56 protein-coding genes and 4 tRNA genes (2 of these 60 only partly in view) are annotated in these 55,615 nt (G+C 67.0%); 33 read left to right on the forward strand and 27 right to left on the reverse strand.

What is annotated here, in order from left to right:
- Both ACFPMG_RS06325 and ACFPMG_RS06330 read right to left on the reverse strand, forming a co-directional pair.
- Positions 1-1,869: the 5' portion of a xanthine dehydrogenase family protein molybdopterin-binding subunit gene (locus ACFPMG_RS06325; protein WP_376994362.1), read on the reverse strand. 522 nt of this gene lie to the left of the window's left edge; 1,869 of the gene's 2,391 nt are visible here — the first part of the coding sequence; its start codon is at positions 1,867-1,869; its stop codon lies beyond the left edge, outside the window.
- A 36-nt stretch (positions 1,870-1,905) separates the two neighbouring features.
- Complete coding sequence (locus ACFPMG_RS06330; protein WP_035673773.1) at positions 1,906-2,403, reverse strand: (2Fe-2S)-binding protein; 498 nt, start codon at positions 2,401-2,403, stop codon at positions 1,906-1,908.
- Positions 2,404-2,721: 318 nt separating this feature from the next.
- Between ACFPMG_RS06330 and ACFPMG_RS06335 the strand changes: the two genes are divergently transcribed.
- The 4 genes from ACFPMG_RS06335 (at position 2,722) to ACFPMG_RS06350 (ending at position 7,779) form a co-directional block, all read left to right on the forward strand.
- On the forward strand, positions 2,722-3,660 hold the full coding sequence (locus ACFPMG_RS06335; RefSeq protein WP_014240416.1) for a TAXI family TRAP transporter solute-binding subunit: 939 nt from the start codon (positions 2,722-2,724) through the stop codon (positions 3,658-3,660).
- Positions 3,661-3,691: 31 nt separating this feature from the next.
- Positions 3,692-5,788: a TRAP transporter permease gene (locus ACFPMG_RS06340; protein WP_376994364.1), complete on the forward strand. Its 2,097-nt coding sequence runs from the start codon at positions 3,692-3,694 to the stop codon at positions 5,786-5,788.
- Positions 5,789-5,812: 24 nt separating this feature from the next.
- Positions 5,813-6,193: a DUF1850 domain-containing protein gene (locus ACFPMG_RS06345; RefSeq protein ID WP_376994365.1), complete on the forward strand. Its 381-nt coding sequence runs from the start codon at positions 5,813-5,815 to the stop codon at positions 6,191-6,193.
- Positions 6,194-6,306: 113 nt separating this feature from the next.
- On the forward strand, positions 6,307-7,779 hold the full coding sequence (locus tag ACFPMG_RS06350; RefSeq protein WP_376994366.1) for a sodium:proton antiporter: 1,473 nt from the start codon (positions 6,307-6,309) through the stop codon (positions 7,777-7,779).
- Between the two features lie 57 nt (positions 7,780-7,836).
- On the opposite strand, the gene ACFPMG_RS06355 is transcribed toward ACFPMG_RS06350, so the two are convergent.
- Together ACFPMG_RS06355 and ACFPMG_RS06360 are read right to left on the reverse strand one after the other, a co-directional pair.
- Positions 7,837-8,661: a universal stress protein gene (locus ACFPMG_RS06355; protein WP_376994367.1), complete on the reverse strand. Its 825-nt coding sequence runs from the start codon at positions 8,659-8,661 to the stop codon at positions 7,837-7,839.
- 79 nt (positions 8,662-8,740) lie between these two features.
- A complete protein-coding gene (locus ACFPMG_RS06360) occupies positions 8,741-9,499 on the reverse strand; it encodes a DUF1194 domain-containing protein (RefSeq protein WP_376994368.1) in 759 nt (252 codons plus the stop codon).
- A 128-nt stretch (positions 9,500-9,627) separates the two neighbouring features.
- Here ACFPMG_RS06360 and ACFPMG_RS06365 point away from each other — a divergent pair, with 128 nt between their 5' ends.
- The 4 genes from ACFPMG_RS06365 (at position 9,628) to ACFPMG_RS06380 (ending at position 12,623) form a co-directional block, all read left to right on the forward strand.
- Complete coding sequence (locus tag ACFPMG_RS06365; protein WP_376994369.1) at positions 9,628-10,791, forward strand: acetoin utilization protein AcuC; 1,164 nt, start codon at positions 9,628-9,630, stop codon at positions 10,789-10,791.
- A 158-nt stretch (positions 10,792-10,949) separates the two neighbouring features.
- Entirely contained in the window at positions 10,950-11,507 is a 558-nt protein-coding gene (locus ACFPMG_RS06370; RefSeq protein ID WP_376994370.1) for a hypothetical protein, read from the forward strand.
- Positions 11,504-12,058, forward strand: coding sequence for a hypothetical protein (locus tag ACFPMG_RS06375; protein WP_376994371.1), 555 nt, complete (start codon positions 11,504-11,506; stop codon positions 12,056-12,058). The genes ACFPMG_RS06370 and ACFPMG_RS06375 overlap by 4 nt, the downstream gene beginning before the upstream one ends.
- 124 nt (positions 12,059-12,182) lie before the next feature.
- Positions 12,183-12,623, forward strand: a complete 441-nt coding sequence (locus tag ACFPMG_RS06380; RefSeq protein WP_376994372.1) for a DUF192 domain-containing protein — start codon at positions 12,183-12,185, stop codon at positions 12,621-12,623.
- A gap of 13 nt (positions 12,624-12,636) precedes the next feature.
- Here ACFPMG_RS06380 and ACFPMG_RS06385 read toward each other — a convergent pair whose 3' ends face one another.
- Positions 12,637-13,059, reverse strand: a complete 423-nt coding sequence (locus tag ACFPMG_RS06385; RefSeq protein ID WP_376994373.1) for a hypothetical protein — start codon at positions 13,057-13,059, stop codon at positions 12,637-12,639.
- Positions 13,060-13,258: 199 nt separating this feature from the next.
- On the opposite strand from ACFPMG_RS06385, the gene ACFPMG_RS06390 reads away from it, so the two are divergent.
- From ACFPMG_RS06390 to ACFPMG_RS06405, 4 genes are all read left to right on the forward strand, one after another.
- Positions 13,259-13,336, forward strand: a tRNA-Pro gene (locus ACFPMG_RS06390).
- 49 nt (positions 13,337-13,385) lie between these two features.
- Complete coding sequence (locus tag ACFPMG_RS06395; protein WP_014240426.1) at positions 13,386-13,682, forward strand: ETC complex I subunit; 297 nt, start codon at positions 13,386-13,388, stop codon at positions 13,680-13,682.
- Between the two features lie 10 nt (positions 13,683-13,692).
- Positions 13,693-13,769 (forward strand) — tRNA-Arg (locus ACFPMG_RS06400).
- Positions 13,770-14,214: 445 nt separating this feature from the next.
- A complete protein-coding gene (locus tag ACFPMG_RS06405) occupies positions 14,215-14,457 on the forward strand; it encodes a DUF6460 domain-containing protein (protein WP_376994374.1) in 243 nt (80 codons plus the stop codon).
- 332 nt (positions 14,458-14,789) lie between these two features.
- On the opposite strand, the gene hisI is transcribed toward ACFPMG_RS06405, so the two are convergent.
- Together hisI and metC are read right to left on the reverse strand one after the other, a co-directional pair.
- Positions 14,790-15,224, reverse strand: a complete 435-nt coding sequence (gene hisI, locus ACFPMG_RS06410; protein WP_376994375.1) for a phosphoribosyl-AMP cyclohydrolase — start codon at positions 15,222-15,224, stop codon at positions 14,790-14,792.
- A 44-nt stretch (positions 15,225-15,268) separates the two neighbouring features.
- Positions 15,269-16,447, reverse strand: a complete 1,179-nt coding sequence (gene metC / locus ACFPMG_RS06415) for a cystathionine beta-lyase (RefSeq protein ID WP_376994376.1) — start codon at positions 16,445-16,447, stop codon at positions 15,269-15,271.
- A 240-nt stretch (positions 16,448-16,687) separates the two neighbouring features.
- On the opposite strand from metC, the gene ACFPMG_RS06420 reads away from it, so the two are divergent.
- From ACFPMG_RS06420 to ACFPMG_RS06440, 5 genes are all read left to right on the forward strand, one after another.
- The gene (locus ACFPMG_RS06420) at positions 16,688-17,710 is read left to right on the forward strand and encodes an amino acid ABC transporter substrate-binding protein (RefSeq protein ID WP_349619900.1); all 1,023 of its coding nucleotides are present in this window, start codon (positions 16,688-16,690) and stop codon (positions 17,708-17,710) included.
- Positions 17,711-17,909: 199 nt separating this feature from the next.
- On the forward strand, positions 17,910-19,109 hold the full coding sequence (locus ACFPMG_RS06425) for an amino acid ABC transporter permease (RefSeq protein ID WP_035673803.1): 1,200 nt from the start codon (positions 17,910-17,912) through the stop codon (positions 19,107-19,109).
- A gap of 5 nt (positions 19,110-19,114) precedes the next feature.
- Entirely contained in the window at positions 19,115-20,233 is a 1,119-nt protein-coding gene (locus ACFPMG_RS06430) for an amino acid ABC transporter permease (RefSeq protein WP_376994377.1), read from the forward strand.
- A gap of 22 nt (positions 20,234-20,255) precedes the next feature.
- Entirely contained in the window at positions 20,256-21,032 is a 777-nt protein-coding gene (locus ACFPMG_RS06435; RefSeq protein WP_376994378.1) for an amino acid ABC transporter ATP-binding protein, read from the forward strand.
- 141 nt (positions 21,033-21,173) lie between these two features.
- Positions 21,174-22,259, forward strand: coding sequence for a pyridoxal phosphate-dependent aminotransferase (locus ACFPMG_RS06440; protein WP_376994379.1), 1,086 nt, complete (start codon positions 21,174-21,176; stop codon positions 22,257-22,259).
- On the opposite strand, the gene ACFPMG_RS06445 is transcribed toward ACFPMG_RS06440, so the two are convergent.
- From ACFPMG_RS06445 to ACFPMG_RS06480, 8 genes are all read right to left on the reverse strand, one after another.
- The gene (locus ACFPMG_RS06445; RefSeq protein WP_376994380.1) at positions 22,195-23,148 is read right to left on the reverse strand and encodes a DMT family transporter; all 954 of its coding nucleotides are present in this window, start codon (positions 23,146-23,148) and stop codon (positions 22,195-22,197) included. The genes ACFPMG_RS06440 and ACFPMG_RS06445 overlap by 65 nt on opposite strands.
- A gap of 52 nt (positions 23,149-23,200) precedes the next feature.
- Positions 23,201-23,842: a GNAT family N-acetyltransferase gene (locus ACFPMG_RS06450; RefSeq protein WP_376994381.1), complete on the reverse strand. Its 642-nt coding sequence runs from the start codon at positions 23,840-23,842 to the stop codon at positions 23,201-23,203.
- On the reverse strand, positions 23,818-24,240 hold the full coding sequence (locus ACFPMG_RS06455) for a GNAT family acetyltransferase (RefSeq protein ID WP_376994382.1): 423 nt from the start codon (positions 24,238-24,240) through the stop codon (positions 23,818-23,820). The genes ACFPMG_RS06450 and ACFPMG_RS06455 overlap by 25 nt, the downstream gene beginning before the upstream one ends.
- An 8-nt stretch (positions 24,241-24,248) precedes the next feature.
- On the reverse strand, positions 24,249-25,136 hold the full coding sequence (sseA, locus tag ACFPMG_RS06460; protein WP_376994383.1) for a 3-mercaptopyruvate sulfurtransferase: 888 nt from the start codon (positions 25,134-25,136) through the stop codon (positions 24,249-24,251).
- Positions 25,137-25,152: 16 nt separating this feature from the next.
- A complete protein-coding gene (locus ACFPMG_RS06465; RefSeq protein WP_376994384.1) occupies positions 25,153-25,860 on the reverse strand; it encodes an alanyl-tRNA editing protein in 708 nt (235 codons plus the stop codon).
- Positions 25,861-25,876: 16 nt separating this feature from the next.
- Entirely contained in the window at positions 25,877-26,881 is a 1,005-nt protein-coding gene (locus tag ACFPMG_RS06470) for a cysteine synthase A (RefSeq protein WP_376994385.1), read from the reverse strand.
- A 111-nt stretch (positions 26,882-26,992) separates the two neighbouring features.
- Positions 26,993-27,604, reverse strand: coding sequence for an NUDIX domain-containing protein (locus ACFPMG_RS06475; protein WP_376994386.1), 612 nt, complete (start codon positions 27,602-27,604; stop codon positions 26,993-26,995).
- Between the two features lie 88 nt (positions 27,605-27,692).
- Positions 27,693-28,643, reverse strand: a complete 951-nt coding sequence (locus ACFPMG_RS06480) for a S1C family serine protease (RefSeq protein ID WP_376994387.1) — start codon at positions 28,641-28,643, stop codon at positions 27,693-27,695.
- Positions 28,644-28,917: 274 nt separating this feature from the next.
- Here ACFPMG_RS06480 and ACFPMG_RS06485 point away from each other — a divergent pair, with 274 nt between their 5' ends.
- On the forward strand, positions 28,918-29,094 hold the full coding sequence (locus ACFPMG_RS06485; RefSeq protein WP_200485773.1) for a hypothetical protein: 177 nt from the start codon (positions 28,918-28,920) through the stop codon (positions 29,092-29,094).
- A gap of 131 nt (positions 29,095-29,225) precedes the next feature.
- Entirely contained in the window at positions 29,226-29,465 is a 240-nt protein-coding gene (locus tag ACFPMG_RS06490) for a hypothetical protein (RefSeq protein WP_145626661.1), read from the forward strand.
- A gap of 63 nt (positions 29,466-29,528) precedes the next feature.
- Here the strand turns inward: ACFPMG_RS06490 and ACFPMG_RS06495 are convergent, their stop codons facing one another.
- From ACFPMG_RS06495 to ACFPMG_RS06505, 3 genes are all read right to left on the reverse strand, one after another.
- Positions 29,529-29,759 (reverse strand): hypothetical protein, encoded by a 231-nt coding sequence (locus ACFPMG_RS06495; protein WP_376994388.1) that lies wholly within the window; start codon positions 29,757-29,759, stop codon positions 29,529-29,531.
- 210 nt (positions 29,760-29,969) lie between these two features.
- Positions 29,970-30,045 (reverse strand) — tRNA-Asn (locus tag ACFPMG_RS06500).
- A 220-nt stretch (positions 30,046-30,265) separates the two neighbouring features.
- Positions 30,266-30,339 (reverse strand) — tRNA-Cys (locus ACFPMG_RS06505).
- Positions 30,340-30,556: 217 nt separating this feature from the next.
- Between ACFPMG_RS06505 and ACFPMG_RS06510 the strand changes: the two genes are divergently transcribed.
- The 5 genes from ACFPMG_RS06510 to ACFPMG_RS06530 all read left to right on the forward strand — a co-directional run bounded on the left by ACFPMG_RS06510 (position 30,557) and on the right by ACFPMG_RS06530 (position 36,574).
- Positions 30,557-31,213 (forward strand): protein-L-isoaspartate O-methyltransferase family protein, encoded by a 657-nt coding sequence (locus ACFPMG_RS06510; protein WP_376994389.1) that lies wholly within the window; start codon positions 30,557-30,559, stop codon positions 31,211-31,213.
- A 110-nt stretch (positions 31,214-31,323) separates the two neighbouring features.
- A complete protein-coding gene (locus ACFPMG_RS06515; protein ID WP_094302098.1) occupies positions 31,324-31,650 on the forward strand; it encodes a rhodanese-like domain-containing protein in 327 nt (108 codons plus the stop codon).
- 35 nt (positions 31,651-31,685) lie between these two features.
- Positions 31,686-33,044, forward strand: coding sequence for a TolC family outer membrane protein (locus ACFPMG_RS06520; RefSeq protein ID WP_376994390.1), 1,359 nt, complete (start codon positions 31,686-31,688; stop codon positions 33,042-33,044).
- A gap of 141 nt (positions 33,045-33,185) precedes the next feature.
- Entirely contained in the window at positions 33,186-33,866 is a 681-nt protein-coding gene (locus tag ACFPMG_RS06525) for a DUF2497 domain-containing protein (RefSeq protein ID WP_376994391.1), read from the forward strand.
- Positions 33,867-33,922: 56 nt separating this feature from the next.
- Positions 33,923-36,574: a valine--tRNA ligase gene (locus ACFPMG_RS06530; RefSeq protein WP_376994392.1), complete on the forward strand. Its 2,652-nt coding sequence runs from the start codon at positions 33,923-33,925 to the stop codon at positions 36,572-36,574.
- Positions 36,575-36,667: 93 nt separating this feature from the next.
- Here the strand turns inward: ACFPMG_RS06530 and ACFPMG_RS06535 are convergent, their stop codons facing one another.
- Entirely contained in the window at positions 36,668-38,626 is a 1,959-nt protein-coding gene (locus tag ACFPMG_RS06535) for a methyl-accepting chemotaxis protein (RefSeq protein ID WP_376994393.1), read from the reverse strand.
- A 169-nt stretch (positions 38,627-38,795) separates the two neighbouring features.
- On the opposite strand from ACFPMG_RS06535, the gene ACFPMG_RS06540 reads away from it, so the two are divergent.
- From ACFPMG_RS06540 to ACFPMG_RS06575, 8 genes are all read left to right on the forward strand, one after another.
- Positions 38,796-39,620 carry a YdcF family protein gene (locus ACFPMG_RS06540; RefSeq protein ID WP_376994433.1) on the forward strand — a complete coding sequence of 275 codons (825 nt, stop codon included), beginning with the start codon at positions 38,796-38,798 and terminating at the stop codon, positions 39,618-39,620.
- A 72-nt stretch (positions 39,621-39,692) separates the two neighbouring features.
- Positions 39,693-40,637 (forward strand): septal ring lytic transglycosylase RlpA family protein, encoded by a 945-nt coding sequence (locus tag ACFPMG_RS06545; RefSeq protein ID WP_376994394.1) that lies wholly within the window; start codon positions 39,693-39,695, stop codon positions 40,635-40,637.
- Positions 40,638-40,734: 97 nt separating this feature from the next.
- The gene (locus ACFPMG_RS06550) at positions 40,735-41,901 is read left to right on the forward strand and encodes a D-alanyl-D-alanine carboxypeptidase family protein (protein ID WP_376994395.1); all 1,167 of its coding nucleotides are present in this window, start codon (positions 40,735-40,737) and stop codon (positions 41,899-41,901) included.
- Positions 41,902-41,971: 70 nt separating this feature from the next.
- Positions 41,972-42,604, forward strand: coding sequence for a dTMP kinase (gene tmk / locus ACFPMG_RS06555; protein ID WP_376994396.1), 633 nt, complete (start codon positions 41,972-41,974; stop codon positions 42,602-42,604).
- Position 42,605: 1 nt separating this feature from the next.
- Positions 42,606-43,724, forward strand: a complete 1,119-nt coding sequence (locus tag ACFPMG_RS06560; RefSeq protein WP_376994397.1) for a DNA polymerase III subunit delta' — start codon at positions 42,606-42,608, stop codon at positions 43,722-43,724.
- A 72-nt stretch (positions 43,725-43,796) separates the two neighbouring features.
- Entirely contained in the window at positions 43,797-45,347 is a 1,551-nt protein-coding gene (gene metG / locus ACFPMG_RS06565; protein ID WP_376994398.1) for a methionine--tRNA ligase, read from the forward strand.
- A gap of 6 nt (positions 45,348-45,353) precedes the next feature.
- Positions 45,354-46,151, forward strand: a complete 798-nt coding sequence (locus ACFPMG_RS06570; protein ID WP_376994399.1) for a TatD family hydrolase — start codon at positions 45,354-45,356, stop codon at positions 46,149-46,151.
- Positions 46,148-46,948, forward strand: a complete 801-nt coding sequence (locus ACFPMG_RS06575) for an MBL fold metallo-hydrolase (RefSeq protein ID WP_376994400.1) — start codon at positions 46,148-46,150, stop codon at positions 46,946-46,948. The genes ACFPMG_RS06570 and ACFPMG_RS06575 overlap by 4 nt, the downstream gene beginning before the upstream one ends.
- A gap of 36 nt (positions 46,949-46,984) precedes the next feature.
- On the opposite strand, the gene ACFPMG_RS06580 is transcribed toward ACFPMG_RS06575, so the two are convergent.
- Positions 46,985-48,130, reverse strand: coding sequence for a lysozyme inhibitor LprI family protein (locus ACFPMG_RS06580; protein ID WP_376994401.1), 1,146 nt, complete (start codon positions 48,128-48,130; stop codon positions 46,985-46,987).
- A gap of 271 nt (positions 48,131-48,401) precedes the next feature.
- On the opposite strand from ACFPMG_RS06580, the gene ACFPMG_RS06585 reads away from it, so the two are divergent.
- Positions 48,402-49,268, forward strand: coding sequence for a DUF4384 domain-containing protein (locus ACFPMG_RS06585; protein WP_376994402.1), 867 nt, complete (start codon positions 48,402-48,404; stop codon positions 49,266-49,268).
- Positions 49,269-49,275: 7 nt separating this feature from the next.
- On the opposite strand, the gene ACFPMG_RS06590 is transcribed toward ACFPMG_RS06585, so the two are convergent.
- The 7 genes from ACFPMG_RS06590 to ACFPMG_RS06620 all read right to left on the reverse strand — a co-directional run.
- On the reverse strand, positions 49,276-50,070 hold the full coding sequence (locus ACFPMG_RS06590; RefSeq protein ID WP_376994403.1) for a PP2C family protein-serine/threonine phosphatase: 795 nt from the start codon (positions 50,068-50,070) through the stop codon (positions 49,276-49,278).
- A 141-nt stretch (positions 50,071-50,211) separates the two neighbouring features.
- Entirely contained in the window at positions 50,212-50,481 is a 270-nt protein-coding gene (locus tag ACFPMG_RS06595; protein WP_376994404.1) for a hypothetical protein, read from the reverse strand.
- A 149-nt stretch (positions 50,482-50,630) separates the two neighbouring features.
- The gene (locus ACFPMG_RS06600; protein WP_376994405.1) at positions 50,631-51,647 is read right to left on the reverse strand and encodes an agmatine deiminase family protein; all 1,017 of its coding nucleotides are present in this window, start codon (positions 51,645-51,647) and stop codon (positions 50,631-50,633) included.
- Between the two features lie 399 nt (positions 51,648-52,046).
- A complete protein-coding gene (locus ACFPMG_RS06605; protein WP_137138499.1) occupies positions 52,047-52,880 on the reverse strand; it encodes an ABC transporter permease subunit in 834 nt (277 codons plus the stop codon).
- Positions 52,877-53,800, reverse strand: coding sequence for an ABC transporter permease subunit (locus ACFPMG_RS06610; RefSeq protein WP_035673867.1), 924 nt, complete (start codon positions 53,798-53,800; stop codon positions 52,877-52,879). Before ACFPMG_RS06610 ends, ACFPMG_RS06605 begins: the two co-directional genes overlap by 4 nt.
- Complete coding sequence (locus ACFPMG_RS06615; protein ID WP_376994406.1) at positions 53,797-54,948, reverse strand: ABC transporter ATP-binding protein; 1,152 nt, start codon at positions 54,946-54,948, stop codon at positions 53,797-53,799. The genes ACFPMG_RS06610 and ACFPMG_RS06615 overlap by 4 nt, the downstream gene beginning before the upstream one ends.
- A gap of 214 nt (positions 54,949-55,162) precedes the next feature.
- Positions 55,163-55,615, reverse strand: partial view of an extracellular solute-binding protein gene (locus ACFPMG_RS06620; RefSeq protein WP_376994407.1) — the end only. It continues 648 nt past the right edge of the window; the window shows 453 of its 1,101 coding nt (coding positions 649-1,101); the start codon falls outside the window, past its right edge; its stop codon occupies positions 55,163-55,165.

Raw genomic sequence — 55,615 nt, forward strand, 5'->3', positions numbered from 1 at the left:
CTCCAGCTCGTCGAGCGGGAAGTTGTGCGGGACGTAGGCCTGCAGGGCGATGTCGCCGATGGTCAGCGCCTTGTCGGTGCCCGCCACGACGAAGCGCCCGTCCTTCACCTCGATGTCGGCCTCGGCGGCCTCCAGCATGTGGGCGGCGATCTTCTTGGCCTTGCGCTCCACCTTGTCCATCGCCTTGACGATGGCCGACCCGCCGACCGCCAGGGAGCGGGAGCCGTAGGTGCCCATGCCGAAGGGGATCTTGCTGGTGTCGCCGTGGACGATCTCGACATTCTCGATGGGCACGCCGAAGCGCTCGGAGACGAGCTGCGCGAAGGTCGTCTCATGCCCCTGCCCATGGCTGTGGGAACCGGTGAAGACCGTCACCGAGCCGGTGGGGTGGAAGCGCACCTCCGCCGATTCATACAGCCCGGCACGCGCGCCGAGCGCGCCGGCGATGTTGCTGGGGGCGATGCCGCAGGCCTCGATGTAAGTGGCGAAGCCGATGCCGCGCAGCTTGCCGCGCCGGGCGGACTCGGCCTTGCGCGCCGCGAAGCCGTCATAGTCGACCAAGGGCAGGGCGATGTCGAGATTCTTGGCGAAGTCGCCGGTGTCGTACTGCAGCGCCACCGGCGTCTGGTAGGGCATGGCACTGGCCGGCACGAAGTTGCGACGGCGCAGCTCCGCCTTGTCGATGCCCGTTTCGGCCGCGGCGACCTCGACCAGCCGTTCGATCAGGTAACAGGCCTCCGGACGCCCGGCCCCGCGGTAGGCGTCCACCGGCACGGTGTTGGTGAAGACCGCCTTGACCTCGGCGTAGATCGCCGGGGTCTTGTACTGGCCAGCCAGCAGCGTGGCGTAGAGGTAGGTCGGGATCGACGGCGCGAAGGTCGACAGATAGGCGCCCATGTTGGCGATGGTCGCGACGCGCAGCGCCAGGAAGTTGCCGTCCTTGTCCATCGCCAGCTCGGCGTGGCTGACATGGTCGCGGCCGTGGGCGTCGGTCAGGAAGCTCTCGGAACGCTCGGCGGTCCATTTCACCGGGCGCCCGACCTTCTTCGCCGCCCAGGTGACGACGGCCTCCTCCCCGTAATGGAAGATCTTGGAACCGAAGCCGCCGCCGACGTCGGGGGCGACGACGCGCAGCTTGTGCTCCGGGATGCCCAGCACGAAGGCGCCCATCAGCAGGCGGATGACGTGCGGATTCTGGCTGGTGGTGGTCAGCGTGTGCTCGCCGGTCGCGCGGTCGTATTCGCCCAACGCCGCCCGCGGCTCCATCGCGTTGGGGATGAGGCGCTGGTTGACCAGATCGAGCTTCGCCACGTGGGCCGCCTGCGAAAAGGCCGCGTCCACAGCCGCCGCGTCGCCGAGGTGCCAGTCGAAGCAGAGGTTGCCGCCGACGTCGTCATGGACCAGCGGCGCGCTGCCCTCCAGCGCCTTCAGCGAGGTCACCGCCGCCGGCAGCTCCTCGTAATCGACCATGACCAGCTCGGCGGCGTCCTTCGCCTGTTCGCGCGTCTCGGCGATCACCACGGCGACGGCGTCGCCGACGTAGCGGGCGCGGTCGCGGGCAATCGGGAAGTGCGGCGGCTCCTTCATCGGGGAACCGTCCTTGGAATGGATCTGCCAGCCGCAGGGCAGGCTGCCGACCTTGTCGGCCTCCATGTCGGCGCCGGTCAGCACGGCGATCACGCCGGGGGCCTGCATGGCCTCGGCCGCGTCGATTCCGGTGATGCGGGCGTGGGCGTAGGGGGACCGGACGAAGACCGCGTGGGTCTGGCCGGGCCGGTTGATGTCGTCGGTGTAGGTGCCGCGCCCGGTCAGGAAGCGCGCGTCCTCGCGCCGGCGCACGGAAGCGCCGATGCCGGTGGGGTTCGCCATCTTCGTGTTCCTCCCATGAGAGCCTTTGCCCGTTGTTTATTCGGCGGCGGCCTTCATCGTGCCGCCCTGCATCGCCTCGGCCCCGGCCATCACCGCCTTGACGATGTTGTGGTAGCCGGTGCAGCGACAGATGTTGCCCTCCAGACCTTCGCGGACCTCATGTTCGCTGGGGGAGGGGTTGGCCGTCACCAGATCGACGGCGCTCATCACCATGCCCGGCGTGCAGAAGCCGCACTGCAGGCCGTGATGCTCGCGGAAGGCCGCCTGCATCGGGTGCAGCGTGCCGTCGGCCGCCGCCAGCCCCTCGATGGTGGTGACCGCGGCACCGTCGGCCTGGGCGGCCAGCATGGTGCAGGACTTCACCGACCGCCCGTCGATGTGGACGACGCAGGCGCCGCACTGGCTGGTGTCGCAGCCGACATGGGTGCCGGTCAGGCCGAGCTGGTCACGGAGGAAGGTGACCAGCAGGGTCCGCTCCTCCACCTCGCGCGAGACCGCCTTTCCGTTGACGGTCATGGAAACGGTACACGGCATCCGCTGTCCTCCCAGTGTTGGTGACGTTCTGTTGCCCCGACCTTCGCGACGCTTCTTTCGACGGCTCTTCCAAATCTGCGGGATAAAGTGTGGTGCAGGACCAACCGGAACAAGGATAGGGGCGCGCCGTCCTATCCGGTCAAGACGCCGTTCGGCCTCCTCCGAAGGGAGAGGGCTTGTGCCGAACCGCCGCGCGCCTATCGGTTCCTACGGACTGGCGGACCCACCGACCACAAGTTAGGATAGCCAACAATCCGACGCAAACCAAAGCGTCTTACGAACGATCCGCAACGGACAGTCTCTCGGGAGGATAGAAGAATGAAGCGTTTCCTGGCCGCGGTCGGCGTCTGCATGCTCACCGCGCTGCCGGCCCAGGCCGAGCAGTTCGTCACCGTCCTGACCGGCGGCACCAGCGGCGTCTATTACCCGCTGGGCGTCGCGCTGTCCGGCATCTACGGCAAGGCCATCCCGGGGGCCAAGGTCACGGTCCAGGCGACCAAGGCCTCGGTGGAGAACCTGAACCTCCTCCAGTCGGAGCGCGGCGAGATCGCCTTCTCGCTCGGCGATTCGCTGAGCGGCGCCTGGAAGGGCGACGAGGAGGCGGGCTTCAAGACCAAGCTGACCAAGCTGCGCACCGTCGCCGCCATCTACCCCAACTACATCCAGATCGTCGCGAGCAAGGACTCCGGCGTGAAGACGCTGGCCGACCTGAAGGGCAAGCGCGTGTCGGTGGGTGCGCCGAAGTCGGGCACGGAGCTGAACGCCCGCGCGATCTTCGCCGCCGCCGGGCTGGGCTACAAGGACTTCGCCAAGACCGAGTATCTGCCCTTCGCCGAATCGGTGGACCTGATCAAGAACCGGCAGCTCGACGCGACGCTGATCTCGGCGGGCCTCGGCGTGGCGGCGATCAAGGATCTGGCGACCTCCCAGGACATCACCATCGTCTCGATCCCGGCCGACGTGATCCAGAAGGTCGGCGACCCAGCCTACATCGCGGAGACCATCCCGGCCAACAGCTACAGCGGTCAGAGCGAGCCGGTGCCGACCGCGGCGGTGCGCAACCTGCTGGTCACCCACGCCGGCGTGTCGGACGACGCGGTCTACGCGATGACCAAGGCGATGTTCGAGAATCTCGACGCGATGGGTGCGGCCCACGCCGCCGCCAAGCAGATCAAGCTGGACGCCACGACCATCCAGTCGCCGGTGCCGCTGCATCCGGGGGCGGAGAAGTTCTACAAGGAAAAGGGCCTGATGTAAGCGCGCCGCGTCGTCCCGGACCCCCCGTGCGATGAGCGCATCCCCCCAAGAGGCGGACAACAAAATCCGCCAGGCCATCGACCGTGAGAACCCCTCCACGGTTGTGGCCTTCGAAGGCGTGGCGGGCAAGGCCGTCTTCGCCATCGCCGTCGCCTTCTCGCTGTTCCAGATCTGGACGGCGGCCTTCAACCCGCTGTCCAGCATGGTCGTCCGGTCGGTCCATGTCGGCTTCCTGCTGCTGATGACCTTCACCCTGTTCGGCTTCCGGCAGGAGGCGGAACGGCGCAGCGTTCCCTGGTACGACTGGCTGCTCGGCCTGGGCGCGTTCGCACTAGGCCTCTACCATTACGTTTTCGAGGTCGATCTCATCCAGCGGGCGGGCGACCCGAACACCACGGACCTGATCGTCGGCGCGCTGACCATCGCGCTGGTGTTCGAGGCGGCGCGGCGCATCATGGGGTGGGCGCTGCCGATCATGTGCGGCGTCTTCATCCCCTACGCGCTGTTCGGGCGGCATTTGCCCTTCGGGCTGGCCCACCGCGGCTACGACGTCGATCAGGTCATCGACAACCTGTACCTCTCGACCGAGGGCATCTACGGCACGCCCACCTTCGTGTCGGCGACCTTCATCTTCCTGTTCATCCTGTTTGGCGCTTTCCTGGAGCGCGCCGGCATGATCAAGCTGTTCAACGACGTGTCGCTGGGGCTCGTCGGCCATGCCAAGGGCGGGCCGGCGAAGGTGGCGGTCATCTCCTCCGGCTTCATGGGGACGATCAACGGCTCGGGCGTGGCGAACGTGCTGACCACCGGCCAGTTCACGATTCCCCTGATGATGCGCTTCGGCTACCGCCCGGCCTTCGCCGGGGCGGTGGAGGCGACGGCCAGCATGGGCGGGCAGATCATGCCGCCGGTCATGGGGGCGGCCGCCTTCATCATGGCCGAGACCATCGGCGTCCCCTTCAGCGACATCGCCATCGCCGCGGCGATCCCGGCCATCCTCTATTTCGGCAGCGCCTTCTGGATGGTCCATCTGGAGGCCGGCAAGCACAACCTCGTCGGCCTGCCGAAGGACCAGTGCCCCAGCGTCCTCGGCGCGCTGAAGGAAAGCTGGTACCTGATCCTGCCGCTGGCGGCGCTGGTCTATCTGCTGTTCTCCGGCTTCACGCCGCTGTTCGCCGGAGTGATCGGCATCGCCCTGACCGTCGCGCTGATCCTCGGCACGCGGATCGTCGGCTTCATCGGCCCGACGGTCCTGCGCGTCGGCTTCTGGGTCGTCCTCGGCCTGATCGCCGCGGCGCTGTGGCGGATGGGGCTGCGGACGGAGCATCTGGCCTTCGCCATCGTCGGCCTGCTGGTCCTGCCCTGTCTCGCGCTGAGGGGCGGGCGGGAGACGCTGGCGCTGCTGGTGCAGAGCCTCGCCGACGGCGCCAAGAACGCCGTGGGGGTGGGCGTGGCCTGCGCGCTGGTGGGCGTGCTGATCGGCATCCTGACGCTGACCGGGCTGGCCTCCAGCTTCGCCTCCACCATCATGGACCTGTCGGGCGGCAACCTGCTGATCGCGCTGCTGCTGACCATGCTGGCCTGCATCGTCCTGGGCACCGGCCTGCCGACCACGGCGAACTACATCATCACCGCGGCCATCGCGGCGCCGGCCCTGCTGCAGATGGGCGTTCCGCTGATCGTCTCGCACATGTTCGTCTTCTACTTCGGCATCATGGCGGACCTGACCCCGCCGGTGGCGCTGGCGGCGCTGGCCGCCTCGTCCATCTGCCGGGCCGGGCACATGGAGATCGGCTGGATCGCCACGCGCGTGGCCATGGCGGGCTACGTCGTGCCCTTCATGGCGGTGTACGACCCGGCGCTGATGCTGCAGACCGACGATCCGCTGGCCGTGGCCTACGTCCTGTTCAAGGCGCTGATCGCCATCGGGCTGTGGGGAGCGGCGACCATCGGCTATTTCTGGACGCCGATGAACTGGGCGGAGCGGGTGTTCGCGGCGGCGGCGGCCTTCCTGTTCGTCCTGTCCCTGCCCGTAACGGACGAGGCCGGCTTCGTCATGACGGCGGCTTTCCTGCTGTGGCAGCGCCACCGTCTGCGCCGCCTGGGTCGGACCAGCGCCCCGGCGTGATGGAGGCGGCATGATGGCGGCGGCATGAGCGTGGCCTTGTGCCTGTCGGCGCTCGGCGGGGCGGTTCTGGCCGCCCTGCCGGGTCCCGCCTTCACCCTGTCCTGGACCCATTCGGTGGAAAAGACCGAATGGCGGGAGGACTGGCGCATCGAGGAAGGACGTCTTGTCCTGACCGAAGCCCGCGTGAAGGGCACCGGCGCCGGGATGGAACTGCCGCCGGGCACCCGCTTGGCCGATGGCTGGTGGGTCTGGGCACCCGCGGTGCCGCCGCTGGAGCGGCTGGTGCTGGCCGCGTCCTCCTTCACCCCGGACCACGAGCTGTGCGCGGGCGAGGCCTGCCGTCCGCTTCACGGCTGGATCGACGGACCGGTCCCGAGCCCCCTGGAAATCAAGCCTTGCCCGTAAGCTGCGTCATTCTCGCACGGCGGGTAGGGGGATTTGGAAGGGCCGTTCCGGCTTGGCTTAAGCCGTTCGGGGTCGCATACTCCCGCAACTGATATTACAGATGAATGCGTGTGATGACCGACGCCCGACCGACCCGACATCGCCCCGCCCGTTCCCTAACCGTTCCCCTGGCCGCCCTGGCGGGCCTCACCGCCGCCGGACTGCCGGGGCTGGCCCTGGCGGCGGAGGCGGCGGGCGCCCCGCATCTCGACGGGCACGACCTCAACGTCTTCTGGGTGATTCCCTTCGTCGGGATTCTGCTGTCCATCGCCCTGATGCCGCTGCTGGCGCCGTCCTTCTGGCACCATCATTTCGGCAAGGTCGCCGCGGGCTGGGCGATTGCCTTCCTGCTGCCCTTCGCGCTGACCTTCGGCGCGGGGCTCGCCACCTACGAGCTGCTGCACACGCTGCTTCTCGAATACATCCCCTTCATCGTGCTGCTGACGGCCCTGTTCACGGTGGCGGGCGGCGTGCGGATCTGCGGTACGCTGGTGGGAACGCCGCTGGCGAACACGCTGGGGCTGGGGCTGGGCACGCTGCTGGCGAGCCTGATGGGGACGACCGGCGCTTCGATGCTGCTGATCCGCCCGCTGATCCGCGCCAACGAGCACCGGCGGCACAAGGTGCACACCGTCGTCTTCTTCATCTTCCTGGTGTCGAACGTCGGCGGCTCCCTGACGCCGCTGGGCGATCCGCCGCTGTTCCTGGGCTTCCTGAAGGGGGTCAGCTTCTTCTGGCCGACCGTGCACCTGTTCTGGCCGATGGTTCTGGTGTCCGGCTGCCTGCTGGCGATCTATTTCCTGGTCGATCTCTATCTGCACACCAAAGACCCCGGTAAGCACCCGCTGATCGAGGGCGTGCATGAGCGGGAGCCGGTGCGGATCGAGGGGGCGGTGAACCTGCTCCTGCTCGTCGCCATCGTCGGCGCGGTGCTGCTCAGCGGCGTCTGGCATCCGGGGGCGGGGATAGAGATCTATCACATCCACGTGCCGCTGGAGACGATCGTCAGCAACCTGCTGCTTCTCGGAATCACGGGCCTGTCGCTGAAGCTGACCAGCGCGCACAGCCGCCGCCTGAACGCCTTCACCTGGGGGCCGATCCTGGAAGTGGCGAAGCTGTTCGCGGCGATCTTCCTGACCATCATCCCCGCCATCGCCATCCTGCGGGCGGGCACCGACGGGGCGCTGGGCGCCATCATCGCTGCGGTGAACCAGGACGGCCAGCCGGTTCCGGCGGCCTATTTCTGGGCGGCCGGCCTGCTGTCCAGCTTCCTCGACAACGCGCCGACCTATCTGATCTTCTTCAACACCGCGGGCGGCGACGCCCAGGTGCTGATGACCGACCTCGCCGTGACGCTGGCGGCCATCTCGGCGGGCGCCGTGTTCATGGGCGCCAACACCTACATCGGCAACGCGCCGAACTTCATGGTCAAGGCCATCGCGGAGGAGCGTGGCGTGGCCATGCCAAGCTTCTTCGGCTACATGCTGTGGTCCTTCGGCATTCTGGTGCCTCTGTTCGTCCTGGTGACTTGGGTGTTCTTCCTGTAGGTCTCCCTGCAAGGCGGGCGGGCCGTGCCGAAGCGCTGCCCGCCGGCATGCCCGGTCTCAATGGGACATCAGGACCGGGGTGGTGAGGTTCGACAACACTGTGCGCGTCGCCCCGCCCAGCACCATCTCGCGCAGGCGGGAATGGCCGTAGGACCCCATCACCAGCAAATCGCCGCCCAGGACGCGATGACTGTCCAGAATGATCTCCCCGACATCGCCGCCTTGAAAGATGCTGGCTTGGTGCTGGCTGCGAACACCGTGGCGCTCCAGCCAGATCATCAGGTCGCGGCCGCCGTCCAACGCATGGCCCGGCGGGTCGATGGTAACCACCGTGACCCGTTCCGCAGCCGTGAGGAAGGGCAGGGCGGCGCGCACGGCGCGCCCGGCTTCCCGGGTGTTCTTCCAGGCCACCACCACATGGCGGCCGATCTCCGTCTGGGGCGGGAAGTTGAAGGGAAGCACCAGGGTCGGGCAGGAGCTGGTCAGCGGAAGGCGGTCCGGCACCTGGAGCATCACCCGATCACCGAGGTCGTCGCCGTGGCTCTGGCTCACGATGGCGAGGTCGGCATAGCCTGCGCGGGCGGCCAGCAATTCCACATGATCCCCTTCGTCGACCGTCCAGGAGTAGGAGCAGTCCTTCAGCGCCTGCCGAACCTCCTGCTCGATCTGTTCGGCCTTCTCGAGGGCGATGGCCGTGGCCTCCGCGATGTAGGCGTAGGACGCGGCGCGGCCGGTCACCGCGGCGGGCATGGACACCGGCGTGGCGACGAACAGCACCTCGACAAAGGCGGAAAAGCGCCTGGCCAGACCGACCGCGGCCTCCAGCCGCTGGGAATGGCGGTCGTCGTTCGACATGTGCAGCAGGATCGTCTTGATCGGCATGGTCTCGCTCGCAGGTTTCGAACCGGATGACCGGCACTCAATAGGTAATGTTTGTTGAGCCAATCTGGCAACGATCCGGCTAGCGGCTGGCGAGGCCGGTGCGCCCGCCCGCGTCGTGATCGGGAGTGAGGCCGGAGATTTCCAGCAACAGCTTGCTCAGGATGGCGTCGGCGAAGGCTTCGAAGCTGACCGCGGGCACCAGGAAGGCGCCGGGCCCGCCGATCACATGCTCCTCGTAATAGCCGTCGAGGTTCGTCGGCGCCGCCCCGCCCCAGGGATTGGGCCGGTCGTTCAGGATCGGCAGGCCGTTGATGGTGATCCCGGCGGCGACCGCCTCGTCGCGCGCCCATTGCACGGGACGGCCACGGTTGTTGACCCCGTCGCCCGACACGTCGATGACCCGCCGTGTCCCTTCGAATCCGTTGTCGTTGAACAGGCGGGCGCTGAAGTCGATGGCCGCGCTGATCGAGGTCCACTGCGCGCTGAGGGTGGGCGATTCGGCGATGGAGGAGGCGAAGGCCTCGACGCTGCCGTGGTCGCTCAGCAAGGTCCAGGGCACGGTGATGCGCTGGAAGCTGTCCCCGGCCCATTCGACGTAGGTGACGGCGATGCGTCCGAAGGGACCGCCGCGGATCGCCGCTTGTATCTTCGGGTCGGTGAGGGCGGCGACGTAGCCCTCGCGCTGGAGACGCCCTTCCTCCGCGTCCACGCTGCCGGATACGTCCACGGCCAGCACCAGTTCCAGATCGACCGGCGTGTCGGCCAGAGCCGGCGCTCCCGTTCCGCCGGCCACGAGAATCGCAACGGCCACCCCCGCCAGACGCCACGCACCGTCCATGCCGTGCCTCCCCCCGCGGATGTTTTCGCCCATACCCCTCAAGAAAAGAGATCGCTGCGCGGCCACGACAAGGGGCCGTGTTCACGAGACGTTGACGGACGGGCGTCGCCGCTCCACCTCTCCACCCCATGCCGATCGATTTTCCGCCCGAATTTCCGCCAGCGTTTCCCGCCCGCCCGCTGTTTCTGGGCAGCGAGATCTACCGGGGCTCCAGCTATGGCGCGAAGCACCCGCTGGCCATCCCGCGGGTGTCCACCGCCATCGACCTCAGCCGCGCCATGGGCTGGCTGCACGACGCGGTCTACCGCGACAGCCCGCTGGCGACGCCGGAGGAACTGGCCCGCTTCCACGCCCTGGACTACATCGCCGCTTTGCACCGCGCCGAGGCGGACCAGCGGGTCGATGCCGAAACGGGGGAGCGCTACAACCTCGGCCGGCTGGAAAATCCCGTCTTTCCGGAGATGTACCGCCGCCCCGCCATCAGCACCGGTGCCGCCATCCTGGCCGGGCGCCTGCTGGCGGAGGTGCCCACCGGCATTGTCTACAGCCCGGCCAGCGGCACCCACCACGCCCGTCCGGGGCGGGCCAGCGGCTTCTGCTACCTCAACGCACCGGTGCTTGGCATCCTGGCTCTGCTCGATGCCGGAATCGAACGGGTGCTCTACGTGGATCTCGACGCGCACCACGGCGACGGGGTGGAGGACGCCTTCGCCGACGATGACCGCGTGCTGACCCTGTCGGTCCACGAGGACGGGCGCTGGCCCTTCACCGGCAAGGCGGAGGATCGCCCCGGCGCCATGGCCGTCAATCTGCCGGTCCCGCCGGCGTTCAACGACACGGAGATGGACTACCTTCTGGAGGCGGTGATTCTTCCGTTGGGCCAAGCGTTCCGCCCCCAGGCGCTGGTCATCCAGACCGGGTCCGACGCGCTGGCCGAAGACCCGCTGAGCCGGCTGGAACTATCGAACGGCGCGCTGTGGCGGGCGGTGCGCGCCCTGATGGGGCTGGCGCCGCGTCTGATGGTGGTCGGGGGCGGGGGCTACAATCCCTGGTCCGTCGGGCGCTGCTGGGCGGGAATCTGGGCGGTGCTGAACGGTATCGACCCGGCGGTGCCGCCGACGCCCGAGGCGGAGGGCGTTCTGCGGTCGCTGTCCTGGTCGCGCGCCGCCGGGCGCAACCCGCCGGAGCACTGGTTCACCACCCTTGCCGACGCGCCGCGTCCCGGCCCGCTGCGCGACGAGGTGCGTCGTGTTGCCGCTGCGGCAAACGCGAAGATGGTCCAGACCGGATAATCTTTGGAAAGTTTTTCATTCGCATATGTCACGCAGTTGACGTATTGGGCCGAATCGGCCAGCCTGATTCACGCGACTCGCGCTGTCCGCAGGCCGATCCGACCGGCCACGTCATGCTGGGGACCGGGAGCTGGAGAAGGAGAGGGGGCAGGCCGCCGATGTCGAACACCACCTTGCTCCTGCTGACCATCGCCGCGATGATGCTGGCCGCCGTTCCGGTCGCCATGATGCTGAAGCGCTTCCTGCCCGATTTTCTTCATCGCTCCGCGGGCATCGACCAGCTCGAGAATCGCATCTACGTCCTGCATTCGGAGATCCACGAGCTTCAGGACCGGGTGAACGGCAAGGTGCAGCGGCGCAACCAAGTGTCCGCCGAGATGCATCGCGCCGAAACCGAGAACCGCAAGATGGAGCGGGCGATTGCTGAAATCGCCCTTCAGCCCCCCGTGTTCGTGCATGAAGTGGGCGATCCCCAGGCCGGGCTGTCGAAGTTCCTGGTGAATGTCGCCCAGGAGAAGGCCTCTTCCGGTGGCGACAAGTCGCAAGTGAACCCGATCTGGCGCTGTGCCAACGTGGCGGAGGTCTGGGCATCCGGGGCGGAGGAGGCCAAGCAGCTTGTCGAGGTGGCGTTCCCCTTCAAGATGGGCTTCACCAAGAATTTCCAGAGGACCCAGGGCCGCCCCAACCCCGTCCGGATCAAGGCGCCCGCCTCATGATGATCAACTTTCTCATTATTCTTGGCATCATCGCCATCGGGGCGTGGCTGGGCAACGTGCTGCTGGCGGTCGATTCACAGGTCGCACAGAGCCGCAGCCGGATGCGGGCTGCCAAGGACACGATCGGCAAGCTGGAAGCGACGATCCGCAGGCTCCAGCACGAGGACGAGCACATCGTCAAGGAGATCGAGGAGTGCGTGGCCGGCACGGTCGAGGCGCGGCGCAAGCAGTCGGAGATCCAACGGCGTCTGTCCGAAGCGCAAACCAAGCAGAGGCCCCAGCTCCTGATCCTGACCGACCGCCGCAATCCGAACGACAAGGAATGGCTGGTGACGGTCGTCAACACGCAAATCGGCGAGATTGACGCGCTGCATCCGCTTGCCGTCGAGTGGGCGCGCGGGCGCGACTATCTCGTCTGGGCCGAGAGCGACCGGGAAGCCGGGGAACGGGCCCTCCGCCGCTTCAGCGCCCGCCCCGGCTACCAGATCAAGCAGGTCAAGCCGTTGACCAAGGACATCTACACCACCGCCACCGACCGGACGGCGGCGTAACGCCGCCGAAGAGGCCGCTGGACAGCCGCACATCACGGCGGCATCGTCCAAGCTCTGAACGTCAAGGAATGGGTTGGTCGCGATGATCGGACGGGCGGTGCGTGGTCTCTTGGGTGGACTTGTGATGGGGGCCGCGATCCTGCTGTCGGCCCTGCCGGCGGCGGCGTTGGAGAGCTTCGCGCGCTCCTCCCTGACCGTCGAGACGGCGGGCGGCGGAAAGTACCGCTTCGACGTGGAGTTGGCGGAAACCCCGGCACAGCAGGCGCAGGGGTTGATGTTCCGCGAGAAGATGGCCGCCGACGCCGGCATGCTGTTCACCTACGACCGTCCCCAGCCCGCCAGCTTCTGGATGAAGAACACGCTGATCCCGCTCGACATGATCTTCGTCGGGGCGGACGGCCGCATCGTGAACATCCACGCCAACGCCGTTCCGCAGTCGCTGGACGCGGTGAACTCCGCCGGTCCGGTGAAAGGCATCCTGGAGATCAACGGCGGCATGAGCGCCCGTCTGGGCATCCGTCCGGGCGACCGCGTGGTGCATTCGGCCTTCGGCACCGCGAAGTGACGGCGCCGCGGCGCTAACGGGCCTCATCGGGCAACCCGAAGGCGGCCAGGACGAGCCGGGCTTCCTCCTCCGGGGGCATGGCGCCACCGCTCACCACGATGCAGGCGCGCGGGTGCAGCCACGCCCGCAAGGCGCGCCGTACCCCGCCGTCGGACGGCGGCTGGTCCTCCAGCACCGCCGCGGGCGTGCCCTGCCGCGCCAGCCGGACGGCGCCAAGGGCGACGAGCCCGGCGTCCCCTCCCACCCCGATGAGCCCGGCCGGTCGCCGCTCCGCAACGATCCGCGCGAGAGCGAGGACGGAAGTGGCGGTGTGGCGCTTGGCAAGGTCGATCTGGCCGATGCCGGGGTGCAGCGCCGCCCGCAACGCTCCTCCCCCCATCGGGGCCATGACGTCGAGCCCATACCCCCGCCGCCGCAGGGCATCGCTCAGAGCCACGGCGGCACGTCCGGCCGGGGTGTCGTCCAGCCCGGACACAAAGACGGCGAGACGGGGCGGGGACGGAGAGGGGGTGTTCACGGAAGGGGTGGCCGACGCGGTCGAAAGGGGCGGCATCATACGGAAGGTCCACCCTGTGGGATAGATGCGGCAGCGTCTTGCCGTCCGCGCAGGGTTCGTGTATTCCACTGCGCGACGTCGGGGCGTAGCGCAGTCTGGTCAGCGCGCCAGTTTTGGGTACTGGAGGCCCCCGGTTCGAATCCGGGCGCCCCGACCAACGAAATTCGAACGATGCACCACGCACGTATCAGAGGAGATGCCGCGTCATGAAGGTCCGGATCTACCAGCCGAGCAAAGCGGCCACTCAGTCCGGGCGTGCCAAGACGCATCGTTGGTTGCTCGAGTACGAGATCGAAACCCCGCGCCGTCCGGAGCCGCTGATGGGCTGGATCAGCTCCGGCGACACGCTGAACCAGGTGCGCATCGGTTTCGAGACGTCGGAGGAGGCGGTCGCCTTCGCCCAGCGCAAGGGTTGGGACTACACGGTCCAGGATGCGCCGGTGCGCCGCGTTCGTCCGCGCAACTACGCCGACAACTTCCGTATGGACCGTCCGCGCTTCTGACCCGGACCGGGGCCCCATAGCTCAGTTGGATAGAGCAATCGCCTTCTAAGCGATAGGTCGCAGGTTCGAATCCTGCTGGGGTCGCCACCTCCCTTTAAAACGCCACATCGTCCCGATCAATGCGCGCCGTCTGCGGATGCCCGCCAGCGGATAGGCTTCTGATTCCCAATCGGTCAACACAGTTATCCCCATATCCGTTTTGTCGTAGGCAAAGGAATCGCGAAGCCTTTGGTTGCGGTGCAGCGCTGACGATTTGCAGTGTATCCAATGGTTTCGCTTCGCGATGACCATGCCCAATTTGGGGGCATGACGGCAAGATGTCATCACCCCAACAGGCTTGAGGACTCATCCACAAAGTTATCCACAGGAAATGGGGATAACCCGAAAGCGCCTGCATGAGGAGGGGCTAAGGCGTTCTCATGCGCCACCGCCATAACCATCTACCGCAAGGAACGGCCCCCGTGCTGGTGACGTTTCACGGGGCGCTTGATCAATCCCGCGCCGTTCGGCGTCAGTACGAGGTGATGTCTTGGTGGGTTGGGTCGTCAGAACGCTTTTGCTGTGCTTCGTGGTCGGGTTGGTTTTGTCCTTCCTGGACATCAATCCGACCAGCATCCTGACCAACAGCTGGGCCACCATCCAGGACATCGCCCGGCTCGCTGCGGACATGTTCCATTGGGCGCTGCCCTATATTCTGATCGGAGCGGTGATCGTCGTCCCGCTGTCCGTCATCGGAGCGCTCATGCGCTGGACCCGCACGCGGCATCGCCCGTAACGCAATCCCGATCTCCGCCACCCGCAGAAGAAAAAACCGGAGATCCAATGGATCTCCGGTTAAGTGAATACAGGGAGGGTTAGAGACAAGGACTGTTTAACTGTTCGGGCGACCCGCTTCGTTGATCTGCATCAATCTGCGATAATTTTATCGATCCGCTGCAACCGGACCGGCTTTGACTTTGGACAAAAAAATAGCCGGGGGTTCCATTGGAACCCCCGGCATAGGCGAATACAGGGAGGGTTAGAGACAAGAGCTTTCTACCTCTTCCCGCCTCGAGCTACGTTGACATAGATCAAACACTTTTCGCATTGCAGCGAAGGTTTAGCGTCTTACTTATGCGTGTGTCCGTAGAGAACCGACGGATCGGTTTCAACGTCCTGAATGATGGCGAGCTTCCCGTCACGCAGTGCGCGGTAGAAGCAGCTGCGCCGTCCGGTGTGGCAGGCCACGCCGTCCTGTTCCACGATCACCAGCAGGGTGTCGCCGTCGCAATCGACGCGGAAATCCTTCAGCCGCTGCATCTGGCCGGACGTCTCGCCCTTGCGCCACAGCCCCTTGCGGGACCGCGACCAGTAGCAGACGCGGCCTGTGCGCAGCGTTTCCAGCACGGCCTCGCGGTTCATCCAGGCCATCATCAGGATCTCGCCGGTTCCTTCCGCCTGGGCGATGGCCGGGACCAGCCCTTCGGCGTTGAAGGCGATGGCGGCGATCACGTCCTCAAATGAAGGCTCGATTGGGCCCCCGGGCGCGGTGGCGTCCGTCATTGTGTCCCATCCTTGTGTTGGTGCCGCGTGTCCGGACCCGCCCGTTACAGGGCAGCCCTCAAGCGGGTGAAGGCGCCATCGAGGTCCCGGATGAGATCGTCCACGTCCTCCAGCCCCGCGTGCAGGCGCAGCATGGTGCCGGGTTCGGTCCAGCGGGTCGCCGTGCGGACGGCGGCAGGGCGCGCCGGCAGGATCAGGCTTTCGAACCCTCCCCAGCTGTAACCCAGCCCGAACAGCTCCAGTGAGTTCAGCATCGCCGACAGCGCCTGCTTCGGCACCGCGTTCATGACGATGGAGAACAGGCCGGAGGAGCGTCCGATGTCACGCTTCCACAGTTCATGGCCAGGGCAGTCCGGAAAGGCCGGGTGCAGGATGCGCGTGACCTCGGGCTGCTTCGACAGCCAGCCGGCCAGGGCGAGCGCGCTTTCCTCGTGCTGCTTCAGGCGGACGGACAGGGTGCGCAGGCCGCGCAGCCCCAGATAGATGTCGTCCGGCCCGGCGCAGGTGCCGGTCCGGGTGGCGGCCTTCTTCACCGCCAGCCACTTCGCCTCGTCGGCGCAGGAGATCACGCCCAGCATCGCGTCGGCGTGGCCGACGATGTATTTGGTGGCCGAATGGATCGACACGTCCACCCCGTGCCGCAGCGGCTGGAAGAAGAGGGGGGTGGCCCAGGTGTTGTCGATCATCACCGTGGCGCCCACCGTCTTGGCCGCCGCGGCGATGGCCGGGACGTCCTGCACCTCGAAGGTCAGGGAGCCGGGCGATTCGAGGAAGACGACGCTGGTGTTCGGCTTCAGCAGGGCGGTGATTCCGGCGCCGATGGTGGGGTCGAAATACTCGACCTCCACGCCGTAGGGGATCAGCGTGTCGTTGGCGAATCGGCGGGTCGGACCGTAGGCGCTGTCGGTGATCAGCACATGGTCGCCCGTCTTGGTGAAGGCGAAGAACGCCGTGGCGATGGCGTTGAGGCCCGAGCCTGTGTTGACCGTACGATAGGCGCCCTCAAGTTCCGCCACCGCCTGCTCGAAGGCCAGCGTGGTCGGAGTCCCGATGCGCCCATAGTTGATGCTGTCGAAGGGGGTGCGGTCGCCCGCTTCCAGATCCTCCAGCGTCGGGAACAGCACCGTCGAGCAATGGTAGACCGGCGGATTCACGATTCCGTGATTCTCGCGCGGGCTGCGCCCGGCGTGTCCGAGGATCGTATCTTTTCGTGCGTCTTTCATGGGACTTCCCGCAACAACAGTGATGGCGGCCGTATCCCGACATTCCAAGATGGACCCGGCCGCCAAAGATTCTTTTCCCTAAGCCTCTGTAAGGGATAACCAAGCCAAATGCACGGCTTAAGGATGATTCGACAAGCCCGATGCTGTTGGTGCACTCTTGTCACACGCGCGTGTCCGCCATGCGGAGCGCGCATTGCATGAACCTAAGCGTAAAAACGCAAGAACAGGGTGGAGCTTAATATGAAATCGGGAATCCTCGCCGCTGCTGCCGCGGCCGTGGTGTTCGGTGCCGTCACCGGCGCCCAGGCTGGTCCGACGCTGGACGCCGTCAAGGGCCGCGGCTTCGTTCAGTGCGGCGTGAACGCCGGCCTTCCGGGCTTCGGCAACCCCGACAGCTCGGGCAACTGGACCGGTCTCGATGTCGATTACTGCCGCGCGGTCGCGGTTGCGCTGTTCAACGACCCGAACAAGGTCAAATTCACCCCGCTGTCCGCCCAGCAGCGCTTCCCCGCCATCCAGTCGGGCGAGGTCGATCTGCTGTCGCGCAACACCACCGTCACGCTGACCCGTGACACCTCGGTCGGCCTGAACTTCGCCCCGGTCACCTATTATGACGGCCAGGGCTTCATGGTGAACAAGAAGCTCGGCGTGAAGAGCGCCAAGGAGCTGAACGGCGCCACCGTCTGCGTCCAGGCCGGCACCACGACCGAACTGAACCTGGCGGACTATTTCCGCACCAACAACATGTCCTACAACCCCGTCGTCATCGAGTCGAACGACGAGGTGAACGCCGCCTACTTCGCCGGCCGCTGCGACGTGCTGACGACCGACGCCTCCGGCCTGGCCGGCACCCGCGCCGGCGTGGCCCCGGTTCCGGACGACCATATCATCCTTCCGGAGATCATCTCCAAAGAGCCGCTGGCCCCTGCCGTCCGCCACGGTGACGACCAGTGGTTCGATGTGGTGAAGTGGACCGTCTACGCGACCATCCAGGCCGAAGAGATGGGCATCACGTCCAAGAACGTCGACGAGTTCGTGAACAGCAAGAACCCGGAGATCCAGCGCATCCTCGGCACCTCGCCGGGCATGGGCAAGGCGCTGGGGCTGGACGAGAAGTGGGCCTACAACGTGATCAAGACCATGGGCAACTATGGTGAGATCTTCGAGCGCAACGTCGGCACGAAGACCCCGCTGAAGCTGGAGCGCGGTCTGAACGCGCTGTGGACCAACGGCGGTCTGCAGTACGCGATGCCGATCCGCTAAGGACGGAAAGGGGGACCGCGGACCACAGGGAGGCCCGCGGTCCTTCCTTTTTTGACGACGGGCAGGGCGGTTTCAGGGCGACAAGAATCAAGGCCCGTGCCGCAGGCTCGTTTGGGAGACGATATACGTGGCGCAAGATGCGGCGGACGTTCGGGAGGCGGCCGGCGCGCTTACGCCATGCTGGTGAGGGGAGAGAACCGTGGCCAGCGAGACCCGGGACACCGCGCGCCCAAGCGCGCCTGGCGGTGTTTCATTTTCCCTCAGCGACCCGACGGTCCGTGCCGTGTTCTACCAGGTTCTGGTGGTCGGCATCGTCATCGCGGTCGGCTGGTTCCTTATCCACAACACGCTCGACAACCTGTCGAAGCGGTCCATCGCGACGGGATTCGGATTCCTGGACCGCGAGGCCTCCTTCGGCATCGGTGAGAGCCTGATCGACTACCACCCGCGGGACAGCTACGGCCGGGCCTTCCTGGTCGGCGTGCTGAACACGCTGAAGGTGTCGATCATCGGCGTCGTCCTGGCGACCGTGCTGGGCACGCTGATCGGCGTCGCCCGCCTGTCGAGCAATTGGCTGATCGCCAAGCTGGCCTCCACCTATGTGGAGATCGTCCGCAACATTCCGCCGCTGCTCCAGCTCTTCTTCTGGTACGCGCTGGTTTCGGAAAGCATGCCGCCGGTGCGGCAGGCGCTGAACCCGATTCCCGGCGTGTTCCTGTCGCAGCGCGGCCTGTTCGTGCCGGTGCCCTCCGCCGACCCCGTATGGGGCACGATGGGCTTCGCGCTCGCCATCGCGGTGATCGGCGTGATCTTCCTGCGGCGTTGGGCCAAGGCCCGTCAGGAGCGGACGGGCCAGCCCTTCCCGATCGGAACGGCGAGCCTCGGTCTGCTGATCGGCCTGCCGCTGATCGCCTACATCGCCGGCGGCGCGCCGACGGCGCTGGACGTGCCGAAGCTGCAGGGCTTCAACTTCGTCGGCGGCGTGGTCCTCACCCCGGAATTCTTCGCGATCCTGGTCGGGCTGGTCGTCTACACCGCCGCCTTCATCGCCGAGGTGGTGCGCAGCGGCATCCTGGCGGTCAACTGGGGCCAGACGGAAGCCGCAAGGGCGCTCGGCATCGACAGCGGCAAGACGCTGCGGCTCGTCGTCCTGCCGCAGGCGCTGCGGGTGATCGTGCCGCCGCTGACCAGCCAGTATCTGAACCTGACCAAGAACAGCTCCCTGGCGCTCGCCATCGGCTACCCGGATCTGGTGTCGATCGCCAACACGACGCTGAACCAGACCGGTCAGGCGATCGAGGGCGTGGCGATGATCATGGGCACCTATCTGGTCATCAGCCTGGGCATCTCGATCTTCATGAACTGGTACAACAAGCGCATCGCGCTGGTGGAGCGCTGACGGCCATGACAGACAACGTCCATACCGGCAACGTCCATACCGGAAGCATTCCCGACGAGCGTCCGCCGTCCAACACCGTCGGCCCCGTGGCGTGGCTGCGCAACAATCTGTTCAACACCTGGTACAACGCGCTCCTGACGATCCTGATCGCCTGGCTGCTGTTCAAGGCGATCCCGCCGCTTCTCGACTGGCTGATCTTCAGCGCCAACAGCTTCGGCACGCCGCCCCAGGTGTGCCGGCAGGAGGGTGGCGCCTGCTGGACCTTCGTCAGCGAGAAGCTGCGCTTCGTCATGTTCGGCACCTTCCCGTACGACGAGCAGTGGCGACCGCTGATCACCATCGTGATCATCATCGCGCTGGTGCTGGCGAGCTGCGACCGCCGCTTCTGGAAGCCCTGGCTGGGCCTCCTGTGGATCGCCGGCCTGACGGCGGTGGGCGTGCTGATGTGGGGCGGCGTCCTGGGCCTGACCTATGTCGAGAACACGCTGTGGGGCGGCCTGCCGCTGACCCTGATGCTGTCGGTGGTCGGCCTGTCCGTGGCCTTCCCGGCGTCGGTCCTGCTGGCGCTCGGCCGGCGGTCGCAGCTTCCGGCCATCCGCGTGATCTCGGTGACCTACATCGAGCTGATCCGCGGCGTGCCGCTGATCAGCCTGCTGTTCATGGCGTCGGTGATGTTCCCGCTGTTCCTGCCGACCGGCGTGAACTTCGACAAGCTGCTGCGCGCCCAGATCGCCTTCATCATGTTCGCCGCCGCCTACATGGCGGAAGCGATCCGCGGCGGCCTTCAGGCTATCCCGAAGGGCCAGTACGAGGCGGCGGACGCGCTGGGCCTGAACTACTGGCAGGCGATGGGCAAGATCATCCTGCCGCAGGCGCTCGCCATCTCCATCCCGCCGCTGGTGAACACCTTCATCAGCTTCTTCAAGGACACGTCGCTGGTCATCATCATCGGCCTCTACGATCTGCTGGGCACGGCCAAGGCGGCGCTCTCCGACCCGGCCTGGCGCGGCTTCTACCGCGAGGCCTACCTGTTCATCGGCGTGATCTACTGGGTGTTCTGCTACTCGATGTCCAAATACAGCCAAAAGCTCGAACGCGACCTGCGTCGCGGTCACCGTCGCTGAGGGAAGGGGAAAAGAGATGACCATGGCCCAAACAGCCGGCGCCGCGCGCAGCTTCCCCCAGGGGGAACCGATCATCCAGTGCCAGGGCGTGCACAAGTGGTACGGCGAGTTCCACGTCCTGAAGAACATCGACCTGTCGGTCGCCAAGGGCGAGCGGATCGTGATCTGCGGCCCCTCGGGTTCCGGCAAGTCGACCATGATCCGCTGCCTGAACCGGCTTGAGGAGCACCAGAAGGGCTCCATCGTCGTCGACGGCATCGAGCTGACCGGCAACCTGAAGAACATCGAGCTGGTCCGCCGCGAAGTCGGCATGGTGTTCCAGCACTTCAACCTGTTCCCGCACCTGACCGTGCTGGAGAATTGCACGCTCGCCCCCATCTGGGTCCGCAAGAAGCCGAAGGCCGAGGCGGAGGAGATGGCGATGCGCTACCTGAAGCGGGTGCGCATCGCCGAGCAGGCGCACAAGTATCCCGGCCAGCTTTCCGGCGGCCAGCAGCAGCGCGTGGCGATCGCCCGCTCGCTGTGCATGAGCCCGAAGGTCATGCTGTTCGACGAGCCGACCTCCGCCCTCGATCCCGAAATGGTCAAGGAGGTGCTGGACGTCATGATCGGTCTGGCCGAGGACGGCATGACCATGCTCTGCGTCACGCACGAGATGGGCTTCGCCAAGTCGGTCGCCGACCGCGTCATCTTCATGGACCGCGGCGAGATCGTCGAGCAGAACACGCCCAATGAGTTCTTCAACCACCCGCAGTCGGACCGGACGAAGCTGTTCCTCAGCCAGATCCTGAACCACTGATGCTCATAACCGCGCCGGAACGGCTTGTTCCGGCGCGGTAAACCAGCGCAACCCGCAAGGAACGCTGGCGGGTTGCCCCGGTTTCGGGTTGAATGCAGTCCGTTCGTGCTGTCTGCCGCTATGCACAACGGAGCCTGCCTGATGGAGCTGCTGAGTCCCCGTCCCGGAATTGGCCAGATCAAGCCCTACCGTCCCGCCCGACCACCGCAGGACGGCGCCGCCTGGGTCGATCTGTCGCTGACGGTCAATCCGCTGGGACCCGGCAAGAAGGCGCTCACCGCCTACCGCCACATGGCGGCGCAGATCCACCGCTATCCCGACTGGTCGCAGGACCGCCTGCGCCACGCCATCGCCCGGCGCTACGATCTGGACGCCGGCCACATCACCTGCGCCAACGGCTCCGATGAGATGATCCACCTCGTCACCCAGGCCTTCGCCGGGCCGGGGGACGAGGTGCTGTGCCACGAGCACGGCTACCGCGGCTTCATGAAGGCGATCCGCGCCGCCGGCGCGACTCCGGTGATCGCCGCGGAGCGCGATCTGGTCGTCGATGTCGAGGCGATGATCGACCGGGCGAACGAGAAGACGAAGCTCTGCTTCCTCGCCAACCCGAACAACCCCACCGGCACCTACATCCCGTCGAACCTGGTCCTGCGGCTGCGCGCCGGCCTGCCCTCGCACACGCTGCTGGTTCTCGATTCGGCCTACGCCGACTATTGCCGCCGCGACAACTACAGCGACGGCACGGCGATCGTCGAGAATTCCGACAACGTGCTGATGGTGCGCACCTTCTCCAAACTGCATGGGCTGGCCGGGCTGCGCGTTGGCTGGGCCTACGGCCCGGCGGGGGTGATCGAGGCGGTCAACCAGACGCGCGGCCCCTTCAACGTCGGGATCGCCGCCCAGGCCGCGGCGGAGGCCGCCATCGGCGACACCGAGCATGAAGAGGCGACCTTCGCCCACAACAGCGCGTGGCTGCCCTGGCTGAGCCACGAGCTGGAGCAGCTCGGCGTGCGCGTCTATCCCAGCGTCTGCAACTTCATCCTGGCGCGCATCCCGACCGACCCATCGCTCGGCGTCCAGGCGGTGCTCGACCATCTGGCGCGTCGCGGCATCCTGGTGAAGCCCACCCAGGATTACGGGCTGGCCGACTGCCTGCGCATCACGGTCGGGCGGGAGGACGAAAACCGGGCTCTGGTCGCGGCTCTGGGAGAGATTCTGAGCTGACCTCCGGCTCCTCGCCGGGAACCGGTTCGGGCATCGGGTCCGGATGCCGGGCGTGCTCGCGGGCGAAGATGAACAACCCGGAACCGACGACGATCACGATGCCGACCAGCGAGAGCAGGTCCGGCCACTCGTCGAAGAAAATCGCCCCGATGGCCAGCGCCCACAGGATCTGGCTGTACTGGGCTGCCCCCACCCGGTCGGCCGGGGCGAAGGCGGCGGCCAGGGTGAACAGGGCCTGGGCGGCGAAGGTCGTGGTGGCGAAGCCCACCGTCAGAATCCATTGCTCCCGCGTCGGCCACTCGAAACCGGGGATCATCAGCAGTCCGGACACGACGGCGGTCGACAGGAACACCGTCCCGATCAGGGTGAATCGCTTTTCGGAATGACCGATCATGCGCCCGGTGACGACCACGACGGCGGAGCTGAAGGCGCAGCCCAGCGCCGCGAAATGGCCAGGCAGCAACTCGCGGAACCCAGGGCGGGCGACGATCAGCACGCCGATGAAGGCCGCCCCGACGGCCAGCCGCCGGCGCCAGCGCACCGGCTCCTTCAGCACGACGATCGCCAGCAGCGTCACCAGGCTGGGCATCAGGAAGATCATTGCAAAGGCTTCCGCGAAGGGAAGGCTTCGGAACGACATGACGCTGAGCGGGGTGGAGGCCGCCACGAAGACCAGCCGCACCGTCATCAGCCAGGGCCGGTTCCAGCGCAGCAGGTCGCCGACACGGTCGCCCCTGGTCATGAAGACCGGGGAGAGCAGCAACGGCAGGATGTAGGCGAAGAAAGTGACCTCGAAGGGGTCCAGCCCATGCCCGATCGCCTTCACCAGCGCATCGCCCCAGGCGAAGAAGGCGAAGGCCAGGAACGCGAACAGAATGCCCTTCGTCATGGCGTCGGTGTCCTGGCGTTCGGAGCAGCGGAGAGCGGACCGGGACGGCCCGTCACTCGTTGATCGGAATGTGCGGCGCCGAGGTCCGCGGCAGCCAGCCGAGGAGCCGGGGATCGCGGATCTCGCGGGTCACATGCCGGTAGGGCACGAACCCCATCGACTGGTAGAGCGGCAGCGCCTTCGGATGGTCGAAGGTGCAGGTGTTGACGAGAAGCCGCTTCGTCCCGCCCTGCCAGGCCAGCCGGATCGCCGTGTCGAGCAGCCAGGGGCCGAGCTTCAGGCCGATGAAATCGGGGATCAGCCCGAAATAGGCCAGATCGGTGTCGTCCTCCCGCCGGTCGATCTCGGCGTAGCCGGCCGGGGTGCCGTTCACGTAAAGGACCCAGATCTCGACCCGCGGGTCGGTGACGACGCGCCCCAGTTCCGGCATCGGCATGCGCCGCCGCTCGTGCCACAGCCAGGGCTCGCCCACCGTGTCGTAGAGATAGCGGTAGTAGGAGGCGGTCGGCGGGTTGGCCCGCACCAGCGCCACGTCACCCGCCGGGCGGGGCAGGGGCGCGTGGGCCGGCGGGGTCGTCATCTCCAGATAGGTGACGATGACGGACAGGCAGCCGGGCGGCACCGGCGCCACGATCCGGGACGGCGACAGGGACGTCCGGGGAGGCGGCGTCAGGGAGAATCGGTCTTCAGCCATTTCTGCATCACGGTAACGGGACCGGTGGCATAGCCCAGCCGCTCATAGAACGCCACCACGGCGTGGTTTGTCGCGCGCACCATGAGTTGCGCCTTGGGCATGCCTGCCTCCACCAGCCAGCCCTCCGCCGCCTGGACCATCGCCCGGCCGTGACCGTGCCCGCGGCAGGTGGGATCGACCGCCAGATAGTAGAACCAGCCGCGGTGCCCGTCATGACCGACCATGACGGACGCCACGGTCCGCCCATCCTCGCGGCCGATCAGGATGGTCGCGTTCGGCTTCGACACCGCGAGCGCGATGTCGGCCACCGGGTCGTTCCACGGCACAACGAGGTTGCAGGCGGTCCACAGCGCCACCACGTCGTCACAGTCCGCCGCCTCGTAATGACGGATATCCAACGCTCCGGTCACCGCTTCACCGGCCCGGTCTCCAACGGCAGATCGCTGCGCAGCCCCCATTCCGCCCAGGACCCGTCATAGACGGCCACATCCTCCTTGCCGGCCGCGGCCAGACCGAGGGCAAGCACGCAGGCGGTCACGCCGCTGCCGCAGGAGGCGACGATGGGACGCTCCAGGTCAAGCCCGGCGCCCTTCGCCCGCTCCGCGACGGACTCGGGCGGCAGCAGGGTCTTGCTCTCCCCGTCGATCAGGTCCGTGTAGGGCAGGTTGAGGCTGCCGGGGATGCGCCCGCTGCGGCGGCCCGGCCAGGGCTCGACGACGGCGCCCTCGTAGCGGTTGGCGCCACGGGCGTCCACCACCTGATCGACCCGCGAGTCGATGTTGGCGAGAACCTCGTCGGCCCGGCGCAGCAGGCCGGGTCGCAGCGCCGCCGTGAACGCCGCCGGGGCCGGGTCGGCCGGACCGGATTCCAGCGGCCGGCCTTCCGCGATCCATTTCGGCAGGCCGCCGTCCAGAACGGCGACGCGGCCGTGCCCGAACAGACGGAACATCCACCAGACGCGCGCGGCGGCGGTGGCCATGCCGGCGCTGTCATAGACGACCACCGTGTCGCCATTGCCGACACCGAGCGCCCCGACCTTAGCCGCGAAGGTCGCCTCGTCCGGCACCATGTGCGGCAGGGGGTGGGTGTCCGGCTGCGCCACGTCGTCAATGTCGATGCGCATGGCGCCGGGGATGTGCCGCTCCAGGAACTCGACGCTCGGGTCGCGGCCGGAGCCGGGCATGAACCAGGAGGCGTCGAGGACGCGCAGGCCCAGCTGGCCCAGCCGCTCCGCCAGCCACGCCGTCGAGACGATCGGGCCGGGGAGGGTGTGGATGGTGTGCGATTCGGTCATGGAATGTCCTCCCCGTTCAATCGCGCAGCGCGACGATCACGCGCCGGTTCTGCTTGCCCTTGTTCTCGATCTTCACGACGTCGAGCCCGCCGATCTCACCCAGCCGCTTCACATGGGTACCGCCGCAGGGCTGGCGGTCAACCCCGGCGATGTCCACCAGCCGGACGCGGCCATAGCCGCGCGGCGGCTTGACCGTCAGGGTGCGGATCAGCTCAGGGTTGGCGTCCAGCTCCTCGTCGGTGATCCACAGAGAGCCGACCGGCGTGTCCGCTTCGACCAGCCGGTTCAGGGCCGCCGCGATGGCCTCCTTGTCGAGCCCCTCGGTCGGGACGTTGAAATCGACCCGGCTGCGCTCCGCCCCGACCTGGGCGCCGGTGATCGAGGCGCCGGGCAGGACCGCGCAGACGAGGTGCAGCGCCGTGTGCATCCGCATGTGACGGTGTCGGCGGTCCCAGTCGATCTCGGCCTCCACCGGGGTGCCGGGGGCGGGCAGGACGGTGCCGGGCTCGGGCACATGGATGACGTCGTCCGGCCCGTCGCCCTTCACCGTGTCCACGATGCGCAGCGTGGCGCCGGCGACGCGCAGCAGCCCGGTGTCGCCGGGCTGGCCGCCGCCGTTGGGGTAGAAGACCGTCCGGTCGAGTCGAATGCCCCGCTCGTCCGCGGATGTCACGGCGGCGGTGCAGGAGGTGGCGTAGGCGTCCTCGCGGAAGATCAGCTCCATGGGACCTCAGGTGCGTTTACGAATCCAGCCAATCGGGCACAGGCAGATTCTTCTCACGCAGGAAGGCCGGATTGAAGAGCTTCGATTGGTAGCGCTGCCCTCCGTCGCAGAGAATCGTCACGACGGTGTGCCCCGGCCCCATCTCCCTGGCGATGCGGATGGCCGCCGCGACGTTGATGCCCGACGAGCCGCCCAGCACCAGACCCTGCGACTTGATCAGGTCGAAGATGACCGGCAGGGCCTCCTCGTCGGGGATCTGCAAAGCCTGATCGACCGGAGCGCCCTCCAGGTTGGCGGTGATGCGGCCCTGGCCGATGCCTTCGGTGATCGAGCTGCCCTCGGCCTTCAGCGTCCCATGGGCGTAGTGATGGTAGAGGGAGGCGCCCATCGGGTCGGCCAGAACGATGCGGACGTCCGGGTTGCGCTCCTTCAGCGCCAGACCGACGCCGGCCAGCGTGCCGCCGCTGCCCACCGCGCAGGTGAAGGCGTCGATCCGCCCCTCGGTCTGGGTCCAGATTTCCGGACCGGTGGTCAGACGGTGGCCCTCGCGGTTCGCCACATTGTCGAACTGGTTGGCCCAGACGGCGCCGTTCGGCTCGGTCTTCGCCAGTTCCTCGGCCAGGCGGCCGGAATAGCGGACGTAGTTGTCGGGGTTTGAGTAGGGCACCGCCGGCACAAGGCGAAGATCCGCGCCGACCAGGCGCAGCATGTCCTTCTTCTCCTGGCTCTGCGTCTCCGGCATCACGATGACGGTGCGGTAGCCGAGCGCGTTGCCGACCAGCGCCAGCCCGATGCCGGTGTTGCCTGCCGTGCCTTCCACGATGGTGCCACCAGGACGTAGCAGGCCCCGGCGCTCGGCATCGCGGACGATGGCCAGGGCCGCGCGGTCCTTCACCGAGCCGCCGGGGTTGAGGAACTCCGCCTTGCCCAGGATCTCGCATCCCGTGGCCTTCGACGGCCCTTCCAGCCGAATCAGCGGCGTGTTGCCGATGGAGCCGATGAAGCCGGTGCGGATGTCCACGGACTGTCTCCCGAATCGAATGATGAGCCGGGCAACACTATCGGATTGCGCACCAGGGAATTCAAGATCGGCTTGTGAAATGCAGCATTGAACGAAATCAGATCGTCCTTTCTATTCCTTAATCCACTCGCCGCGCAGCCGGTCGCGGTTCCGCGCGAACCAGCCCAGCGCGATGATGGCGATGGAATTGTTCAGCCGGTTTTCGTCGAGCAGACGGATCGCCTCGTCGGCCGGGATGACCATGATGCGGATGTCCTCGTGCTCGTCCGCGCAACCGCCCGTCGCGGCGAGGCCCCGGCTGTCCACCCGCCCGCAGAACACGGTGACATGCTCGTCGTACGCCCCCGGACTGGGGTAATAGTCGCAGATCGTCTCGATCTCCTGGACGGTGCAGCCGGCCTCCTCCCTGGCCTCGCGCCGCGCCACCTGCTCGGGAGTCTCACCCTCGTCCAGCAGGCCGGCGACGATTTCCGTCAGCCACGCCCGGCCGCCCGCCGCCGAAGCCGAGCCGACCCGGAACTGCTCGATCAGCACGACGCTGTCCCGGTCCGGATCGTAGAGCAGGACGCCCACGGCCTCACCGCGCACGCAGACCTCGCGCGGCGGCAGGACACCGCTCCAGGAGCCGTCGAACCTCTTGTGGCGCAGGCGGTAGACGTCGACCTTGAGGTAGCCGTCGTAGGCTCTCTTCTTTTCTTGGATCTCGATGTCCGGGTGATCCACGGGCGGGTCTCCTTGGCTTGCGGGGCGTGCACGGTCCAAGGATTTAGCGCATCCGCCGGTCCGGGGCGAGGCGGCCGGTCGTTTTCCGTCAGAAGGTCGGGTTCAGCTTCAGCGTGCTGTAGCGGTCGGCGGAGGGGACGGCGACCGGTTCCAGCTTGGGACCGCGCAGCAGCTCCAACGGAACGGTGACGCCGGCCGGACCGAGATCCCAGACCTTGCGGTAGAAGTCCGCCAACCCCTTCGGCCGCTGGCCGGCGACTCCGACGATCATGTCGCCGGGCCGGATTCCCACGGTCGCGGCCGGGCTCTGCGGGGTGACCCGCTCGACCATCAGGCGACCCTGCTCCTCGCGCAGGGTGACGCCCAGCCAGGGGCGCGCCGGCTCCTGACGCCGCCCGAAGGCCAACAGATCAGCGAGGATCGGCTTCAATGCGGAGACCGGAACGAACATATTGCCGGGGATGCCGCCGTGTGCCGGCACCGCATCGCGGACGATCAGCGAGCCAATCCCGACCAACTCGCCCTTGCGGTCGATCAGAGCGGCGCCGTTGAAGCCCATGATCGGCGGGGTGGTGAAGATCGCCTCGTCCAGCAGATACTCCCAATAGCCGGCGAACTCGCGCTTCGCGGCGATCAGCACCGGCTGCACCCCGGTCGACCCCTGCCGGGTGAGCACCATGGCGCGCTCGCCCTCCTTGATCGCATCGGAGTCGCCGAGCCGGACGGGGGCGGCGCTGAAGCCCATGCCGGCGCGCAGCAGCCCGAATCCGCTGGCCTGATCGTACGCCACGAACTCGGCGGGATAGCCGCGCCCCTCGCCGGTGGTCACCTGGAGCTGCGACGCCTCCAGAATCGTGTAGCCGATGGTCAGGATCAGTCCGGATCCGTCGATGACGACTCCGGTCCCCTCGCGCTCCGTGCCGAGCGAGCGGGCGCTCTGGCTGTCGGGAAGGATGGTGGCCGAGATGCGGACCAGGGCGCCCGCCAGCTTCGCCGCGTCGAGCTGGTCCGCCCGTGCCGCTGTGACAGGAACAATCACTGAAAGGAAGGCTGCAAGGCAGGTCGCAAAACAGGTCGCAAAACAGGTCAACGTCCAGGGGATGCGGCGCCAGCGACCCGACATGCTTCCCTCCCTTGCCGGAGTCGAGTCGGGCGGGACGCCGGATTGCTCGATCCCCGAATTAAACATGAGCGTCAGGGCGCTCGCATCAAGGGGTTCTCTGACTCGACGGAGGCGCACCTGTCCGGCACGTGAAACCTCCACCCGCCGACAAACGTTACCCGCGTCAACGACACCATGAAGGACGGCGCCGATGCCCATCAACAGCGAACATGAACTCGAACAGGCGGTGGCGGAGTTCCAGCGTCTCGCCGACGAGCCCGCCGGTTCGTCCGGCGAGCGCCGGAAGCTCGAACTGGATGCGGAGATCAAGGCCTTCTACGCCCAGCACTCCGACGACATGCGCAAAGGCAAGCCGCGCCACGAGTAACACACCGCCGCCGACATCGGCGCGCATTTCTTCATCGACGCGGAGGGGGCGGCTGGCCGACACTGCCGCCGCTCCCGGAACAGATTGCCGTTCCGGGGGGCCGTCGTTGAAGGAAGGAGCGCGTCCCCACGATGAAGCGAATCGACAATTGCTACACTTGCCTGTTCTGGGAAGGGCAGGGCATCCGCCAGAGGGGACCGAAGGGACTGTGCCGCCGCTTTCCGCCGCAGGTGACCCCGCGCGACACGGAAGGGCGCTTTCCGATCACCCTGTCCACCGACTGGTGCGGCGAATGGAAACGCGACATTGGCGACCCTGCCGGCGAGGCCGCGGACAACCGCCTGATCTACGACGACCCGCAATCTCGATAGACATCCGCAGAGGGTGGCCCGCCCGGTCATCGGGCCATCAGGCATCCGGTTCAGCCGGGCATTTCAGCGGGGCATCGGTGTGACCACCATGGACCGCTGGTTTTCCGGCAGCACGGCCTCGCCGCGGACCAGCATCCGGTGCCAATCGACGCCCAGCAGGACGATGGCCACCACCATGGCCAAGGCAATGATCGCCACCGCGGCGACCCAGCCACCCTCTTCCTGCCGGCCATCGGGCCGAGGGGGCACTCCCTTGGGCGTGAAGGGTCGAAAACTGAGGGGGAGAATGGTCATGGGTCGCCTCCACCGCTGAACAGGCGCAATCCCGACTCGGATGGGTATACCGTGGAATTGTAACGCCGGAAGCGCAGTGGCGGCATCAAGCCTTCGGTCGGAACGCTCGTTCCTTCGGATGATGCCGGAAGCGGTGTCGGCAAAAGGACATTACGAATGACTGCTATGAGAAAAGGCCGAGCCCGCGAGGACTCGGCCTTTTCATCGAAGTGGCTCCCGGTGCTGGACTCGAACCAGCGACACGCGGATTAACAGTCCGCTGCTCTACCGACTGAGCTAACCGGGATCAGTCTGACCGGTCTTTGCGAGGCGCAACGTCCGGCGTGGGCGGCTATATAGCGGACCCTCTGACGCTTGCCAAGTCTTTTGATGGCAAAAAATCGACGGCTGGGGCAGGGCGGATGGCGGCGCCGACGCGACGCGAAAACGCGGAAAAGCACCGGCCTGTAGAGGCGCGATGCTTATCGAACGCTTTGATTTTTCTGATGTCTCAGCCGTATCAAGGATGGAGGCACGGGCGGGAATCGAACCCACGTACACGGATTTGCAGTCCGCTGCATCACCACTCTGCCACCGCGCCATCCTTGCGTCTGGCACCCCCTAGCGGGAGCGCCGCGGCGTGGGAGCGGACGTATACTGCTGTTCACGGGGGTGGTCAAGCGCCTTCGTGGCGTATTTCGATCATCCGGTGCGGCGTTGTGTTCGTGAGACTTTGAAGATATATACGCGACGAGGCAGCGAGGCCGCGCACCACGGCTTGGCGCCGCGCTCCGTCCACCAGATTGTAAGCGACCGCCATGTCCGAATACGCCGCCGCCCGTCTCAACATGGTCGAAGGGCAGATCCGACCGAACAAGGTGACCGACCAGCGTCTGGTCGATGCCATGCTCGACATTCCCCGTGAACAGTTCGTGCCGAAGGCGGCGCGCGGTATTGCCTATGTGGACGAGGATCTCGCCATCGGCAAAGGCCGCTACCTGATGGAGCCGATGGTCTTCGCCCGCATGCTCCAGGAAGTGGGCATCGACGCGAACGACGTCGTGCTCGACATCGGCAGCGGCTCCGGCTACTCGACCGCCGTGCTGGCACGCCTCGCCGCCACCGTCGTCGGCATCGAATCCGATGCCGAACTGGCCCGGCAGGCCACGGAAGCGCTGAGCGCGGTCGGCGCCGACAACGCCGTCGTGATCACCGCCCCGCTGACCGAAGGCTACCCGCAGCAGGCCCCCTACGACGTGATCGTGATCGAAGGCTTGGTGTCGGAGGTTCCGGACGGTATCCTTTCCCAACTGGGCGAAGGTGGGCGACTGGTCGCCGCCGTCCTCGGCGAGCGCGGGGTCGGCGAGGTGAAGCTGTATCAGCGCAGCGGTGACGTCACTTCGGCCCGCACCTTGTTCGAGGCGCACACGCACCCGTTGCCCGGTTTCGAAGCCAAGCCGAAATTCGTATTCTGATCGCAAAGTGAGTGATCCCGGGGGCTTCGGCCCCCGTCGCCCCGTCCCCCAGCCTGTCACCTTGCCTTTCACCGGCCGCTGTCCTGCGGCCCGCAACGGAGAATCAAGGCATGCCGGCGCCGTTTGACATGGAAGTCGAAGACCTCGACCGTATCCGGACATCCGGCGGCGATCCGCTGGTCCTCGACGTGCGGGAACCGGGGGAGGTGGCCATCTGCGCCCTTCCCGACAGTCTCCACATTCCGATGGGGGCGCTGCCCGCCCGCGTCGGGGAGTTGCCGCGGGACCGCGACATCGTGGTCGTCTGCCACCATGGCGGGCGCAGCGCGCAGGTGACCATGTGGTTGCGTTCCCAGGGGTTTTCCCGCGCCACCAATCTGAATGGCGGGGTGGACGCCTGGGCGCGCCGAATCGACCCGAACATGAAGGTCTACTGAACATGACTGTGCGAAGCCGTTTCGCGCGCCACTTGATGGCGACCGCCCTCACGCTGGGGGTTGCCTTCGTCGGGGGCATCGACACCGCGTCGGCCCAATCCCTCGAAGACGCGCTAGCGCAGGCCTATTCCAACAATCCGGCGCTCGCCGCGCAGCGCGCCCGTCAGCGCGCCGTTGACGAAAGCGTCCCGCAGGCGCTGTCCGGCTACCGTCCGACGGTGCGGGCGACGGCGGGGATCACCCGCGAGGCGACCGACAGCACCTTTCAGGGCGGCGAAACCGGCTCCGAGAACAACGCCAAGAGCGTCGGCATCTCTGCCACCCAGCCGCTCTACGATGCGACCGTAGGGCCGGCCGTCCGCCGTGCCGAGCGCACGGTCGAAGCCCAGCGCGCCACGGTGCTCGCCAACGAGCAGCAGATCCTCCTGAACGCCGCAGCGGCCTATTTGGACGTCGTGCAGAACCAGGCGGTGCTGGAGCTTCAGGCCAACAACGAGCAGGTCCTGCGCCGCCAGCTCGACGCCGCCCGCGACCGCTTCCGCGTCGGCGAATACACCCGCACCGACGTCAGCCAGTCCGAATCGCGCCTGGCCGCCTCCATCGCCGCCCGCATTTCCGCCGAAGGCACGCTCCAGGCGTCGCGCGCGACCTACGAGCGCGTCGTCGGCTCGATGCCGGGCAAGCTGAAGGCGCCGAAGCCGAAGTTCAAGCTGCCGGGGACGCTGGACGAGGTCGTCGAGATGGCCCGCTCCAACAACCCGTCGGTGCTGTCGGCCACCTACACCGAGGCGGCGCAGCGCGAGGCGGTGGACCAGCAGTTCGGCCGCCTTCTCCCGTCGGCCAATCTGTCGGCCCAGGCGAACCGCACCATCGACGCGGGCCGCTCGTCGGGCATCGACATCAAGCGGCAGGACGGCGCCCAGCTCACCGCGCAGATCACCATCCCGCTCTATCAGGCCGGCCTGCCGGAAGCGCTGACCCGCGAGGCGAAGCACACGGCGAATCAGGCCCGCCTGCAGATCGACGACACCCGCCGCCAGGCGGTCGAGGCGGCGATCAGTGCGTGGCAGGCCCTGCAGGCCGCGCGGGCGAGCATCGAATCCTACAACTCCCAGATCCGGGCCGCCGAGATCGCGCTGGAAGGCGTGCGGCAGGAGGCCCAGGTCGGCTCGCGCACCGTGCTTGACGTGCTGAACCAGGAGCAGGAGCTGTTGAACGCCCGCGTCAACCTCGTCCGCGCCCAGCGGACCGAGATGGTCCAGGCCTTCACGGTCCTCGGCGCCATCGGCCAGTTGACGGCACGGCAGCTCAACCTGCCGGTCCAGTATTACGACGCCGACACGCACTACAAGCAGGTGCGCAACAAGTGGATCGGAACCGGCGTGCCGGAGTGACCGCACTTGAATGCCGCTTCCTGGGTGATCACCCCCAGATGATCAAAACGGCCCGCCTCGGCGGGCCGTTTTTGTCTGGTGGCTTTTTACCCAGTCCTGCCCTAGTGTCCGCGTCAGGATGACGTCTCCGGGTTTGCCACGATGAGCGATAAAGGCCAGCAAGAACCGTCGATGGAGGAGATCCTCGCCTCCATCCGCCGCATCATCTCGGAGGATGGCGAACCCGCGAAGGCGGAAGCGGCGCCCCCCCCGCCGCCGCCTCCCCCACCACCTCCTCCGCCACCGCCGCCGCCGCCTCCGCCTCCCATGGAGGAGGATGACGACGACGTCCTGGAACTCACCCAGATGCTCCAGGAGGAGGCGCGGAGCGAGCCCGACGAGCCGGACCCCGATCCGTGGCGCGACGAGCCGGCCTTTGGCGGCATGGCCGATCCGGAGCCGGCCTTCCATGAACCGGACCCCGAACCTCCGCCCCCGCCACGACCGGCCGCGAAGCGTCCGGCGCCGGCCTTCGACGATTTCGACGATGACGAACCGCCTCCGCCGCGGCCACGCATCCGTCCGTCCGATCTCGACAATGGGCTGATCTCCCGCCGGGTGGCCGAGGAATCGTCCCACCATTTCACGCATCTGGCGCGCCAGCTCGGCGACGACCTGTCCATCGGCCCGATGCCCGTCGGCGTGCGCACCGTGGAGGAGGTCGTCCGCGAGCTGTTGAAGCCGTTGCTGAAGGAATGGCTGGACGAGAACCTGCCGACCATCGTCGAGCGGCTGGTCCAGCAGGAAATCGACCGGATGATCCGGCGGTCCCAGAAATTCTGAGCGGCGTCACGCCCGCCATGCATTCCGTTTGAATTCGTAAGCGAAAGTTCCTGGTGATGTTGGAAAAGACGTACCGGCCCGCCGAGGTCGAGGAAAAGCACTACCGGCTGTGGGAAGAGACGGGCGCGTTCGCGGCGAAGACCGAGTCGAACGGCAAGCCCTACACCATCATGATGCCGCCGCCGAACGTGACCGGCAGCCTGCACATGGGCCACGCGCTGACCTTCACGCTCCAGGACGTTCTGACCCGCTACAACCGGATGCGCGGGCGCGACGCCCTGTGGCAGCCGGGCACCGACCACGCCGGCATCGCGACCCAGATGGTCGTGGAACGGAATCTCGCCAAGGAGGGCAAGACGCGCCACGACTTCGGCCGCGACGCCTTCATCGACAAGGTGTGGGAGTGGAAGGCCGAATCGGGCGGCACCATCACCCGCCAGCTCCGCCGGCTCGGCGCCTCGCCCGACTGGCCGCGCGAGCGCTTCACCATGGACGAGGGGCTGAGCCGCGCCGTCCGCAAGGTGTTCGTGGAACTGCACAAGCAGGGCCTGATCTACAAGGACAAGCGGCTGGTCAATTGGGACCCCAAGCTGCACACCGCCATCTCCGACCTCGAGGTCGAGCAGAAGGAGATCAAGGGCAGCCTCTGGCACTTCCGCTATCCGATTGAGGGGGAGGCGGACCGCTTCATCGTGGTCGCCACCACGCGCCCCGAGACGATGCTGGGCGATACCGGCGTCGCCGTGCATCCGGAGGACGAGCGCTACAAGGACCTGATCGGCAAGAATGTCGTGCTGCCGCTGGTGGGGCGCCTGATCCCCATCGTCGGCGACGAGTACGCCGACCCGGAGACCGGCTCGGGTGCTGTGAAGATCACCCCGGCCCATGACTTCAACGACTTCGAGGTTGGGCGGCGCAACAACCTCGCGGCCATCAACATCATGGACCGCGACGCCCGCATCACCGGCGACGAGGTCCCCGAGGCCTACCGCGGGCTCGACCGCTACGAGGCGCGCAAGAAGGTCGTGGCCGAGCTGGAGGCGCTGGGCCTTCTGGAGAAGATCGAGCCGCACACCCACATGGTGCCGCACGGCGACCGCTCCGGCGTCGCCATCGAGCCCTGGCTGACCGACCAATGGTACGTCGACGCCGCCACGCTCGCCAAGCCGGCCATCGAGGCGGTGGAGACCGGCAAGACCGTGTTCGTTCCCAAGCAGTGGGAGAACACCTATTTCGAATGGATGCGCAACATCCAACCCTGGTGCATCAGCCGCCAGATCTGGTGGGGCCATCAGATTCCGGCCTGGTACGGTCCGGACGGCCATTTCTTCGTCGAGGAGACCGAGGACGCGGCCATCGCCGCGGCCAAGGCCCATTACGGCAGTGATGTGGCGCTGACCCGCGACCAGGACGTCCTGGACACTTGGTTCTCGTCGGCCCTGTGGCCCTTCTCCACGCTGGGCTGGCCGGACGAGACTCCGGAACTGGCGCGCTACTACCCGACCGACGTTCTGGTGACGGGCTTCGACATCATCTTCTTCTGGGTCGCCCGGATGATGATGATGGGCCTGCACTTCATGAAGGACGTGCCCTTCCGGACGGTCTACATCCACGCCCTGGTCCGCGATGAGAAGGGCCAGAAGATGTCGAAGTCCAAGGGCAACGTCATCGACCCGCTGGAACTGATCGACCAGTACGGCACCGACGCGCTGCGCTTCACCCTGACGGCCATGGCCGCCCAGGGCCGCGACATCAAGCTGGCGGTCAGCCGCGTCGAGGGTTACCGCAACTTCGCGACGAAGCTGTGGAACGCAGCGCGCTACACCCAGATGAACGGGGTGGCCCCGGTCCCCGGCTTCAAGCCGGTGGGTCTGACCCAGACGGTCAACCGCTGGATCGTCGGCGCCCTGGCGGAGGCGGCGAAGAAGGTCGGCGAGTCCATCGAGGCCTACAAGTTCAACGAGGCCGCCAACACCGCCTATGCCTTCACCTGGGGCACCTTCTGCGACTGGTACCTGGAGTTCACCAAGCCGATCCTGAGCGGCACGGACGAGGCCGCCATCGCCGAGACGCGGGCGACCACCGCCTGGGTGCTGGACGAGATCCTGCACATGCTCCACCCGCTGATGCCCTTCATCACGGAGGAGCTGTGGGAGCAGCTTTCGGACGACCGGGCGAACCGCCTGATCTCCGCCCGCTGGCCGGAGCATGGCGCGGAACTGATCGACCCGGCCGCCCGTGACGAGATGGATTGGGTGGTCCGGGCGATCTCCTCGGTCCGCTCCATGCGGTCGGAGATGAACGTGCCGCCCGCGGCCCAGATCGAGCTGAAGCTGAAGGACGCCGGTCCGGAGAGCCTGAAGCGGCTGGACACGCACCGGGACCTGATCCTGCGCATGGGCCGTTTGGCCAGCGTCGAGCCGCTGTCCGGCCCGGTGCCCAAGAGCGCCGTCCAGGCGGTGCTGGACGAGGCCACGCTGATCCTGCCGCTGGAGGGCATCGTCGATCTCGACAAGGAGCGGGCGCGCCTGACCAAGGAGATCGAGAAGCTGTCCGGCGAGATCAAAAAGATCGACGCCAAGCTGTCGAACGAGCAGTTCGTCGCCAAGGCGCCGGAAGAGGTGATCGAGGAGCAGCGCGACCGCCGCGACACCGCGGAGCAGGCCCGCGACAAGCTGCAGAAGGCGCTGGAGATGCTGGCCGCGTAAGGCCGGTCATCTGGACCAGAAAAGCGAGGAAGGGCAGGGGCTTCGGCTCCTGCCCTTTCCTTTTGTCTGAAGAGTGCCGGACGGCTTGGTGCCTCAGATCTTGATGGAGGACACGAAGCGGTCGGCGTCGGCTTCGAGCTGCCGGAGCTCGTCGGCCAGTTGGGCAGCGGAATAGATCATCTCGATCGCCGATTTGCCGGTTTCCGCGGCGGTGATCGCCATCGTGCTGACGCTCTCGGTCACCTCGTGGGTGTTGTCGTTGGCCCGGCCCACCGCACCGACGATCTCCTCGGTCTGTTCGAGCTGGTCGCGTACGGCAGCGGACACGTCCTCCGACAGATGAGCGACCTCCTCGACGGTGGTCCGGATCGACCGGATCGCCTCGACGACGGAGCCGGTGGCCTCTTGGATGGCGCCGACCTGACCGGCGATGTCCTCGGTCGCCTTGGCGGTCTGGTTGGCCAGCACCTTGACCTCCGCCGCGACGACGGCAAAGCCCTTGCCGGCCTCGCCGGCGCGGGCGGCTTCGATGGTGGCGTTCAGGGCCAGCAGGTTCGTCTGCCCGGCGATGTCGTTGATCAGCCGGACGATCTCGCCGATCCGCTGCGAGCTGTCGGCCAGCGCCGCCACCGCCGAGTCGCTCTGCCGGGCGTGGTCCACGGCGCGGCGGATCGCCGTGCTGGAGGTGGTCACCCGCCCGCCGATCTCGCCGATGGAGGCGGACAGGGTGCGCGACACGTTGTTGACGATGCCGACCACCTCGGACGTCTGCTCCGCCTTCTCCGACGTGTCGAGCGCCTGCTCCTTCATCTTCTCCGCGGTGTCGCGCAGGATGTGGGCGCCGTTGCGGATCTGGTCGGCGGCGTGGCTGACCGTGTGCAGCACGCGCCCGAAGGCCGAATCGAAGTCGTGGGCGATGGCGCGGAGCGCGCTTTCCCGTTCCTCCTCCGCCCGCCGTTCGGCCCGGCGGGATTCCTGCTCCAGCTCATGCGTGCGCTGAAGATTCTCCTTGAACACACTGACGGCGCGGGCCATCGCACCGATCTCGTCGCGCCGCCCGGTCTCCGGAACGGTGGCCGTCCGGTCGCCGCCGGCCAGCCGTTCCATCACGCCCTCGATCAGGCGCAGTGGCCGGGTGATGCTGCGGGCGACGAGCAGGCTGATGATCGCGAAGCCGACCAGCAGGACGGAACCGACCTGGAGCACGTTGGCGATCACCTCGCCGCGCACCCGGTTCTGCGTCTCAACCGCCCCGGCCATGCCGGCGTTGGCCGAATCCAGCAGGGCTTCGAAACGCGGCACCATCGCCTGGAAAGCGTCGTTGAAGGTCTGCACCTCGGCCCGGAAGGCCTTGGTGGCGTCGACGAACCGGCCGAGGTCTGTGCGGTAGGTGCGGGCCTGCTTCTCCAGCCTGGTCTGGGTGGACGCGTCCAAGCCCGAATCGGCGAGGAAGAAGGTGAATTCGTTGAAGGCCTTGCGGTGGCCGGACAGCAGCGATTCGTCGCTGTAGATGATGAAGTCCTTCTCCATCTTCCGCATGGATTCCATGCGGCCCGTCAGCTTGTCGGCGTTCGGCCACTGCTTCAGCTCGTCCTCGATGGCGCGGGCCGAGGCGCGCAGGACGCCGCGCAGACCGCTGTCGTCGGACAGCCCCAACTCCTTGGCCCGCGCGACCACCGACGAGAAGCGCTCCTTCAGCGTGCCGATGCCCTGCGACAGGTGGTCCAGCTCCTCCTGCGGCAAGCGCTCCACGCCGCGTTCCTTGAGATTGTCCAGCAGGCGGGACGCTTCCTCGGCGTTCTTCGCGAAGGCGTCGGCCGCCGTCTCGTCGCGGTCGGCCACGAAGCGCAGCGCCTGGAAGCGCAGGCGGCTGGCCCGGCGTTCGATGGCCGCCGTGTGCTCATAGGCGTCGCGGAACTGGTCCAGTTCGGCGGTCGCCTCGAACATGCGCTGGGCGCCGACGGTGACCGTCCCGCCCAGCAGGCCCAAGGTGACCACGGACGCGGCGACCAGCAGCGCGATTCGCGTGCCGATGGAAATGTTCGACAGCATATGCGGGAAATCCTTGGTTGCACCGCGGACCTTACCCGCCGCCGAAGACGCCGCTGTTACGGATCAATGGCGGATTCGTTACCGTGCCGTCGCCCCCTGGGCATCGGGGATGAACATCCGTATCTAGAAACCACCGAAAATCGAAAGGGGAGGTCGGCTGTTGTCCTTCGTGCTGTCGAAGCTGCTGTGGCTCCTGGTCTCACCGGGCAATCTGCTCGTGCTGATCCTCACCGCCGGGACGGCGCTGCTGTTCACCCGCCGTATGGCCCATTGGGGGCGGCGGCTGGTCGTGGCGGTGACCGTGGGCTTCGTCATCATCATGGTCACACCGATCGCTTCTTGGGTGGCGCTGCCGTTGGAGGAGCGTTTTCCCCGTCCCGACCTGCCGGAGCGGGTGGACGGAATCATCATGCTTGGCGGGGCGGTGAATCCCCCGATCACCCGCGACCGTGGGGAACCGTCCCTCAACGACGCGGCGGAGCGCGTCCTCGGCTTTGCCGAACTGATCCGCCGCTATCCCCAGGCGCATGCGGTCTTCTCCGGCGGTTCGGGACGGCTGGCCGGCCAGGACGCCCTGGAACTGCGCGAGGACCTCGCGGTCCGCGGCGCGCTTCGGCAGGTCGGTATCGACCCGGACCGCGTGACCTACGAGAACGAATCCCGCAACACTTGGGAAAACGCCCTGTTCAGCCAGCGGCTCGTCGAGCCGAAGCCGGGCGAGCGATGGGTTCTCGTGACCTCGGCCATGCACATGCCGCGGTCGGTCGGCATCTTCCGGCGCATCGGCTGGGAGGTGATTCCCCATCCGGTGGATTACCGCACGCGCTTCGGTGGACGCCCCTTCTTCCGGTTTGAGTTCGACAAGCAGATCGATGCTCTTCAGGATCCGGTCCGCGAATGGATCGGCCTCGTGGCCTACCGCCTGATGGGACGGACCGACACGCTGTTTCCGGGGCCCGCCCATGACCGCGATGCAGCGCAGGCGGGCTCCTGACGGGCGCTGCGCGGTTGGCGCGGAGAGGTAACTCGGCTAGAGTGGCACCACCAGATTTAGCGGGGTGGGGCCATGCGACGCGCGCATATGCTGAGGGGGGCGGTGCTGCTCGCAGGAGCGCTCACGCTCGCCGCCTGCGCGTCCGCGCCGCCCGCGCCATCCTCGTCCGGACTGCCGCGCAGCGGCGTCTACAAGGTCGGCAAGCCCTATCAGGTCAACGGCGTCTGGTATTATCCCGCCGAGGATTACTCCTACAGCGAAACCGGGATCGCCTCCTGGTATGGGCCGGGATTCCACCAAAAGGTCACCGCCAACGGCGAGGTTTACGACCAAAATGAGCTGACGGCCGCGCACAAGACCTTGCCCATGCCAAGCCTTGTGCGCGTCACCAATCTCGACAACGGCCGGTCGCTGGTTGTTCGCATCAACGACCGCGGCCCCTACGCCAATGGGCGAATCATCGACATGTCGCGGCGCGGCGCGCAATTGCTGGGGTTTGAAGGCACGGGCACGGCCAAGGTGCGCGTCCAGATTCTGGCCGAGGAAAGCCGTGCGGTCGCCGCCGCGGCCCGCCAGGGCACGCCGGCCCCGATGCTGGCGGAGTTGGACGGCCCGCCGCCGAAGGCCGCCCCGCGCGGTTCGGTGGAGGTCAGCGGCGCCGTCCGTCCGACCCCCGCCGCGGTCACCCGCGCCCCGGTGCCGCCGCCCACGACGGTGGCCGGCGACATGGTGGACGGCCGCTTCGTTCCAGCCCCGGTGGTCGCCGAGCTTCCGGTGAAGCCCTATGAGCAGATCTACGTGCAGGTCGGCGCCTTCGGCAGCCAGGACAACGTCACCCGTGTGCGCGCCCGTCTGGCCTCGCTCGGCCAACAGGCGCAGGTCACCCAGACGGTCGCCGGACGGCAGCGGCTCCAGCGGGTGCGGGTGGGACCCCTGGCCAGCGTGGACTCCGCCGACGCCGTTTTGAACCAGATCATCCAAGCCGGCCTTACCGACGCCAAAATCGTGGTTGATTGATCACCCGCGAGCCCAGTCCAAGCTTGGCCCGATATCGGGCCTCGTTCCGTTTCACGTCTTGTCCAGTCCGCGTTTTCGCGTTTCGAAGGGAGTTGTCATGGTCGCTGTCGTCCGCACCCGCGTTGCCCGCACCCGTTTCGCCATGGGCCTTGCGGTCGCGCTGTTCGCGGCGGGGGTGGGGCCGGTGGCTCACGCCGCCAGCATCGAAACCATCGCCAAGCAGGCGATCCTGGTCGATATCACCTCGAACACCGTGCTGTTCGAGAAGAGCCCGGATCAGCGCATGGCGCCGTCCTCGATGAGCAAGATCATGACGATGTACATGGTCTTCGACGCGATCAAGGAAGGCCGGCTGACTCTGGAGAGCACGCTGCCGGTGTCGGAGCGCGCGTGGCGGATGCAGGGCTCCAAGATGTTCGTGGAGCTGCACAACAACATCAAGGTCGACGACCTCATCAAGGGCGTCATCGTGCAGTCGGGCAACGACGCCTGCATCGTCTTCGCCGAAGGTCTCGCCGGCTCCGAATCGGCCTTTGCCGAGCGCATGAACAAGCGCGCCCGTGAATTGGGGCTGAAGGACACCAACCTGACCAACGCGACGGGCTGGCCCGACCCGAACCACTACATGACCGCCCGCGATCTCGCGATCCTGGCCGAGCATCTGATCAAGGATTTCCCGGAATACTACCATTATTACTCGATCCGGGAGTTCAAGTACCACGGCATCAACCAGGGCAACCGCAACCCGCTGCTCTACCGCGGCATGGACGTGGACGGCATGAAGACCGGACACACCGAGGCCGGCGGCTACGGCCTGACCGCCTCGGCGGAGCGGGAAGGGCGCCGTCTCATCCTGGTGGTCAACGGTCTGCCGAACATGCAGGCCCGCGCCGACGAAGCGGCCCGGCTGATCGAGTGGGGCTTCCGCGAATTCGCCACCTACGCCCTGTTCAAGGCGGGCGAGACGGTCGATCAGGTGCCGCTCTGGCTGGGTGCACAGGACACCGTTCCGGTCACCGTGCCGGAGGACATGAAGGTCACCATGGCCCGCGCCGACCGCAGCGGCATGAAGGTGTCGCTGGTCAGCAACGCCCCGGTCGCCGCGCCGGTGAAGAAGGGCGACGTGGTCGGCAAGGTGGTCGTGTCCGCGCCGGGCTTCCCGGGCAAGGAGTTCCCGGTGGTCGCCGCCCAGGACGTGGAGAAGCTGGGCTTCGTCGGCCGCGCCCTGGCGGCGGCGAAGTTCCTCATTTTCGGGGCGAGCTGATTGGTGTAAGCCGGCCCGTCACCGCCGGAATCCGGAACGCGGCGGGCCTCATCACCATCGGGAGCAGACCATGACGCGCGGGCGGTTCATCACGCTGGAGGGTGGCGAAGGGGCGGGCAAGACCACCCAGATCCGCCTGCTCGCCGACGCGCTGATCGGTTGGGGGAAGCGGGTGGTGCTGACCCGCGAGCCCGGCGGCTCGCCGGGGGCCGAGGAGATCCGTGGCCTTCTGGTGTCCGGCGAGACCGGCCGGTGGGGTCCGGTGACCGAGGCGCTGCTGCACACCGCCGCCCGCCGCGACCATCTGGAGCGCACCGTCTGGCCGGCTTTGGAGGCCGGGCACTGGGTCATCTGCGACCGCTTCTTCGACAGCACGATGGCCTATCAGGGCTACGGGCTGGGGCTGGAGCGCGATCTGGTCGCCACGCTGCAGGCCACGGCCCTGGGTGACTTCCGGCCCGACCTGACCCTGATCCTTGACCTGCCGGTGGAGGACGGGCTGGCCCGCGCCGCCGCCCGCCGCGGCGGGGAGGATCGCTACGAGCGCATGGACGTTGCCTTCCACCACCGTCTGCGCGACGGCTTCCTCGACATCGCCGCGCGGGAACCGGAGCGCTGCGTGGTCGTCGACGCCCGACACCCCGTGGAAATGGTGCAGGCGGCCATTCTGGACACGGTGACCCGCCGCCTGGGAGCCTCCTGAGGTGAGCCGCGCCCGCGCGCCCGAACCGCTCGCGGAGGAGGATGCCCTCTCCCCGCGCCGCAACCCCGAGCTGACCGGTCATGATGACGCCGAGCGCCTGCTGCTCGACGCCTGGAACTCCGGGCGGCTGCCGCACGCTTGGTTGATCGGCGGCCCGCCGGGGATCGGCAAGGCGACGCTGGCCTTCCGCTTCGCCCGCTTCGTCCTGTCCCAGGGGCTTGAGCCGCCGGACAACGGCCTGTTCGGCGCACCGCCGTCGCCCACTTCGCTTGCGCTGCCCCCGGACGCCCCGGTCTTCCGCCGTGTCGCCTCGGGCGGCCACGCCGACCTGCTGACCGTGGAGCGCCAACGCGACGAGAAGCGCGACCGGCTGAAGCGCGACATCGCCGTGGACGACGTGCGCAAGATCGGCCCCTTCCTGCGCAAGACCGCCGCCGAGGGCGGTTGGCGCGTTGCCGTGATCGACGGTGCGGACCGCATGAATCTCAGTGGCTTGAACGCCATTCTCAAGATTCTGGAAGAGCCGCCGACCGGCGCCCTGCTGCTTCTGGTCAGCGACAACCCCGGCGGCATGCTGCCCACCATCCGCTCCCGCTGCCGCAAGCTGACGCTTCAACCGCTTCCTGAGGAAACGGTCCTCAACCTGTTGGCCCAGCATCGTCCGGACCTGGGCAGCGAAGACCGGGCGGCGCTTGCCCGGCTGGCGGAGGGCAGCATCGGGCGGGCCATCGGACTGGCCGAGGCCGGCGGGCTCGACCTCTACCGGGAACTGATCGGGCTGCTCGGCACTTTGCCGCGGCTGGACATCACTGCCGCCCACGCCTTCGGCGACAAGCTGACCCGCAAGCAGGACGACGGTCTGTACGAGACGGCCACGGACCTGCTCGTCTGGTGGCTGGCCCGCTTCGTCCGGTCGCTGGCCCGCGGCGCCTGGCCGGCGGAGGTGGTGGCCGGGGAGGCCGCCCTGATGACCCGTCTGGCCAACGCCCGCGGCCTTGAACGTTGGGTGGAGGTGTGGGAAAAGGTCCAGCGTCACTTCGCCCGCGCGGAATCCGCCAATCTCGACCGCAAACAGGTGGTCCTGAACGCCTTGGCGACGCTGGAAGCGGCTGCTACTTAACACGGACGACACACCACGCCCACCCGGACCGGCGACACGCCGGGCCGGCGCATTCTCGGGAGAGCCTCTGCCATGACCGGGTCGAAGACCTTCTACCTGACGACTCCGATCTACTACGTGAACGACGTGCCCCACATCGGGCATGCGTACACCACGCTCGCCTGCGACGTGCTGGCCCGCTTCATGCGGCTGGACGGCTATGACGTGAAGTTCCTCACCGGCACCGACGAGCATGGCCAGAAGGTGGAGAAATCCGCCATGAACGCCGGCATCGCGCCGCAGGAGTTCACCGACCGCGTGTCGAAGAATTTCCGCGACCTCGTCTCGCTGATGAACTTCTCCAACGACGACTTCATCCGCACGACCGAGCCGCGGCACATCGCGTCGGTGCAGGAGCTGTGGCGCCGTCTGGAATCGGCCGGCGAAATCTATCTCGGCAGCTACGCCGGCTGGTACTCGGTGCGCGACGAGGCCTTCTACGGCGAGGACGAGCTGACCACGTCGCCGTCGGGCAAGAAGATCGCCCCGACCGGCGCCGAGTGCGAGTGGGTGGAGGAGCCGTCCTACTTCTTCCGCTTGTCGGCCTGGCAGGACCGCCTGCTGGCGTTCTACGAGCAGAACCCGGATTTCATCGCCCCCGCCGGCAAGCGCAACGAGGTCATCTCTTTCGTCAAGTCGGGGCTGAAGGACCTGTCGGTCAGCCGCACCACCTTCAAGTGGGGCATCCCGGTGCCGGGCAACCCCGACCACATCATGTATGTCTGGCTGGACGCCCTGGCCAACTACATCACCGCGGTCGGCTTCCCGGACGAGGGCGGCGAGTACGCCAAATACTGGCCGGCCAACCTGCACATGGTCGGCAAGGACATCCTGCGCTTCCACGCCGTCTATTGGCCGGCCTTCCTGATGGCCGCCAAGCTGGCCCCGCCGAAGCGCGTCTTCGCGCATGGCTGGTGGACCATCGAAGGCCAGAAGATGTCGAAGTCGCTGGGCAACGTCATCGCGCCGGAGACGCTGGTCAACACCTACGGCCTGGACCAGACCCGCTACTTCCTGCTGCGCGAGGTGCCCTTCGGCAACGACGGCGACTTCTCGCACAAGCAGATGGTGCAGCGGATCAACGGCAACCTCGCCAACGACTACGGGAACCTCGTGCAGCGCTCCCTGTCGATGATCGGCAAGAACTGCGGGGCCGCCGTGCCGCAGCCGGGCGCCTTCACCGAGGCCGACAACGCCCTGCTCGGCGCCGCCCGCAACCTGCTGCCGATCGTTCGGGCGGAGATCCAGTCGCAGGCCTTCCACAAGGCGCTGGACGCCATCTGGGCGGTGATCGGCGACGGCAACCGCTATGTCGACGAGCAGGCGCCCTGGGCGCTGAAGAAGACCGATCCGGCGCGCATGGCCACGGTGCTGTACGTGCTGGCCGAAACCATCCGCCAGCTCGCCATCCTGACCCAGCCGATCATGCCGGAAGCCTCGGCGAAGATTCTGGATCAGCTGGCGCAGGGGCCGGATGCCCGCGGGTTCGACCGGCTGGGGGCGGGCGGGGCGCTGGTCCCCGGCACGCCCTTGCCCACGCCGCAGGGCGTTTTCCCGCGCTACGTGGACGAAGCGAAGAGCTGACGAACGATGCTGGTCGATAGCCACTGCCATCTCGACTTTCCCGATTTCGCCGAGGAGCTGGACGCGGTCGTCGACCGCGCCCGGCAGGCGGGGGTGGGGCGGATGGTGACCATCTGCACCTACCTGTCGCGCTTCGACCGCATCCTGGCGGTCGCCGAACGGTACGACGACGTCCTGTGCTCGCTCGGCGTCCATCCGCATCAGGCCGCGGAGGAGATCGCCGGGGTGAGCGTGGACCGCCTCGTCGAACTGTCCACCCACCCGAAGGTGATCGGGCTGGGCGAGACCGGGCTCGACTACTTCTACGACAAGAGCCCGCGCGACGTTCAGCAGGAGTGCTTCCGCCGGCACATCCGGGCCAGCCTTCAGACCGGCATGCCGCTGATCGTGCACACCCGCGACGCTGACGACGACACCATGCGGATCATCCGCGAGGAAGCCGCCGGCCAGCCGGTGAACGGCTTGCTGCACTGCTTCAGCTCCAGGCGGCAACTCGCTGAAGAGGCTTTGGATTTCGGGTTCTACATCTCCCTGTCCGGGATCGTCACCTTCAAGAAGTCGGAAGACCTCCGCGCCATCGTGAAGGACGTTCCGCTGGACCGGATTCTGGTGGAGACGGACGCGCCCTATCTGGCGCCGGTGCCCTTCCGCGGCAAGCGCAACGAGCCGGCCTACGTCGCCCACACAGCGGCCTGCGTCGCCGGGGTCAAGGGCGTGGACGCGGCGGAGATGGCCCGGATCTCCACCGAGAACTTCTTCCGCCTGTTCCCCCGCGCCGGCACGGGCCAGCAGGCCGCCGCATGACCGGACAACGGGTCACGATCCTCGGCTGCGGCGGATCGCGGGGCGTTCCCGTAATCGGCCTCGGCTGGGGCTCCTGTAACCCGGCGAACCCCAGGAACCAGCGGATGCGCCCGTCCATCCTGGTGGAGTGGGAGCAGGAGAGGGCCGGGCAGGGCGGTGACGTCAGCGTCCTGGTCGACACCTCGCCGGACCTGCGCCAGCAGCTTCTCAACGCCGATGTGCGGCGGCTCGACGCCGTGCTGTGGACGCACCAGCACGCCGACCATTCCCATGGCATCGACGAACTCAGGGAACTGTGCCGCGCCATGCACGCGCCCATCGACGCCTTTGGCAGCGCCGATGATCTGGCCGAGTTGGAGCGGCGTTTCGGCTATTGCTTCGAGCCCCTGCGCCCTGGCGATCCTTTCTACCGTCCGGTGCTGACGCCTCGCGCCGTGGAAGGCCCGTTCGAGGTGCGCGGTCACCGGATCGTGCCGTTCGAGCAGGATCACGGCTATCTGAAGACCCTTGGCTATCGCTTTGATAAATTTGCCTACTCGACCGACGTTGTGAGATTGGATGAAGACGCCTTCGCGGCGTTGGAGGGCGTCGAGGTGTGGGTGGTCGACTGCGCACGGATCGAGCCGCCACACCCGGTCCATGCCCATCTCGTCCTGACGCTGGAATGGATCGCGCGGGTGCGCCCCAAGCGGGCCTACCTGACGCACATGGACCAGACCATGGATTACGACACGCTCCGCCGGCTGCTTCCCGCCGGAGTCGAGCCCGCCTATGACGGGCTCGTCATCGAGCTGTGAAAAGCACGTTGTTGAAGGGATGGGGCAGGGCGACGGTCAGTCGTCCGGCATGATGAGACCAAGCCGCCCGGCGACAAAACGGTCCGCAGCCGCCTTGGCCGCCTGATCCGCAGTCTGCGGATTCAGCTTGAACTTCTCACGATAAAGCTTTGATGTAACGGTGATAGCCGCGGGCAGGGCATGCACCGCCGCGCGGTACTCCTTCTCCGGCCAGATGTCGAAATCGCTCCAGGTTCGAAAGGCGGCCACGGCTCGTCCGCGCTGCTCGGCCATCTTCCTGGCCTCGGCGGACATGGGCGCTTCGAGAAGCGTGCTCGGCACCAGCGATGCCTGAAGGTCGTCCACCTCGAACTGGCGCTCATAACCGTGACGGATGCTGCCGCGCTCCACCAGGGCCGGCTCGATGGCCGGGTCCATGTGTGTGGAGACGGTCTTCCATTCCGGCAGATCGAACACCGACGATGGCGGGCTGCACAGGCCGGGCGTCTCGTCACGCGCGTTGCCCCAGAAGGCGCCGAAGGCCTCGAAAGCCGGCTGCCCATGCTTGGTGAACAGGAAGCAGGGCGCGTCCATCTCCGTGGTCGACAGAACGTGGCGCAGGAACAGCAGCAGCGTGCCCAGCGGCGCGCTTGGAACGTCACCGAGATTTGCCATCTCTTCAAGAAGATAAGGGTCTTTTGGAAGATCCTGGTTTAGGATTTCATCCACCAGCTTGCGCACCGTGGCGTCCTTGTCGTGGACCGCCACCGCGCCGCTTTGGTAGAGGTAGACCAGCCATGCCTTGGCTGGCGCACCGCTGTAGCGCTGAAGAGCCACGGCGGCGGCCTTGGCGTCCTTCGGAATGCTGGCGACGATCGTCGCCAGCTTTTTCTGAGCCGCCGAATTCTGGACGGCAAGGTCGGCGGCACGCGTCTCATACAGGGTACGGCAGGCCGGGATGGCGGATTTATCGGCGCAGGTCCCGTCACGTTCGGTCAGAAACGCCTTCTGCGCACGCTCGATGGCGTCCCGGCCGTCAACGGGAGTGTTTCCCAAGGTATCGCGCAGAAGCGTTGCCAAATCCTCCGCGGCAACCTTCAGATCGGCGCTGGCACAGATGGTCCGGTCAGTGCGACTGCTTGGCTTGGTGCAATCGGGCGGCGTCTGGGCCATGGCGGCGATCGGGATACAGAGCGACAGCATGGGACCGAGAAGCCACGAGGAACGAGGCATAAGGCGCAGCCTTCATCGACGGGATGGGACAGGGAACGGACACAGGAATCGAACTGGGACGATAGTGCATCGACCGGAACGCCGGAAGGGACGGAATGGTGCCCTGCTCTCTTCCTACAAGCTATATTTTCCATAATACAGATTATATGATTAACCTTTTTGCCTGGGGCGCCTCCACCCTTGGCGATCGCCAGAATGCGCGCTACATAAAGCGCAGTTTCTACTCAACGATCAGGTTCCGGTGAACGACGCCTTCGCGCCGACGGCATGGCGGCATCGATGCGCCGCGGCGCTGCTTGCCGCTGCCATCGGAGCCGCCGCGGCCGCTTGGCCGGTCCATTCCGCCACAGCCTCCGAGGCTCCCTCGGACGGCGAAACCGCACCCGCGCAGGCGCAGGCGCCTTCCACAGCGGACGATCCGCCGGTTCCCGCGGTGCCCGACCTCTCGGCGTTGCGCATGGCCCTGACGGAGTTTCAGTGCGCCGAGTTGGAGGTCGCCGTCGGCAAGGACCAGAGGATTGCGATTTCCGGCCTGACCGCGGGCGATACCGATCCGGACAGCCTCGCTCTGCTTGCGCAGGATTTCGTCACCGACCAGCGGGCCGCCGTGGACATCGAGCGGGTTTCCCCTGCCCTGTGCGAGCCCCTGACCCTGATCAGCGCGCTCCGGGCCACCAACGCCGGCATGGCGGCGCCCTTGTCGATCCGCCTGAAGGGTGGAGCCGGCACGGTGTTCGACGGCGGCCAGGATTTGGTGTTCGACGTGGCCGCCCCTGCCTTTCCGGCGCATCTGCAGGTGGACTATTTTACCTCGGACGGCGATGTCATTCATTTGTTGCCCAATCCGCTGGAAATCAGCGGTCGGGTGGAGGCCGGTGCGGTCCGCCGATTGGGAGAGCGCGGCGCCGGCGGGCGGTTCTGGAGCGTCGGGCCGCCCTACGGTCACGAATTGATCGTCGTGATCGCCAGCCCCACGCCGTTGTTCCCGTCACCCCGCCCCGAAGCCGAACCGGCGTCGTCCTATCTCCCGGCGCTGAAGCAGGCCTTGGACGCCGCTGCGCCAACCACGCTGGCCACCGCGCGATTTCTGAAAACCAGGGCGCCCTGACGTTCGGTCAGGCCGGAAGGAGGACGAAGCGGGCGAGGATGAGGGTGATGTTGTCCGGCCCGCCCGCGCCATTGGCGAGATCGATCAGCCGGGTGCAGGCATCCTCCGCGGCGGGAGGCGGCTGTTGGGTGAGAATCCGCTGGATCACGCCCTCCGGCACGATGCCGGTCAGCCCATCCGAACACAGAAGATAGAGATCATCGGGCTGCAGATCGTGGACGGCGATGTCGGGTTCGACCTGGTCCCCGGTGCCGAGCGCGCGGACGATGATGTTGCGTTGGGGAGCCTGCCCGCGGCGCCCGTTGTCGAGCCAGACTTGGTAAAGGCTGTGATCGCGTGTCAGCAGGCGCAGTTCTCCGTCGCGCAGACGATACAGCCGGCTGTCTCCGGCATGGAACACCACCACGCGCCCGATTCCCGGCACCCGCCAGAGCCCCACGAGCGTCGTGCCCATGCCGCGGCCTTCGGCGAAGCCGCGTTGGCGGTTCAGGGCATTGATGCGGCGGTTGGCGGCCACCACCGCGGAACGCACTGTCGATACGGCGTAGGCCGCCGCCCTTTCCTCCTCCGCTGGCGATGGGGTCCGACCATCATCGTCATGGTCTTGGGAAGCAAGGACCGCGGCCACCACCTCCACCGCGGTGCGGCTGGCGATGTCGCCACCCGCATGGCCCCCCATGCCGTCACAGATCACCGCCAAGCCGCGCTCCGGATCGAGGTGAAAGGAATCCTCATTGCGCGAACGGACACGGCCAACATCCGTTTGTCCGGCGGCGATCATCTCGATCAGGGCGGAATGCATCACGCGACCGGCTCCAACGCGTTACAGCCGAACCAGCTTTCTGGAAACAGCCTTCGGCAACGCGAAAAACCGCCTCGGCTTTGCGCAATAATGGCGGAGAGCGCGCGGATTGAACAGCCGGAAAGGACGCGTGAAAACGCCTCAGACGCTGACGTCGAGAAGCGTGCCCCGCTGCTTGCCACCATAGCCGGCGCCGTTGGTCCGCGCCTGGACCGCCGCCGTCTGCGGGTCGATCGCCTGACCCGACTGGGTCGCGTTGCGCGTTTCCCGCGTCTGGTCCATCTTGCCGACCGCCTGGGTCGCCTGGACCGTCTGGGTGCGCACGGTTGGGGTGGTCTGCTGCGCCGCCTGAACCGCCGGAGACATGGCCATCTGCATCGCCGGTGTGATCGGCGGCTGAGGCTTTGCCATCGGCGGCATATTGAGCGGATTTAACTGCATGTTAAGAAGATGCGCCTGGGCATTCACCGATTCAAGATCCGAATCGACGCAGCCACGGATTCTGAAGCGAAGACCTCACCAGCCTTCGCCTTTTCACGATCAGAAAGCGTCGAACTGCGTCAGATTGCCGGCTGCTGCTGGGTGATGCAGTGGATGCCGCCGCCGCCGCTCACGATGTCCAGGGCCGGAATCTGCACCACCTCGCGGTCCGGGAATGCCCGGCGTACGATGCGGAAGGCCTCGTCGTCCGCCGAATCCTCGAAGGCCGGCATGACGATGCCGCCGTTGGCGATGTAGAGATTCGTGTAGGACAGGGTCAGCCGCACGCCGTTCTCGTCGCGCCGCGCCGGCTGGCGGACCGGGATGACCTCCAGTTCCCGCCCCTGGGCGTCGCGGGCGCGCTTCAGCCGGTCGAGATTGTCCTGGAACGCCTTGAAATTGGCATCGCCGGGATCGTCGGTGGTGATCGCCATGACGACGCCGGGCTTCACGAAGAGGGCGATTTCGTCGATGTGACCGTCCGTCTCGTCGTCCTGATAACCCTCGCCCAGCCAGATCACGCTGGAGATGCCGAGATGCTCCTTGAGAAGCGCCTCGATCTCCGCTTTGCCGAGATTCGGGTTGCGGTTGGGATTCAGCAGGCACTGCTCGGTCGTCAGCAGCGTCCCCTCCCCGTCCACATGGAAGGACCCGCCCTCCATGACCAGGGGGGCCTCGAAGCGGCGCAGGCCGAGATGCTCCAGCATCAGGCGCCCGACCTGCTGGTCCTTGGCGCTGTCCGGGTAGTTGCCGCCCCAGGCGTTGAAACGCCAATGGACGCCGGCCACCTGCCCTTTCCCATCGGTCACGAAGCTGGGTCCTGTGTCGCGAATCCAGGAATCGCTGATGGGCAGAGGCAGAATCTCGACCCCCGGCCCGCAGGCCAGGGAGGCGTCGGCGACGTCGGCGGGATCGCAGACCATGGTCACCGGCTCGAACCGGCTGATGGCGCGGGCGACGTCGGTGTAGGCGGCAGCGGCGGCGTCGAAGGCCCCCTCGGGCCACGTCTCGGGCCGGCACGGCCACGCCATCCAGCAGCGGGTGTGCCGTTCCCATTCGCCCGGCATGGTGAAGCCTTCCGCCGCCGGTGTCGTCATCTTTGAATCTCCTGCCAAATCCCTGAACTGTCCGGCTCTTGTGCGTGGCCGGAGCGGGTCGTCACGGCGTCACCCGTGACCCACGGTCACCCTAACCACGGAGTGGAGGATTTGGCAACGGCCACCAAGGGGCCACTGGAATGCCCGAAAGGGCGGCGCGCTCGACCGCTCAGCGGCGGGAGGGCGGACGGTCCGAATAACGGCGCTTGGGCGCCGAAAAAGGCATCGAAAAACCAAGACGAAGCATCGGGAACCATAAGAGCGCACGCACGATACGGCCTCATTCGCTGTTGCAGATGCCAATACAATAGCAAATGCAACGGCGAACGGCCACCCCGCCTGCTGCGGCCTGATGGCATAGCCCCTATGAGGCGGTATTTGGGGATGACAGGGGGCTTTTCAGCCGCCCTGCACCGCCATCTGCTCGTCCCGCTTCCTCTGCCGTTCCTGCCGCGCCATCACCAGACTGGCGATGAAGATGCCGGTGGCGACCACCACCATCATCAGCGTCGCCAGCGCGTTGATCTGCGGGCTGATGCCGAACTTCACGCTGGAGAAGATGACCATCGGCAGCGTGGTGGAGCCCGGCCCCGACACGAAGCTGGCGACCACCACGTCGTCGAGCGACAGGGTGAAGGCGAGCAGCCAGCCCGACACGATGGCCGGCGCGATGATCGGCAGGGTGATGACGAAGAACACCTTGGCCGGGCGGGCGCCCAGGTCCATCGCCGCCTCCTCCAGGCTCTCGTCCAGGCTGACCAGCCGAGACTGGATGATGACCGCCACATAGGCCATGGTGAAGGTGGTGTGGGCGATGGTGATCGTCGTCATGCCGCGCCCGTCCGGCCAGCCGATGGCCTGCTCCAGCGCCACGAACAGCAGCAGAAGCGACAGGCCGGTGATGACCTCCGGCATGACCAGCGGCGCGGTGATCATGCCGCCGAACAGCGTCCGCCCGCGGAACCGCCCGAAGCGGGCCAGCGCCAGACCGGCGACGGTGCCGAGCACCACCGACGCGGTGGCCGACATCGCCGCCACCTTGAGCGACAGCCAGGCCGCCCCGAGCAGCTGGTCGTTCTGCAGAAGTTCCGCGTACCATTTGGTCGAGAAGCCGCCCCACACCGTGACCAGACGCGACTCGTTGAAGGAGTAGAAGATCAGCAGCGCGATCGGCACGTAGAGGAAGGCGTAGCCGAACCACAGCGCCCAGGCCAGTTTGCCCATCTGCTTCATCGCCCGGCCTCCGTCTGGCGCCCCTGGACATGCTGGAAGACCATGATCGGCACCACCAGGAACAGCAGGAGCGCGATGGCCACCGCCGAGGCGACCGGCCAGTCGCGGTTGGCGAAAAACTCGTTCCACAGCACGCGGCCGATCATCAGCGTGTCCGGGCCGCCCAGCAGTTCCGGCGTCACGAACTCGCCGACCGAGGGGATGAAGACCAGGAGCGACCCGGCGATGATGCCCGGCAAAGACAGCGGCAGAGTCACCGTCAGGAACGCCTTCCAGGGCCGGCAGCCGAGGTCCGCCGCCGCCTCCAGCAGCGTCGGATCGAGCTTCTCCAGCGTCGCGTAGAGCGGCAGGACCATGAAGGGCAGATAGCAGTAGGTCATGCCGATGTAGACGGCCCAGTCCGAGTAGAGCAACTCGAACGGCTCCGTCGTCAGGCCGGTCCATTGCAGCAGGTTGTCCACCACCCCGTTGGCCTTCAGGATGCCGATCCAGGCGTAGATGCGGATCAGGAAGCTGGTCCAGAAGGGCAGGATGACCAGCATCATCAGCGGCCCGCGCTTGGACGGCTCCGCCCGGGCGATGGCGTAGGCCATGGGGTAGCCCAGCAGCAGGCAGCAGACGGTGGTGACCAGCGCAATCTTCACCGAGTTCAGATAGGCCAGGATGTAGAGGTCGTCCCCGCCCAGCCGCAGATAATTGGACAGGTTCAGCAGGATCTGGAGCTTGGTCGTGCCCGCGTCCTCGTCCACCAGCCAGTCGATCAGCGGTGCGTAGGGCGGCTGCGCCAGCATCGCCTCCGACAGGCTGATGCCGAAGACGATCAGGAAGGGCACCAGGAAGAACAGCAGAAGCCACAGGTAGGGGATGGCGACCACCACCCCCCGCCCCCACAGGCCGATCCGGCGCAGAAGATCGATCATTGCGTCAGCACCACCCCGGCGAAGGGACGCCAGCTCAGATGCACCTCGTCGTCCCAGGTGATCGGCATCTCGGTGCGCCGAACCACATTGGGCGCCGTGACGCGCACCGTCTTGCCCGTCTTCAGCTCGACCAGATAGATCGACACGTCGCCGAGATAGGCGATCTCGCGCACGATCCCGCTGGTGACGTTGCGCCCATCAGCGTTGGCCGGCGGCTCCTTGCTCAGCGCGATCTTCTCCGGACGGACGGCGACGCCCACCGTCGCGCCGGCGGGGACCGCCACCGCGTGGTTGATGTAGAGGTCGCAACCGGCATCCTCGGAGCGGATCAGCACATGGTCGGCCTGATCCTCCACCACCCTGCCCTCGAACATGTTCACCGAGCCGATGAACTCGGCGACGAAGCGGGATTGCGGGTATTCGTAGATCTCGGTCGGCGTGCCGGTCTGGGCGATGACGCCGTGGTTCATCACGGCGATCCGCGAGGACATGGTCATCGCCTCTTCCTGGTCGTGGGTGACCACGATGAAGGTGACGCCCAGCTTCTCCTGGATGTTGACCAGCTCGAACTGGGTCCGCTCGCGCAGCCGCTTGTCCAGCGCGCCCAGCGGTTCGTCGAGCAGCAGCAGCTTGGGCCGCTTGACCAGAGAGCGGGCCAGCGCCACGCGCTGCCGCTGGCCGCCGGAGAGCTGGTGCGGCTTGCGCTTGCCGAACTGGCCGAGCTGGACGAGGTCGAGGATCGCCCCCACCCGCTCCTTGATTTCCGCCTTGGCGACGCCGTCCTGTTTCAGGCCGAAGGCGACGTTCTGCTCCACCGACATGTGCGGGAACAGGGCGTAGGACTGGAACATCATGTTGACCGGCCGCTCGTAGGGCGGAATGCCGGCCATGTCGACGCCGTCGATGAAGATCTTGCCCTCGGTCGGCGTCTCGAACCCGGCCAGCATGCGCAGCAGGGTCGTCTTGCCGGAGCCGGAGCCGCCGAGCAGGGCGAAGAACTCACCCCGGTAGATCGACAGGCTGACCTCGTCCACGGCGACGAAATCGCCGAAGGTCTTGGTCACCTTCTCGATTCGCACATAGGGCTTCTGTCCCGGGTCCTGCCAGGGTTCCAGGCGCGTGGGCTTGCGGATCGGCTGGACGGCCATGCGGGTCCTCTCGGCGTCCTCTTCTCATGCGGACGGCACCCGAAGGCGCCGTCCGCATGCCCCTCTCAATCAATGCTAAAGCATTGATCTGCCGGGTTTCACGGCCGGAAAATGATGGGAACGATCATTTTCCGGCCGTATCATGGGAACGCCCCGGCCGTTCCCGATGGGAAACGACCAGGGCGCGTGTCGTGCGTGCCGGTTCGCGGCGCGCTTACTTGCCGGTCTTGACCTTCGTCCAGACGCGGGTGCGGGCGCGGTCGGTGGTCTGCTTGATCGACTTCAGGGCGAACAGCTTGAGGCTGCTGTTCTCCGGCAGGAAGACGGCGGGGTTGGTCTTCACGCCCTCGTCCACCGAGGCCAGCGAGGCCGGAACGGCGTTGGCGTAGCTGACCGTGTTGGACACCGCCGCGATGTTCGCCGGGTCCAGGATAAAGTTGATGTAGGCGTGCGCGCCCTCCTTGTTCGGCGCGTCCGCCGGGATGGCCAGCGTGTCCCACCAAACCTGCACGCCTTCCTTCGGCGTGACGAACTCGACCTTCACGCCGTTCTTGGCTTCCTCGGCGCGGGCCGCACCCTGGATGGCGTCGCCGTTGTAGGCCATGACGACGCAGGCGTCGCCGCCCGCCAGGATGTTGATGTTCTGGCCGGTGACGAACTGCTTGAT

Source organism: Azospirillum himalayense, from assembly GCF_042657465.1.
GTDB lineage: Bacteria > Pseudomonadota > Alphaproteobacteria > Azospirillales > Azospirillaceae > Azospirillum > Azospirillum himalayense.

Bases quoted from the DNA above. Each gene is read 5' to 3' on its own strand.
- ACFPMG_RS06445 (WP_376994380.1), bottom strand. From the start codon at position 23,148: ATGACGAAGGGCATTCTGTTCGCGTTCCTGGCCTTCGCCTTCTTCGCC.
- ACFPMG_RS06525 (WP_376994391.1), top strand. From the start codon at position 33,186: ATGAGCGATAAAGGCCAGCAAGAACCGTCGATGGAGGAGATCCTCGCC.
- ACFPMG_RS06535 (WP_376994393.1), bottom strand. From the start codon at position 38,626: ATGCTGTCGAACATTTCCATCGGCACGCGAATCGCGCTGCTGGTCGCC.
- ACFPMG_RS06365 (WP_376994369.1), top strand. From the start codon at position 9,628: ATGCCGATCGATTTTCCGCCCGAATTTCCGCCAGCGTTTCCCGCCCGC.
- ACFPMG_RS06590 (WP_376994403.1), bottom strand. From the start codon at position 50,070: ATGCATTCCGCCCTGATCGAGATGATCGCCGCCGGACAAACGGATGTT.
- ACFPMG_RS06395 (WP_014240426.1), top strand. From the start codon at position 13,386: ATGAAGGTCCGGATCTACCAGCCGAGCAAAGCGGCCACTCAGTCCGGG.
- ACFPMG_RS06610 (WP_035673867.1), bottom strand. From the start codon at position 53,800: ATGATCGATCTTCTGCGCCGGATCGGCCTGTGGGGGCGGGGGGTGGTG.
- ACFPMG_RS06360 (WP_376994368.1), bottom strand. From the start codon at position 9,499: ATGGACGGTGCGTGGCGTCTGGCGGGGGTGGCCGTTGCGATTCTCGTG.
- ACFPMG_RS06375 (WP_376994371.1), top strand. From the start codon at position 11,504: ATGATGATCAACTTTCTCATTATTCTTGGCATCATCGCCATCGGGGCG.
- ACFPMG_RS06440 (WP_376994379.1), top strand. From the start codon at position 21,174: ATGGAGCTGCTGAGTCCCCGTCCCGGAATTGGCCAGATCAAGCCCTAC.
- ACFPMG_RS06615 (WP_376994406.1), bottom strand. From the start codon at position 54,948: ATGGCCGTCCAGCCGATCCGCAAGCCCACGCGCCTGGAACCCTGGCAG.
- ACFPMG_RS06485 (WP_200485773.1), top strand. From the start codon at position 28,918: ATGCCCATCAACAGCGAACATGAACTCGAACAGGCGGTGGCGGAGTTC.
- ACFPMG_RS06600 (WP_376994405.1), bottom strand. From the start codon at position 51,647: ATGACGACACCGGCGGCGGAAGGCTTCACCATGCCGGGCGAATGGGAA.
- metG (WP_376994398.1), top strand. From the start codon at position 43,797: ATGACCGGGTCGAAGACCTTCTACCTGACGACTCCGATCTACTACGTG.
- ACFPMG_RS06330 (WP_035673773.1), bottom strand. From the start codon at position 2,403: ATGCCGTGTACCGTTTCCATGACCGTCAACGGAAAGGCGGTCTCGCGC.
- ACFPMG_RS06570 (WP_376994399.1), top strand. From the start codon at position 45,354: ATGCTGGTCGATAGCCACTGCCATCTCGACTTTCCCGATTTCGCCGAG.
- ACFPMG_RS06340 (WP_376994364.1), top strand. From the start codon at position 3,692: ATGAGCGCATCCCCCCAAGAGGCGGACAACAAAATCCGCCAGGCCATC.
- ACFPMG_RS06545 (WP_376994394.1), top strand. From the start codon at position 39,693: ATGCGACGCGCGCATATGCTGAGGGGGGCGGTGCTGCTCGCAGGAGCG.
- ACFPMG_RS06520 (WP_376994390.1), top strand. From the start codon at position 31,686: ATGGCGACCGCCCTCACGCTGGGGGTTGCCTTCGTCGGGGGCATCGAC.
- ACFPMG_RS06380 (WP_376994372.1), top strand. From the start codon at position 12,183: ATGGGGGCCGCGATCCTGCTGTCGGCCCTGCCGGCGGCGGCGTTGGAG.
- ACFPMG_RS06420 (WP_349619900.1), top strand. From the start codon at position 16,688: ATGAAATCGGGAATCCTCGCCGCTGCTGCCGCGGCCGTGGTGTTCGGT.
- ACFPMG_RS06550 (WP_376994395.1), top strand. From the start codon at position 40,735: ATGGTCGCTGTCGTCCGCACCCGCGTTGCCCGCACCCGTTTCGCCATG.
- ACFPMG_RS06575 (WP_376994400.1), top strand. From the start codon at position 46,148: ATGACCGGACAACGGGTCACGATCCTCGGCTGCGGCGGATCGCGGGGC.
- ACFPMG_RS06355 (WP_376994367.1), bottom strand. From the start codon at position 8,661: ATGCCGATCAAGACGATCCTGCTGCACATGTCGAACGACGACCGCCAT.
- ACFPMG_RS06450 (WP_376994381.1), bottom strand. From the start codon at position 23,842: ATGGCTGAAGACCGATTCTCCCTGACGCCGCCTCCCCGGACGTCCCTG.
- sseA (WP_376994383.1), bottom strand. From the start codon at position 25,136: ATGACCGAATCGCACACCATCCACACCCTCCCCGGCCCGATCGTCTCG.
- ACFPMG_RS06335 (WP_014240416.1), top strand. From the start codon at position 2,722: ATGAAGCGTTTCCTGGCCGCGGTCGGCGTCTGCATGCTCACCGCGCTG.
- hisI (WP_376994375.1), bottom strand. From the start codon at position 15,224: ATGACGGACGCCACCGCGCCCGGGGGCCCAATCGAGCCTTCATTTGAG.
- ACFPMG_RS06605 (WP_137138499.1), bottom strand. From the start codon at position 52,880: ATGAAGCAGATGGGCAAACTGGCCTGGGCGCTGTGGTTCGGCTACGCC.
- ACFPMG_RS06595 (WP_376994404.1), bottom strand. From the start codon at position 50,481: ATGGCAAAGCCTCAGCCGCCGATCACACCGGCGATGCAGATGGCCATG.
- tmk (WP_376994396.1), top strand. From the start codon at position 41,972: ATGACGCGCGGGCGGTTCATCACGCTGGAGGGTGGCGAAGGGGCGGGC.
- ACFPMG_RS06465 (WP_376994384.1), bottom strand. From the start codon at position 25,860: ATGGAGCTGATCTTCCGCGAGGACGCCTACGCCACCTCCTGCACCGCC.
- ACFPMG_RS06515 (WP_094302098.1), top strand. From the start codon at position 31,324: ATGCCGGCGCCGTTTGACATGGAAGTCGAAGACCTCGACCGTATCCGG.
- ACFPMG_RS06495 (WP_376994388.1), bottom strand. From the start codon at position 29,759: ATGACCATTCTCCCCCTCAGTTTTCGACCCTTCACGCCCAAGGGAGTG.
- ACFPMG_RS06530 (WP_376994392.1), top strand. From the start codon at position 33,923: ATGTTGGAAAAGACGTACCGGCCCGCCGAGGTCGAGGAAAAGCACTAC.
- ACFPMG_RS06430 (WP_376994377.1), top strand. From the start codon at position 19,115: ATGACAGACAACGTCCATACCGGCAACGTCCATACCGGAAGCATTCCC.
- ACFPMG_RS06345 (WP_376994365.1), top strand. From the start codon at position 5,813: ATGAGCGTGGCCTTGTGCCTGTCGGCGCTCGGCGGGGCGGTTCTGGCC.
- ACFPMG_RS06435 (WP_376994378.1), top strand. From the start codon at position 20,256: ATGGCCCAAACAGCCGGCGCCGCGCGCAGCTTCCCCCAGGGGGAACCG.
- ACFPMG_RS06370 (WP_376994370.1), top strand. From the start codon at position 10,950: ATGTCGAACACCACCTTGCTCCTGCTGACCATCGCCGCGATGATGCTG.
- ACFPMG_RS06580 (WP_376994401.1), bottom strand. From the start codon at position 48,130: ATGCTGTCGCTCTGTATCCCGATCGCCGCCATGGCCCAGACGCCGCCC.
- ACFPMG_RS06350 (WP_376994366.1), top strand. From the start codon at position 6,307: ATGACCGACGCCCGACCGACCCGACATCGCCCCGCCCGTTCCCTAACC.
- ACFPMG_RS06490 (WP_145626661.1), top strand. From the start codon at position 29,226: ATGAAGCGAATCGACAATTGCTACACTTGCCTGTTCTGGGAAGGGCAG.
- metC (WP_376994376.1), bottom strand. From the start codon at position 16,447: ATGAAAGACGCACGAAAAGATACGATCCTCGGACACGCCGGGCGCAGC.
- ACFPMG_RS06510 (WP_376994389.1), top strand. From the start codon at position 30,557: ATGTCCGAATACGCCGCCGCCCGTCTCAACATGGTCGAAGGGCAGATC.